At 44.4% G+C, this 57,671-nt stretch carries 42 protein-coding genes, 5 tRNA genes and 1 pseudogene (1 of these 48 running past the window's edge); 13 read left to right on the top strand and 35 right to left on the bottom strand.

All coding sequences use genetic code 11. The features are described from left to right. Positions 1-3,562: the 3' portion of a cytochrome c3 family protein gene (locus tag ND16A_RS19970; RefSeq protein ID WP_052073110.1), read on the top strand. The gene continues 206 nt to the left of window position 1, outside the view; 3,562 of the gene's 3,768 nt are visible here — the last part of the coding sequence; the start codon falls outside the window, past its left edge; its stop codon occupies positions 3,560-3,562. Between the two features lie 305 nt (positions 3,563-3,867). On the opposite strand, the gene ND16A_RS08365 is transcribed toward ND16A_RS19970, so the two are convergent. From ND16A_RS08365 to ND16A_RS08380, 4 genes are all read right to left on the bottom strand, one after another. Beyond that, positions 3,868-6,009 carry a LysM peptidoglycan-binding domain-containing protein gene (locus ND16A_RS08365; protein ID WP_033077801.1) on the bottom strand — a complete coding sequence of 714 codons (2,142 nt, stop codon included), beginning with the start codon at positions 6,007-6,009 and terminating at the stop codon, positions 3,868-3,870. A gap of 954 nt (positions 6,010-6,963) precedes the next feature. Next, positions 6,964-8,925, bottom strand: a complete 1,962-nt coding sequence (locus ND16A_RS08370; RefSeq protein WP_033077800.1) for an ankyrin repeat domain-containing protein — start codon at positions 8,923-8,925, stop codon at positions 6,964-6,966. Beyond that, positions 8,912-10,231, bottom strand: coding sequence for an NAD(P)-binding domain-containing protein (locus ND16A_RS08375; RefSeq protein WP_052073109.1), 1,320 nt, complete (start codon positions 10,229-10,231; stop codon positions 8,912-8,914). Before ND16A_RS08375 ends, ND16A_RS08370 begins: the two co-directional genes overlap by 14 nt. A gap of 595 nt (positions 10,232-10,826) precedes the next feature. Continuing rightward, positions 10,827-11,492, bottom strand: coding sequence for a response regulator (locus tag ND16A_RS08380; protein WP_033077799.1), 666 nt, complete (start codon positions 11,490-11,492; stop codon positions 10,827-10,829). A 385-nt stretch (positions 11,493-11,877) separates the two neighbouring features. Between ND16A_RS08380 and ND16A_RS08385 the strand changes: the two genes are divergently transcribed. Further along, on the top strand, positions 11,878-12,633 hold the full coding sequence (locus tag ND16A_RS08385; RefSeq protein WP_033077798.1) for a glycerophosphodiester phosphodiesterase family protein: 756 nt from the start codon (positions 11,878-11,880) through the stop codon (positions 12,631-12,633). Beyond that, positions 12,620-13,801: an FAD-dependent oxidoreductase gene (locus ND16A_RS08390; protein WP_152593876.1), complete on the top strand. Its 1,182-nt coding sequence runs from the start codon at positions 12,620-12,622 to the stop codon at positions 13,799-13,801. The genes ND16A_RS08385 and ND16A_RS08390 overlap by 14 nt, the downstream gene beginning before the upstream one ends. Before the next feature lie 82 nt (positions 13,802-13,883). On the opposite strand, the gene ND16A_RS08395 is transcribed toward ND16A_RS08390, so the two are convergent. From ND16A_RS08395 to nadA, 15 genes and pseudogenes are all read right to left on the bottom strand, one after another. Beyond that, positions 13,884-15,395 (bottom strand): FGGY family carbohydrate kinase, encoded by a 1,512-nt coding sequence (locus ND16A_RS08395; RefSeq protein WP_033077796.1) that lies wholly within the window; start codon positions 15,393-15,395, stop codon positions 13,884-13,886. Positions 15,396-15,408: 13 nt separating this feature from the next. Beyond that, positions 15,409-16,119 (bottom strand): glutamine amidotransferase-related protein, encoded by a 711-nt coding sequence (locus ND16A_RS08400; protein WP_033077795.1) that lies wholly within the window; start codon positions 16,117-16,119, stop codon positions 15,409-15,411. Continuing rightward, the gene (locus tag ND16A_RS08405) at positions 16,119-17,270 is read right to left on the bottom strand and encodes an iron-containing alcohol dehydrogenase (RefSeq protein WP_033077794.1); all 1,152 of its coding nucleotides are present in this window, start codon (positions 17,268-17,270) and stop codon (positions 16,119-16,121) included. Before ND16A_RS08405 ends, ND16A_RS08400 begins: the two co-directional genes overlap by 1 nt. A gap of 27 nt (positions 17,271-17,297) precedes the next feature. Next, a complete protein-coding gene (locus ND16A_RS08410; protein WP_033077793.1) occupies positions 17,298-18,674 on the bottom strand; it encodes a glutamine synthetase family protein in 1,377 nt (458 codons plus the stop codon). A 26-nt stretch (positions 18,675-18,700) separates the two neighbouring features. Then, the gene (locus ND16A_RS08415) at positions 18,701-20,098 is read right to left on the bottom strand and encodes an aldehyde dehydrogenase family protein (RefSeq protein ID WP_033077792.1); all 1,398 of its coding nucleotides are present in this window, start codon (positions 20,096-20,098) and stop codon (positions 18,701-18,703) included. A 510-nt stretch (positions 20,099-20,608) separates the two neighbouring features. Then, complete coding sequence (locus ND16A_RS0119295) at positions 20,609-21,169, bottom strand: SCO family protein (RefSeq protein ID WP_052073107.1); 561 nt, start codon at positions 21,167-21,169, stop codon at positions 20,609-20,611. A 5-nt stretch (positions 21,170-21,174) separates the two neighbouring features. Then, positions 21,175-23,310, bottom strand: coding sequence for a multicopper oxidase family protein (locus tag ND16A_RS08420; protein ID WP_033077791.1), 2,136 nt, complete (start codon positions 23,308-23,310; stop codon positions 21,175-21,177). 54 nt (positions 23,311-23,364) lie between these two features. Next, a pseudogene (locus ND16A_RS20635) lies at positions 23,365-23,517 on the bottom strand (PhzF family phenazine biosynthesis protein); the annotation flags it as partial. Position 23,518: 1 nt separating this feature from the next. Beyond that, entirely contained in the window at positions 23,519-24,193 is a 675-nt protein-coding gene (locus ND16A_RS08425; protein WP_033077790.1) for an ABC transporter ATP-binding protein, read from the bottom strand. Positions 24,194-24,257: 64 nt separating this feature from the next. Further along, positions 24,258-26,669 (bottom strand): ABC transporter permease, encoded by a 2,412-nt coding sequence (locus tag ND16A_RS08430; protein ID WP_033077789.1) that lies wholly within the window; start codon positions 26,667-26,669, stop codon positions 24,258-24,260. A gap of 291 nt (positions 26,670-26,960) precedes the next feature. After that, positions 26,961-28,190 (bottom strand): efflux RND transporter periplasmic adaptor subunit, encoded by a 1,230-nt coding sequence (locus ND16A_RS08435; protein WP_033077788.1) that lies wholly within the window; start codon positions 28,188-28,190, stop codon positions 26,961-26,963. Positions 28,191-28,309: 119 nt separating this feature from the next. Further along, complete coding sequence (locus tag ND16A_RS08440; protein WP_052073106.1) at positions 28,310-29,143, bottom strand: DUF2306 domain-containing protein; 834 nt, start codon at positions 29,141-29,143, stop codon at positions 28,310-28,312. Between the two features lie 365 nt (positions 29,144-29,508). Continuing rightward, entirely contained in the window at positions 29,509-30,405 is an 897-nt protein-coding gene (locus ND16A_RS08445; protein WP_033077787.1) for a hypothetical protein, read from the bottom strand. Between the two features lie 482 nt (positions 30,406-30,887). Then, positions 30,888-30,975: transfer RNA gene (locus ND16A_RS0119290), tRNA-Ser, on the bottom strand. A 183-nt stretch (positions 30,976-31,158) separates the two neighbouring features. Next, positions 31,159-32,199 carry a quinolinate synthase NadA gene (nadA, locus tag ND16A_RS08450; RefSeq protein WP_033077786.1) on the bottom strand — a complete coding sequence of 347 codons (1,041 nt, stop codon included), beginning with the start codon at positions 32,197-32,199 and terminating at the stop codon, positions 31,159-31,161. 260 nt (positions 32,200-32,459) lie between these two features. On the opposite strand from nadA, the gene ND16A_RS08455 reads away from it, so the two are divergent. Further along, positions 32,460-35,429 carry a TonB-dependent receptor domain-containing protein gene (locus ND16A_RS08455; protein WP_033077785.1) on the top strand — a complete coding sequence of 990 codons (2,970 nt, stop codon included), beginning with the start codon at positions 32,460-32,462 and terminating at the stop codon, positions 35,427-35,429. 66 nt (positions 35,430-35,495) lie between these two features. Here ND16A_RS08455 and ND16A_RS08460 read toward each other — a convergent pair whose 3' ends face one another. Further along, positions 35,496-37,976, bottom strand: a complete 2,481-nt coding sequence (locus ND16A_RS08460) for a S9 family peptidase (RefSeq protein WP_033077784.1) — start codon at positions 37,974-37,976, stop codon at positions 35,496-35,498. 210 nt (positions 37,977-38,186) lie between these two features. Here ND16A_RS08460 and ND16A_RS08465 point away from each other — a divergent pair, with 210 nt between their 5' ends. From ND16A_RS08465 to ND16A_RS08490, 6 genes are all read left to right on the top strand, one after another. Beyond that, positions 38,187-40,451 (top strand): YgiQ family radical SAM protein, encoded by a 2,265-nt coding sequence (locus ND16A_RS08465; RefSeq protein WP_033077783.1) that lies wholly within the window; start codon positions 38,187-38,189, stop codon positions 40,449-40,451. Between the two features lie 151 nt (positions 40,452-40,602). Then, the gene (locus tag ND16A_RS08470) at positions 40,603-42,195 is read left to right on the top strand and encodes an ABC-F family ATPase (RefSeq protein ID WP_081945582.1); all 1,593 of its coding nucleotides are present in this window, start codon (positions 40,603-40,605) and stop codon (positions 42,193-42,195) included. 180 nt (positions 42,196-42,375) lie between these two features. Beyond that, complete coding sequence (locus ND16A_RS08475) at positions 42,376-42,828, top strand: VOC family protein (RefSeq protein WP_033077781.1); 453 nt, start codon at positions 42,376-42,378, stop codon at positions 42,826-42,828. 28 nt (positions 42,829-42,856) lie between these two features. Beyond that, entirely contained in the window at positions 42,857-43,279 is a 423-nt protein-coding gene (locus ND16A_RS08480; RefSeq protein ID WP_033077780.1) for a DUF1801 domain-containing protein, read from the top strand. A gap of 149 nt (positions 43,280-43,428) precedes the next feature. After that, positions 43,429-43,770, top strand: a complete 342-nt coding sequence (gene hpf, locus ND16A_RS08485; protein ID WP_033077779.1) for a ribosome hibernation-promoting factor, HPF/YfiA family — start codon at positions 43,429-43,431, stop codon at positions 43,768-43,770. Positions 43,771-43,945: 175 nt separating this feature from the next. Next, the gene (locus ND16A_RS08490; RefSeq protein WP_033077778.1) at positions 43,946-44,326 is read left to right on the top strand and encodes a hypothetical protein; all 381 of its coding nucleotides are present in this window, start codon (positions 43,946-43,948) and stop codon (positions 44,324-44,326) included. 96 nt (positions 44,327-44,422) lie between these two features. On the opposite strand, the gene ND16A_RS08495 is transcribed toward ND16A_RS08490, so the two are convergent. The 6 genes from ND16A_RS08495 to ND16A_RS08520 form a co-directional block, all read right to left on the bottom strand. Then, complete coding sequence (locus ND16A_RS08495) at positions 44,423-45,763, bottom strand: DEAD/DEAH box helicase (RefSeq protein WP_033077940.1); 1,341 nt, start codon at positions 45,761-45,763, stop codon at positions 44,423-44,425. A 180-nt stretch (positions 45,764-45,943) separates the two neighbouring features. Then, positions 45,944-47,356: a glutamate--tRNA ligase gene (gene gltX, locus ND16A_RS08500; protein WP_033077777.1), complete on the bottom strand. Its 1,413-nt coding sequence runs from the start codon at positions 47,354-47,356 to the stop codon at positions 45,944-45,946. Between the two features lie 405 nt (positions 47,357-47,761). After that, positions 47,762-47,837 (bottom strand) — tRNA-Val (locus ND16A_RS08505). A 37-nt stretch (positions 47,838-47,874) separates the two neighbouring features. Further along, positions 47,875-47,950 (bottom strand) — tRNA-Val (locus ND16A_RS08510). Between the two features lie 28 nt (positions 47,951-47,978). Continuing rightward, a tRNA-Val gene (locus tag ND16A_RS08515) sits at positions 47,979-48,054 on the bottom strand. Positions 48,055-48,185: 131 nt separating this feature from the next. Further along, positions 48,186-48,261 (bottom strand) — tRNA-Val (locus tag ND16A_RS08520). 535 nt (positions 48,262-48,796) lie between these two features. Between ND16A_RS08520 and ND16A_RS08525 the strand changes: the two genes are divergently transcribed. Beyond that, positions 48,797-49,162 carry a DUF3718 domain-containing protein gene (locus tag ND16A_RS08525; RefSeq protein ID WP_033077776.1) on the top strand — a complete coding sequence of 122 codons (366 nt, stop codon included), beginning with the start codon at positions 48,797-48,799 and terminating at the stop codon, positions 49,160-49,162. Between the two features lie 161 nt (positions 49,163-49,323). Then, a complete protein-coding gene (locus tag ND16A_RS08530; protein ID WP_033077775.1) occupies positions 49,324-49,788 on the top strand; it encodes an RNA-binding S4 domain-containing protein in 465 nt (154 codons plus the stop codon). A gap of 68 nt (positions 49,789-49,856) precedes the next feature. Here ND16A_RS08530 and ND16A_RS08535 read toward each other — a convergent pair whose 3' ends face one another. Together ND16A_RS08535 and ND16A_RS08540 are read right to left on the bottom strand one after the other, a co-directional pair. Beyond that, positions 49,857-50,339 (bottom strand): GNAT family N-acetyltransferase, encoded by a 483-nt coding sequence (locus tag ND16A_RS08535; protein WP_033077774.1) that lies wholly within the window; start codon positions 50,337-50,339, stop codon positions 49,857-49,859. Between the two features lie 333 nt (positions 50,340-50,672). After that, positions 50,673-51,587, bottom strand: a complete 915-nt coding sequence (locus ND16A_RS08540) for a permease (RefSeq protein ID WP_033077773.1) — start codon at positions 51,585-51,587, stop codon at positions 50,673-50,675. A gap of 107 nt (positions 51,588-51,694) precedes the next feature. Here ND16A_RS08540 and ND16A_RS08545 point away from each other — a divergent pair, with 107 nt between their 5' ends. Further along, entirely contained in the window at positions 51,695-51,991 is a 297-nt protein-coding gene (locus ND16A_RS08545; RefSeq protein WP_033077772.1) for an ArsR/SmtB family transcription factor, read from the top strand. 75 nt (positions 51,992-52,066) lie between these two features. Here the strand turns inward: ND16A_RS08545 and ND16A_RS08550 are convergent, their stop codons facing one another. The 7 genes from ND16A_RS08550 to rpsB all read right to left on the bottom strand — a co-directional run bounded on the left by ND16A_RS08550 (position 52,067) and on the right by rpsB (position 57,130). Further along, the gene (locus ND16A_RS08550) at positions 52,067-52,270 is read right to left on the bottom strand and encodes a carbohydrate porin (RefSeq protein WP_033077771.1); all 204 of its coding nucleotides are present in this window, start codon (positions 52,268-52,270) and stop codon (positions 52,067-52,069) included. An 11-nt stretch (positions 52,271-52,281) separates the two neighbouring features. Further along, positions 52,282-52,455 carry a hypothetical protein gene (locus tag ND16A_RS21320; protein WP_160173513.1) on the bottom strand — a complete coding sequence of 58 codons (174 nt, stop codon included), beginning with the start codon at positions 52,453-52,455 and terminating at the stop codon, positions 52,282-52,284. Positions 52,456-52,571: 116 nt separating this feature from the next. Continuing rightward, a complete protein-coding gene (locus ND16A_RS08555; protein ID WP_033077770.1) occupies positions 52,572-52,769 on the bottom strand; it encodes a hypothetical protein in 198 nt (65 codons plus the stop codon). 194 nt (positions 52,770-52,963) lie between these two features. Continuing rightward, positions 52,964-53,962 (bottom strand): YeiH family protein, encoded by a 999-nt coding sequence (locus ND16A_RS19965; RefSeq protein WP_052073105.1) that lies wholly within the window; start codon positions 53,960-53,962, stop codon positions 52,964-52,966. Between the two features lie 10 nt (positions 53,963-53,972). After that, positions 53,973-55,121, bottom strand: coding sequence for an acyl-CoA dehydrogenase family protein (locus ND16A_RS08565; protein ID WP_033077769.1), 1,149 nt, complete (start codon positions 55,119-55,121; stop codon positions 53,973-53,975). Between the two features lie 344 nt (positions 55,122-55,465). After that, positions 55,466-56,314 carry a translation elongation factor Ts gene (gene tsf / locus ND16A_RS08570; protein ID WP_033077768.1) on the bottom strand — a complete coding sequence of 283 codons (849 nt, stop codon included), beginning with the start codon at positions 56,312-56,314 and terminating at the stop codon, positions 55,466-55,468. 87 nt (positions 56,315-56,401) lie between these two features. Beyond that, on the bottom strand, positions 56,402-57,130 hold the full coding sequence (gene rpsB / locus ND16A_RS08575; RefSeq protein ID WP_033077767.1) for a 30S ribosomal protein S2: 729 nt from the start codon (positions 57,128-57,130) through the stop codon (positions 56,402-56,404). Positions 57,131-57,671: the final 541 nt, after the last annotated feature.

Genomic DNA, 57,671 nt, shown 5'->3' with positions numbered 1-57,671 from the left:
TAGTAGTAGTGGCTTTATCGAGGCATCAATTAAACCCAACAACCATATGAACACCAATAACCGCTGCGCTGACTGTCATCTCAGTGTTGGTTGGGGCACGATATACCGGGTAGAGCATCAGTCTGTGAGCGGCGATTGTGCCAGTTGTCACAACGAAGATACCGCTGTCGGCAAGCCGACCGACCATGTTGAGACCACTCAGGCGTGTGACAACTGCCATACCACCAATGCCTGGATACCGGCAACCTTTGATCATTCCGGCGTCAGTGGCGACTGCGTCAGCTGCCACAACGGCACCACCGCAACCGGTAAAGATCAACAACATATCCAGACGACAAATGTCTGTGAGGCCTGCCACTCGACTCTGAGCTGGGAACCGACCACCACCGTCGATCATAACGAAGTATTAGGCTCCTGTGCTGGTTGTCATGATGGCAATACCGCTACCGGCAAAGGTGCAGATCATTTGCCGACCACCGGCCAGTGTGATGATTGCCACAGCACTCAGGCCTGGATCCCGGCGACGTTCGATCATGCCGGCATCACTGGCAATTGTATCAGCTGTCACGATGGCAATACTGCCACCGGCAAGAATGCCCAGCATATTCAATCGAGTAATGTCTGTGAGGCCTGCCATTCGACCCTGGTCTGGTCACCGGCGACTACTGTCGATCATAACGAGGTACTGGGCTCCTGCTCGGGTTGTCATGATGGCAATACCGCCACCGGTAAAGGTAACAACCACTTGCCGACCACGGGTCAGTGTGATGATTGTCACAGTACTCAAGCCTGGATCCCGGCAACATTTGATCATGCCGGCATCAGCGACAATTGCACCAGCTGTCATGATGGTAATACTGCCACCGGCAAGAATGCCCAGCATATTCAAACAAGCAACGTTTGCGAGGCCTGCCATTCTACTCTGGTCTGGTCACCGGCCACTATCGTAGATCATAACGAGGTACTGGGCTCCTGTGCTGGTTGTCATGATGGCAATACCGCCACCGGTAAAGACGCCGATCACTTGATTACTACGGGCCAGTGTGATGATTGTCACAGTACCCAGGCCTGGATCCCGGCACGGTTCGATCATGCCGGCATTAGCGACAATTGCACCAGCTGCCATGATGGTAATACTGCCACCGGCAAGAATGCCCAACACATTCAGACCAGCAACGTCTGTGAGGCCTGCCATTCGACCCAGATCTGGTCACCAGCGACGACCGTCGATCATAACGAAGTATTAGGCTCCTGTGCTGGTTGTCATGATGGCAATACTGCCACCGGTAAAGGTGTCGATCACTTGCCGACTACTGGCCAGTGTGATGATTGTCACAGTACTCAGGCTTGGATCCCGGCAACATTTGATCATGCCGGCATCAGCGACAATTGCACCAGCTGTCATGATGGTAATACTGCCACCGGCAAGAATGCCCAGCATATTCAATCGACTAATGTTTGTGAGGCCTGCCATTCGACCCTGATCTGGTCACCGGCGACGACCGTCGATCATAACGAGGTACAGGGCTCTTGCTCGGCTTGTCACGATGGCAATACTGCGACCGGCAAAGACGCCGATCACTTACCCACCACTCAGGAGTGTGGTGATTGTCACAGCACCCAGGCCTGGACGCCAGCGAACTTTAATCATGAAGGGGTGACCGGCGATTGTCTCAGCTGTCATGATGGTAATACTGCCACCGGTAAAAATGCCCAGCATATCCAGTCGAGTAATGTCTGTGAGGCCTGTCACTCAATGTTTACCTGGACGCCGACCACTACCGTCGATCATAACGAGGTACTGGGCTCTTGCTCGAGTTGTCATGATGGCAATACCGCCACCGGTAAAGGTAACAATCACTTGCCTACCACGGGCCAGTGTGACGATTGTCACAGCACCCAGGCCTGGATCCCGGCGACGTTCGATCATGCCGGCATCACTGGCAATTGCATCAGCTGTCATGATGGCAATACCGCCACCGGCAAAAATGCCCAGCATATTCAGTCGAGTAATGTCTGTGAGGCCTGCCATTCGACCCTGGTCTGGTCACCGGAGACTACTGTCGATCATAACGAAGTACTGGGCTCCTGTGCGGGTTGTCATGATGGCAATACCGCTACCGGTAAAGGTAACAACCACTTGCCTACCACCGGCCAGTGTGATGATTGTCATAGTACTCAAGCCTGGACCCCGGCGACGTTCGATCACGCCGGCATCAGCGGCAATTGCATCAGCTGTCACGATGGCAATACTGCCACCGGCAAGAATGCCCAGCATATACAGACGAGCAACGTCTGTGAGGCCTGCCATTCGACCCTAGTCTGGTCACCAGCGACCACCGTCGATCATAACGAGGTACTGGGCTCCTGCTCGGGTTGTCATGATGGCAATACCGCTACCGGTAAAGGTAACAATCACTTGACTACCACCGGCCAGTGCGATGATTGTCACAGCACTCAGGCCTGGATCCCGGCGACGTTCGATCATGCCGGCATCACTGGCAATTGCATCAGCTGTCATGATGGCAATACTGCCACCGGCAAGAATGCCCAGCATATTCAATCGAGTAATGTCTGTGAGGCCTGCCATTCGACCCTGGTCTGGTCGCCGGCGACCACCGTCGATCATAACGAGGTACTGGGCTCCTGTGCTGGTTGTCATGATGGCAATACCGCTACCGGTAAAGGTAACAATCACTTGCCTACCACCGGCCAGTGTGATGATTGCCACAGCACTCAGGCCTGGATCCCGGCGACATTCGATCATGCCGGCATCACTGGCAATTGTATCAGCTGTCACGATGGCAATACTGCCACCGGCAAGAATGCCCAGCATATTCAATCGAGTAATGTCTGTGAAGCCTGCCATTCGACCCTGGTCTGGATACCGGCGACCACCGTCGATCATAACGAGGTACTGGGATCCTGTGCTGGTTGTCATGATGGCAATACCGCCACCGGTAAAGGTAACAACCACTTGCCGACCACGGGTCAGTGTGATGATTGTCATACCACCCAGGCCTGGACGCCCGCCGTATTTGACCATGCCGGCATCACTGGCAATTGCATCAGTTGCCACGATGGCAATACCGCTACCGGCAAGAATGCCCAGCATATACAGTCGAGCAATGTCTGTGAGGCCTGCCATTCGACCCTGACCTGGACACCAGCTACCAGAGTCGATCATAACGAGGTACAGGGCTCCTGCTCTGGCTGTCACAATGGCAATATCGCTACCGGTAAAAATGCCGGCCACTTCATCACTTCGGTCGAATGTGATGACTGCCACACCACCCAAGCCTGGACGCCGACGAATTACGTGCACACAGGGCAGTATCCCGGCCAGCATCGCCAAAATCTTGGCTGTATAGACTGCCACAGAAATAACAACGAAATCATTTCCTGGCGACACCCCTACGGTCCAGATTGTGCGGGTTGTCATGCCAATGATTATGAAGCCAACGAGCATGATAATCAGAGCGTTTCAGAGCTAAGAGATTGCAGCGGCGCCTGTCATCAGCAAAATAACACTGAGCATAGGGTTGGCGATAATGGCTGGTAATGAATGAGGAGAAGAGAACAGTCTGAGGTTAGAGCCGGCTTTTGCGGCGGACTCTGCCGGACAAAAGTGTCTGTTATTGTGCGAATTTAGCCGTGCTATAAACGATCAGAGAGGTAATCATTTTAAAACAATATTGCACCCGGTTTGGCGGCGAGTCAGCCACAATAAGCACAGCAGCAAAATGTTTAATCAGTCGGGTGCATCACGAATAATATCTGGCGGCAGGAACAACACAATAGCGTTTATTTACGACAAAATGCGTCCATGCATTCTGCCGATTTGTTGATTGCGGGACAAGCGAGAAGTTAAAAATAATATCTGTAGCCCAGATAAAGAAAAGAGTGGGTAGATTTTTGGGTCGGAAACAGATCCGATTCCGAGCTATAAAAAATGGCTCCCACATCACTGTAAAAATAGTGCTGAAGATTCTGATATTGAATTCTCACCGTTGGTGCAATATTTTCCTGGCTGGTGCCATTACTATTATCGCGATTGTCATACCTTAATTTCGGCATGATTGTCAGCGACTCATTCCAGCGATACCGGCTAGTGGCGTAAATGGAATAAACCTCAGAGCCGGACAGGTCGGAATAACGTAAGCCCAATACGTTATTGTCATTAAGGCTGTAAAGTTTATTCGCCCCCAGCGACAGATCATAATAATACTGCTCACCGGTCTCGCTGATCTCAGGCACACCACCAGATTCGGGGGCACCAGACAGATCCATATAGGTGACACGGGCGTTTACATAATAATCCTCAGCAAACGGCTGGCTAAATTCAACGGACGCTGATTTACTTTCCAGTGTTCTGTCTAAAGCAAGATCTAAAATTTCTTCGTCGGTGATGAACAAGTTCTGCAACTCGGCAAAACTGTCGGCAGTTTGCCCGATAAGCGCATTACGTGTGCTCATGTAAGGACTCTTCCGATAATTCATTGACCAACTAAAGCGTTGCTGCGAATCGGTTACATGACTGCCCGATAACAGTAATGCATTTAGTTCGCTGTAGAAAATATCGTAGTCAATCATCGAATTTATTGACGTGCCATTCTGATAATAATTAACTTCTCCACCGACTGCCCGGCGATCTGTCATATCATTGATCGACTGTTCAAAGACGAACATGTTCAATTCTAAGCCTGGCCACCAATCGACGACGTCCATACTTAAGCCGTAAAACTTTCGTTCCGAATCCAAAGAGGTGTCTTTGGTCGATGCCACCGGGTAGCCGGCGACAAAGTTAAATTGTACCCCTGGCATCGTTTCGGTGCTTAACACCACACCGTCAAACCGACCAAAGATGCCTTTGCCACGGCTACGTTGCCGGCCCAATTGCATTTGATATAAGTTGTCTTTGCTATTGGCAGAAATATACAAGTAGCGCAGTTGTTCACTGGTATCACCCGCGTCATCCATTAAATCTTGGTAGTGGCCTAATGAAGCTCTGAAGCCGAGATCATAATCGTCTGTTTCATGACGACCTCTGGCATCCAAATCGACACTTACCAACGACATAGTAGCATCACTATGACCACTGTCATTGGTCAATATGCCTTTACGATAGTCGGTTGCCAGACTGCCGCGGGTAAACGAGGCATTCGCTTTTTTCCTCTTACTCTGGCCTTTTTTTAGCGTCCGGTCTTTGCTCATCGTCTCAAGGCCGATCAAGCTATCGAGTCTGCCTTTAACTCTTGCTGCGGTTTCGGAATCTGGATACTTGCTTAGATATTTTTGGTAAGTCTGTTTGGCAAAGGCCTTTTGGCCATTTTTTTCCCGCGCAACCCCCAAAAACTCCAGGGCGAACTGCTGGTCAGCAACACTGCCTTGATCGAGCGCCTTGGTTAATAAACTGATTGCCAGACGATATTCACCGGTAGCCAGCGCGGTTTCAATTTTTTTCTTCGGATTTTCAGTTTGCACAACTTCTGTGGGCTTCCACATTGGCGATCGCAGGCGTATTGTTTGCCCTACGGCAACCTGGCTAACATCTTCAATATTATTCCATTCCTGCAGGTTTGCCATGCTGATATTGTAGGTTTTTGATACCTTGTATAAGGTTTCGCCCGGAGCGATCACATGTTCGGTAATGATATTTTGACGGTTATTGCCTGTTGGGGGCTGCTGTTGACGGTTTGCTGCTTGTGTGTCCTGCTTAGCAGACCCTGATGTATCATTTGTCTTAGAACCCATTTGCACCAGAGTCGGATCGCGCAAGCTGATCCTTTGCCCTAAGGCAACTTGGTTCACGTCGTCAATATTATTCCAGGCCTGTAAATTTGCCAAGGTGATATTGTAGTTTTTTGATACCGTGAATAAATTTTCATTGGGAGCGATCTGATGCTCAATATTTCCATTCAGGCTGTACTGTGCCTCACTGGCCATACAGTTGTAACTGGTACCCAACAATAGGCTGATAATGACTGATAGACTGCATTTTTTATTCATTTATTAAACTCACTTTTGGCTAATACTTTGCTCGTTAATTTTGCCCTGATGATAACCGGCCTTGTATTGATGTTGATGACAAGGCCCGACACAAGCTATTTGCTTGAGGACAGGAAAATATATCGCTGTTGGCTTTTTAATGATGATTGGCTAGCCAATCATTAACATCGCAACCGACACAATTTAACGTTCAGAGTGGTTTTCTTTTGTCCTTACGCTCCATAGCAACAGCTACGCAGTAAAGGAATATCGGAAAGAATTGAGGTAGAAAAGCAGCTAGACATAAGACTCCTTTGGCCTGGCTGTATTATGATACGGCTCAATAAGCTTTCTTTTTATTGTTGTTAACATCATCGAGTAAATTCACACCTTCAGAATAAAAACGGTCTCTTGGGACGTTTTTAAACCTGATACACAAACCAATGGTTTATGCTGATTAGAATACCTTCTAATTCTGGTTAAATCCCGTACCGTTAATGGCGTAGAATTGTACGGTCTGAAACTTAAGGAAATCTTAAATAACACCCCCAGGTAACAAAAAGAAGGTAATTGATACAAAAAATAACATGTCGTTTACATTCCCTGATCGAGCAGATAATCAGGCTCACAACCAATTAACATAGTGAAGGAAAATTGGGTGTAATACCAAGTCCGATAATTGATTGACCATTTAGCGAGAATTAAAAGGTTTATATACAAGGCATTGATTGCAAAGAAGGGTTATTCCCTTGTTAAAATCTATAACGCAGTAGATAAGCCTTTTAAACTCGCCTCTTTCAAAGCTCTAAATTGACCAATAAATTGTCGGAATTGGTATCTAAATTATGAACATACAGCGCAAGTCGGGAGCCGACGCTGGTTGGTTGCTGATGCAAAGCAAAAACACCGCCGTAGCGGTGTTAACAGTATGGTCAATGCAATATAATGTTATACCAATCAGTACAAAAAATGCTTTTAAACGGCTTCCAGTAACGTCAACATGGCCTGGTTTGATTTAGCCAAATCGAATGAATTTTCGCCATTGGAATTTTTTCGCTCTGGATTAGCCCCCGCTTCTAGCAACAGCTTAACACAGCCAAGGCTATTACTTTTTACCGCCAATAACAGTGGCGTCTGGCTTTGATTATTTCGGCTCTGAATATCCACCTGCTGTGCCAGGATCAATTGTAATATTTTGTCTTTGCCCTGAGCGGCGAGCATCAGCGCTGAATTGCCGTTCGATGATTGTAACTCGGCATCTGCGCCTTTCATTAATAGTGCTTTAACACATTCTAAGCAATCGTTAATGACAGACTGCAATAACGGGGTATATCCTTCCTCGTCAGGCATGTCGACCACACTGTTTTTGTATAACAAAATATTCATTGTCGCGCTATTGCCAAGATTGGCGGCATACCAGAGTGCCGAACGCCCCTTGACATCTTGTTGGTTAACTTCAAGACCGCTTGCCACAAGCAGCAGACTGATTTCTGACCTATTCAATTCTGCTGCCAGCAGCAGGTAGGAGCGCTGCAGAGCGTCGAGACGGTTATCTGGTGGTAACTTAGGCATCAATAGCTTCGCGATATCCGGAGTATCATGCAGGATCGCAAACCATAAAGGGGTTTGCTCAATCGGCAATTTCTTCAGTGGCTCAACGTCAGTGAGCTCAAGCAGTTTGGCTACCACTTCAGCATTATTTTGCTTAATTGCGACTTCAAATAACTCTGTCAACGGGTCCTGTTGCGATATACCTGACTCAGAATGTTGCAGCAAGGCGAGTGCAAGTTCCGTCTCGCCAGAGTTAATAGCGATGGCTAGTACATTGTCGTTTTGGGGATTGGTTTGCCACAGATCTTGCCCAGCAACAATAAGGTGATCGATTAATTCTGACTGCTTCTGGGCAACAGCGATCGATAAAACCGGCCAATTATAATAAGGACTCTTTTCATCTGTTGCCTGTTGCGTTAATGCTTGTAATCTAATGTTTAGCTGCTCTTCGCTCAGTGGCTGTTTGTCCTCACTGGCCTGCGCTACGTTAAAGATCAAATCGATCCCCGCGAGCGCGGCGTAATTAATCGCAGCTTTGCCGGTAACATCCCTGGTGCTTGTATTTGCATCTTTGTTGATCAAATTCTGCGCTATGGCAGAATTACCAGCAATGGTAGCTAAGATCAAAGGTGTCTGCTTTTTGTTGTTGGTAATATTAATATTGGCTTTATTTCTAATTAAAATATTACTAACATTAGCTTGGTTATTGGCCACTGCGGTATGTAATGCGCTGTTACCAGAGATATCTTGATCATCGAGATTGAGGGGTTGTTGCATTAACCACAGCGCCACGTCATCTTGCTTATTTTTGACGGCAATTAACAGTGGCGTGTCACCATCGGCATTTTTAGCATCGAGCAGGGCGCCTTGTTGATGCAGCTTAATAGCCTTGACTAGTTCACCGCGTTTGATCATCTGTTCAAATAAATGCTGCAGCTGTTGCGAATTTTCGACCGAAGTGTCGGTCTGCGCAAACAATTGATCCAGGAGTTGCCCAGCCATTGCGTTACCATCATTATCCGATTGTTCGAGATATCGCCTGGCTTCCGGCAAATTCCGATTTAGCTGCTTGCCGCTGGCATAGAGTGAGCCTAGCAGATAACTGGCTTTATTATTTTTGTCTGCCGCCTGCAGTAATAATTGTTCAGCTTGTTTGGCCGACTGAGTCACAGCCTGACCATCGAGATAAAATAAGGCGAGTTGGTACTGAGCCAGTGAATTTCCAGCTGTCGCTAACTCGCGCAGTTGCGTTAGTGCCTGCGAATGATCGCCGGATAACAATTGTTGCTGCACCTCGACAGGTAGCCGCTCTGCGGCATTAACCGGCATTAAACAAGAGAATGCCAAATATCCAAGGACCGATAATTTAAGTTTATTGAGTGCCATATTTTGTCGAAACCTCTATACCTACTTTTTTCAGAAACGGACTTGGCAACACGCCACCCGCACAAACAATCACCGCATTATTGGGCAGAGTTAATAGCTCACCCTGGCAGTCAATTTCAACCTGATGCTGACTGATCTGTTTGACGGTCGAACTCATTAACAGTTTTAGTTGACCATTAGATGTCAACCTCTCGATCCACTCCCGGTTTTTTTTCTTGGCCCGGCCAAAGGCTTCGCTTCGGTACGATAGCGTCACCCGGCTGCTACCAAGCTCAGCGATACTACAGGCCGCTTCCAACGCACTATCGCCGCCACCAACTACCAGCACGTCATCGCCGGCGTACTGTTCAGCATCCACCAAGCGATAAACAACTTTCGATAATTCTTCGCCATCGATGCCAAGTTTTCGGGGAGAGCCACGACGACCAATCGCCAGCAAGACACTTTTCGTCTGGTAAGTTTGCTTGGCGGTGATCACAGCAAAACTACCGTCTGAATTTTTTTGAATATCGAGCATGGCTTCGTTTTCGTTAATTTTTACCGAGTGCTTCTCGATCAGCTCAAGCCAAAATTCCATCAACTTTTCTTTAGTGGTTTCTTTAAATTTAACCCGACCAACCATAGGCATGGTGGCAGGAGACGTCATCACCAGTTTTCCCCGAGGAAAGTGACTGACGGTACCACCAATAGCATCTTGATCTATGGTCACAACATTCAGTTTTTTCTCCATCGCGCCCAGTGTCGCGGCCAGTCCTGCCGGTCCCGAGCCCACGATCAGGCAATCAAGCACATCCTTATTGTCCGAAGCTGCTCCTTTGGTCTTGTTAACGATGGCATCCATCGCCTGGCGTCCTTGCTCTATCGCATTCTTGATCAAGCCCATGCCACCAAGTTCGCCGGCAATAAAAATTCCCGGGATATTGGTCTCAAATTCAGGCGATAACTCGGGAATGTCGACACCACGAGTTTCGGTGCCAAACACCAGCGTGATGGCATCGTGCGGACAGTCGATTTGGCAAACGCCGTGACCGATACAGTCGGCAGGGTTAACCAGATGAGCTTTATTGTCGATCATCCCCAGTACATTATGTTCCGGACACGCCCTGACACAGGAGCCGCAGCCCAGACATTTTGCGGTATCGATAACCGGATGCATACTGACTGGCTCGGTGAGGCCATCTTCTTGTGCCTGAGCCAAAAACTGCCGGCTTGAATTGTGACGGGCCTTTTTCTTCGTGCCATAATAAAAGAATATCAATAACAGTGGCGTAAGATAAATAGCGGAAGCAGTCATCCAACTAGACATAAGCCCCCCTACGCCCTGTGGCATTTAAAAATGGTTTGATAAGTTCAAACCTTATTGTTGTTAGGTTGATCAAGTAAATTTCTACCTTAAAATAATTGCGCTCTCTGAGCTTGGCTTTATACTTGGTACATAAGCCTGTAGCGGATACTAACGGTTAATATTTGTACCGCCGCGTGTAACTTTTATTCAGAACAATCCTAGCGCAGGAGCATTTACCTGTTTGGCACGGGATCATTGCTGAAGTGTTTAGTTTGTTGATTATCGGCAAAACTGCCTGCCAAAATCCAGCGCCGAATATTACGGGATTAAACTTAAGATAAACTTAAATAGCCCAGATTTCTGTATATAAAACAGCCTGCTTTCTGTATATTAAACAGCCTGATTTCTGTATATAAAATAGCCTGTTATTAATAACTCCCACAAGCTTTATTTTGTAATTTAATGTAATTCTATTCACTAAACGCCTGAAGTCGCTAATTCCCCTAATAAAATTTATTTTCATTTACCAGAGAAAATAAATTCGGAAAACAACTAAGTGATAATGGGAGGGTATTTTCTGTATGGATATAATCGGGAGGGTCGAGGCTAAAATCTATTACTCATCGCTTTTCTTGACAGTATAACCAACACCACGCACTGTCTTGATAAATTGGTGCGGTAATTTTTTCCGTAAATTATGAATATGCACTTCAATCGCATTACTGGCAATTTCTTCGCCCCAATCGTAAAGGTGAGTTTCAATTTGTTCCCTGGACAAAATTCTGCCGGCGTTCACCATTAATACCTTAAGAACCATATATTCTTTTTTGGATAATTCAGACGAATGATCTACAACCTTTAGCGAATGAGCCACGGTATCGAGCTCAACCGGGCCGATCTTTATTATCGATGTTGTGGCCGTCCCCAACCGGCGTTCAATCACCCTGATTCGCGCCAGTAACTCCGACATATGGAAGGGCTTAACCAAATAATCATCGGCGCCACCATCGAGCCCCATTACCTTGTGTTCAATCGAGCCTCTGACGGTCAAGATAATGACCGGTACATTCAGTTTCTGTTTCCTGATTTTTTTCAATACTTCAATACCGTCAATATCAGGTAAACTCAACTCAAGGATCACGGCATCAGTTTCGGGATGTTCCAGGGCTAACATGGCTTCTTTGCCGGTTGAGACATGGTCAACAGCTAACCCCGCCTTGCGCAAGGATTGCTGCAGGTCTTGGGCTAGTTTGTAATCGTCTTCAACCAACAAAATTCGCATTGTCATTCCACACTGGGTTAATTTACATTATCAGTCTTTCAGGCAACGTTTCGAGCTGGACTTGGTGCCTAAGGGGGTGTGCTCACTAGTGGAACAAGAACAGAGTATTCCTTGTCAGATTATAGTTGCCGTCATCTGATATGTACAGGGAGCCGCAACGAACCGACGACCAGAGAATTGACTCAATAGTATACGACTTTTGAACAGACTAATTATCACTCAACAGCACTAACTGCCTGCTGCTCTCTATGCGATGTTAAAGTTGATTGCCTGCTGTTTGCTCTTTCTTGTTGAAATACCAGAGAAGTAATTGAATTTGCTTTATTAAAGTTGATAAATTGGCAATTAGCGACCAAACTTTGCTAAGAATAATAATGGAATTTTTATGACAATTTCTCTTGTCGCCCATCGTGGTGATTGCCAGTGGCACATTGAAAATACTCTGCAAAGCATTAAAACTGCCATATTGCAGGGTATAAAGTTAATTGAAATCGATGTTCAGCTCAGCCAAGACGGTGTGCCGGTACTGTTTCATGATCGAAGTTTACTGCGCATGACAGGTGTCGACCAGCCGGTTGCCAGCCTTGACTTGCAATCGCTAAAAAAACTGAAATTAATCAATAATGAGCACCAACTGACAAAACCACGCAATGGATTTATCACCGCATTATCTGAGGTGGTGGCATTACTCGATTCGTTTCCCGATGTTACCTTGTTTGTCGAAGTAAAACGGGTGAACTTTCTTCACTTTACATATCGGGATGTGTTTAACAAGCTGATCCAGGAGCTAACGCCAATTTCAGCACAAGTGGTGTTAATCAGTTTTTCTTACCGCTTTTTAAGAGTATGCAAACAATGCTCAACCTTACCACTGGGTTATGTACTGCCAGCATGGCATAATTATTGTGAAAAAATGCTGACAACATTGCAGCCGCAATACCTCTATTGCGACGTAGATATTGTGCCTCCTGGCTTTCAATTTAGCGACCGTGAATGTACATGGGTGCTTTACGAAATTGCCGATCGTCATGAAGCCATGCATTATTATTACCGCGGCATTCGCCATTTTGAAACCTTTTACCCGTCGAAACTGCAACGACAATTGCAAACTGCGGGGTTGCAACTTACTGATGAAGTATGACATCACCATTATTGGTGGCGGCATCGCCGGGGCTGGCGTTGCTCAGGCGGCAAGTGCGGCTGGCTATAAGGTATTATTACTGGAACAAGGTGAAATTGCCGAGCAAACCTCATCTTGCTCGAGCAAGTTAATTCATGGCGGTTTGCGTTATCTGGAAACTGGCCAACTGAACCTGGTGTTTAAGGCGTTAAGAGAGCGTCGAGCATTATTACGTTTAGCCCCTGATTTAGTCAAACCGGTTGCTTTTTATATTCCCGTCTATAAAAATTCCCGGCGCGGAAAATGGACCTTGCGAGCCGGGCTAAGTTTATATGCGATGCTTTGCATATTAGACCCGCTGAGCCGGTTTAAGCAATTGCCGAAAAGTGAATGGCACAAATTAGAGCATTTAAAGCATGACAACCTGCAAGCGGTTTTTCAGTATTGGGATGCACAAACTGATGATGCCCAATTAACCCGGGCAGTGGTAAACAATGCGCAGCAATTAGGCGCAACCATCGTAACTCAGGCAGCATTTATTGACGGCACAAAAACAGCTAACGGTTATGCGATCAATTATCAGCTAAATAATCAATTCGAAAATCAATCTAACACCAACACAGTTAAGGTGACCACTGCATTCATAGTAAATGCTGCAGGTCCCTGGGTGAATCAGGTGTTAAAGCAGATAACCCCCTCTATCCCCGGTTTTGACATTGACTGGGTGCAGGGCACGCACATTATTTTAGATACGCCGGCTATGACCCATGTTTATTATCTGGAATCTTTAATCGATGACAGGGTTGTTTTTGTGATGCCATGGCAAGGACAAACACTGGTGGGCACCACCGAAACCCTACTGGCAAATTTACCAGATGAAATTACCCCAAAACAGCAGGAAATTGATTATTTACTGACAATATACCAACATTACTTTCCGCAAAGACCCGTTAAGGTAGTTGATGCTTTTGCTGGGGTTAGAGTTTTACCAAAACAGCAACAACAGGCATTTGACCGTAAACGGCAAAGTATCATTTATCAGGGAATGACTTCGCCGGAAGTGATCAGCTTGTATGGGGGGAAGTTGACTACCTTTAGGGCTACCAGCAAGACGGTAGTAGCCTTGATTGAAAAAACACTGGGTAAACGTAAAAAAATTGCCGATGTTAATACGCTTACATTAGACTAGGGTCTGTTGACCTTTGCTGTGCATTTTTGTACCGCAAAGGTCAACAGACCCTAGTTTTTTGAATTGAGTTTGATAAGCTTAGTTAAACTGTAGTTAAGTCATCCATCGCCGTCGTCCACAATTTAAAGCGATGTAATAACGCGCTGTTTTTGTGCGCGATAAATTGCTGAGTAGAAAGTTCAGTTAACCAGTCAACGGGCTGCCCTGCCAGTGACCAAACGGCGCCAAGTGCACTTGCTTCAACTTGTTGTTTACGCAGAATGTTTAAACCACTCAAATCGGCAATAAGTTGGCATAAATCATCATGCTTGGCTAACCCTCCAGTGATCACCAAGCTTGTCATGTCTGCTGGCCCCTTCGACATTCGCTTGATAATGGTGACGGCCAGAAAGACAATGCTCTCAACTACGGCGATCATTTCTGCTTTTTTACTGCTTTTGCCAATAAAATGTGAGCGAATATCGCTGCGCCAATAAGGTGCGGCCAGACCACCAATCGCATTGACAAATAACGGCACAATTTCCTCAGTAGTGCTCAACACATTTAGTTTTTCGATATCAACAGCCAATTTTTTTGCCATGAGTTCAAGCGCGGCTCCCGCCCCGTTTATCGTCCCTTCCAGAGCAAAATAATGGCAATATCTATCACCGCATTGCTCGGTGCTTACAATACTGTGTAATAAATCTTTATCGGTGTTTTCTCTGCTGGCGCTGAGTCGGCTAATAAATGCCCCGGTTCCCATATTTAGATATATTTGCTCTCGGCCTGGCATACCATAGGCGAATAATGCCGAGCTTTGGTCGCCATTGACATACCTTAACGGGATAACATGCTTACCAACGGTTATCTGGCCAAACAGACTGTTGGTTGGCAAAATTTCATGTTTTTTGATGGCAAATAATTCCAATAGAGGTTCGCTCCAGTGCAAACCGGGTTGATTGTCATTGCCGTTTTCACTGTCACTTGTATTCGAACTTGCGCTGTCAACAATTAAATTATCGCTATGTGCGGCACTGCCAGCATTTTCAATAGCGAATAATAAGGTTCTCGAAGCATTGGCAGGGTCGACATAGTAATGCATATTGCCAGTTAAACAATGGGCCAGATACGAAGCGATGGGCAGAAACATCAAGGTGTTGTTTTTTGCGGCAATTTGCACCGCTGGCTCATGCTTTAAACACCAAAGCATTTTACTGGCACCAAAATGGCTGCTGGCCCTTAAACCGGTTAATTTTTGTAACCAGGCATTATCAATTTCTAATGCCTCGAGATAGTCCTGACCGCGAGTATCTTGCCAGCTAATCACTTGGGTTAACGGCTGATTGGTTGCCGTATTGATGGCGATAAAACTCGAACGTTGAGTTACCAACGCGGCCGAGACCAGTTGGCCTTGCTGGGTTGCTGACAGCTTTTGGTAGCACTGTTGAATGCAGTGTTTTACCGATTGCCATATTTCATCGGGTTGTTGCTCGACAAAAACACCTTTGCGCCTGGTGTTAACGCCAATTTGAGCCTGACAAATAATACCGCCCTTGCCATCACATACCAACGCACGAGTACTGCTGCCACCTTGATCAATGCTCAGAAAATACATTAATTCACTCTGCCTAGCCCGGCTTACTTTGAATAAAGCCAATCAGCCAATCGACGATGAATTGTATCTTTAATTCATTTGCTAAGCTTTTACGGCCAGCATGTAAAATATTTTGCGGAATAATGTTTTGCCGATAATCCATCAATGCTTTGGCGTATTCAACACTGAACTCGGGATGCCCTTGCAAACCAAGAAAGTGATCGCCAATTTGGTACATGGCGATTTGGCAATGTGGGGTTGTCGCCAACAACTGGGCATTTGCGGGCAAAGAGTCAATCTGGTCACGATGCGATACCACGATATCGATAGTCTCGAGATAAGGTTTCATCCAGTGTTTTTTAGTGACCAGCTGATATTGTTTGACCCCAACCCCCCAACCATTGGTTGCTAATTTAACTTCTGTGCCCAAAGTCTGGGCCATCATTTGATGACCAAAACAGATGCCAATAAACGTCTTTTTCGCCAGATGCAACTGCTTGAGATAATCTTCAAAAGTTTTGATCCAGATTTCATCGTCATAAACCGAAGCGGCTGAACCCGAAGAAATGTACGCATCACAGTGCTCAATATCGTCAGGGTAGTGCCCGGTTGTTACATCAAAAACCGATAACCTGACTTGCGGCGCATATTGGTTAAACATCAATCTGAACATATCCGGATAATCGCCGGCGACCGCCAATAATTCAGGACGCACATGGTCACATAATAACAAGCCAATATGCATTACAATGCCCGCCGATAGACGGTTAATAAATCCGCTTTGGATACCGTAATGATATTGCTCTGATGGCAAGGATCGGCAAAGGCATCGTCGGCTAAAGCGGCTAAATGTTGCTCATCGATGTGATAATTGCGCAAACCAAAAGTAATGCCCAGCGAGTGAAACCATTGGTGACAGGTTTGAGAGAGTGTATTTTTCGCCAGGTTGCTGGCAGTAAACAGTTGCCGCACCGATTCAATTCGCTGTTTTTGCTCTGAATTTAAAGGGGATTGTTCAATATATTTAATCGATTCTGGCAACAACAACGCATTCGCCAAACCATGGTGCATATTGTGCTGAGCCGATAAGGGATGAGCAAGAGAATGGATCATGCCCAGACCCTTTTGAAACGCCGTAGCGCCCATCATCGCCGCCACCTGCATGTTACCGCGAGCCTTAATTTGACTGCCTTGGTTAACACAGGTGTCGAGGTTTTCAATACAAAGCCGCATGCCTTGCAGAGCAATGCCATCGGCCATCGGATGAAAACCTGGCGCCAAGAATGCTTCCAGCGAATGGGTAAAGGCATCAATGCCGGTAGCTGCGGTGATATGAGGGGGTAAACCCGTGGTTAATTGCGGGGCGAGCACGGCAATATCGGGCATCAACTTCGGTGAAAAAATAATGGTTTTTAGCTTGCTTTTACCAAGAATAATCACCCCGGAACGCCCGACTTCACTGCCCGTACCGGCGGTGGTTGGTATCGCATACAGTGGCGGCATTGCATTGATGATACGTTTATCACCACCAATGGCATCATCGTATTGACTGAGGGGGCCAGGATGGGTTGCAGCAACTTTAATCACTTTTGCTACATCCATGGCGCTGCCACCGCCGAGGGCGAGAATGCAGTCACAATCCTGGTCATTGAATACTGCGGCGCCATTTTCCACATCGGCTTCTATCGGGTTGGCATGCACATGGTCAAAAACAATAACCTCGATACCCTGTTGCGTTATTATCGATTTCACGCTAGCAACAACGCCCAACGCTGAGAGCGTTTTGTCTGATACCAGTAACGCCTTTTGATAACCTTTGGCTTTGATGGTAGTGGCAAGCTCAACCAACGCATCTTCACCAAAATAAACCAGAGTAGGAAAATTAAATTGTTGCATACCAGTATTAATCTCTTAGTAAGTGGTCTAAATGATTTCGAAATAACGTTGTAGTTGCCAATCGGTTACCTGCTTTTCGTATTCTCTGACTTCCCAAAGTCTGGAGGCGATAAAGTGCTGGCTAAATTGTGGTCCGAACACTTGTTCCACTTCAGCACAAGCTTTAAAGTCTCTTACCGCATCTCTTAAATTGCTGGCAAGTTGTAAATTTCCAGGCAAACTGTGTTCTTGCTCATAGGCATTACCTTTGATTGCAGCGGTTGGCTGCAAGCCATTTTCTATGCCTAACAGCCCGGCAGAAATGATTGCCGCAGCCGCCAAATAGGGGTTTGCATCGGCTGCGCCGAGACGGAACTCAACTCGCATTGAAGCAGCACTGTCGCCAATGACACGCAACGCCGTTGTCCTGTTTTCAATTCCCCAAGTAGCCGCCGTAGGGGCCCAAAAGCCTTTAACCAGACGAGTGTATGAGTTGATGGTGGGTGCACACATTGGTAAAAACGCTGACAAATACTGTTGCTGGCCGGCAATGTAATGTTGCATCAACGGACTCATCTGGTGATCGGCACTTTCATCATAAAACAGGCTTTCTCCTGTGGTGGCATCAAGCAGAGACTGATGGATATGACCACTTTGGCCGGGGTAGTCCATCGAACATTTGGCCATAAACGTAGCCATCAGGTTTTTCTTTTGGAAAAAGCTTTTGCAAAAGGTTTTAAACAGTGAGGCTTTGTCACTCATCGCTAGCGCATCATCATAAAGCAGTGCCGCTTCCCATACTCCGGGGCCGGTTTCACAATGAATCCCCTCGAGAGAGAAGTTCATCTGCTCACAATAGTGCAAAAAATCATGGTAGAGCTCTGAATGGGTATTGGTGCGCAACAACGAATAACCGAAATTGCCGGGCGTAAGATGCTTGAGATCGCGATAATTCTTGGCCCGAATCGAATCGGGGGTTTCATCAAACACAAAAAATTCATATTCAAACGCTAACTTGATATTGATATTCATTGATTTTGCTTTTGCCACAACACCTTGCAACAGGCTGCGCGGGCAAATGGGATGAGGTTCGCCATTGTCATTGACAAAATTCACCAGGTAAAACGGCATCCCACCTTCGTCTGGAAGACGTCGCTCAGTACTGATATCGACGCGATATTTGGCATCAGGGAAAGCGGTATGCCAACCGGTAAACTCGCTATTGTCATACAGCTGATCATTAATATCCCAGCCGAGCACACAATCACAAAAACCCGCCCCTTTCTCAAGTATCGAAATGAATTTCTCGATATTGACATATTTGCCGCGGTGCACGCCATCGATATCGGTGAAGGCCAGTTTCACCCAAGTGACGGCTTCGGCTTTTAGTTGGTTGATTTTATCTGCATAGGCTTTTTCCATCATAGCTTCCTATATACCAAGTTGACTAATTACAATTTCAGGCGAAAGTTAATTGCTTTTGGCCGGGTGAGACAAAAAAATCCATATTGCGATAAGCCACTGCCGATGCCACTGTCTTTATAGCCGGTCCAGGGCAATGCCGGATCTAAATAGTCACAGCGATTACGAAATACCGTGCCGGTTTGTGCCTGCGCGGCAAATGTTTCAGCCAACTCATCATCGTTAGTATAAATTGCTGAGGTTAATCCATAACGACTGTCATTGATAAGCGCCAGCGCCTCTTCGTCTGAGTCAACTTTCATCACCGGCATAATCGGGCCAAAATTTTCTTCGCGCATCACCCGCATCTGGTGGTTAACATCGGTCAACAACGTCGGCTGGAAAAATGTGCTGCCGCCAATAATTTGGGTTTTGCCACCAAGGATAATTTTTGCCCCTTTCAATTGCGCATCCATAATTTGTGTTTGCATTTCCACTGCCGCTTGCGGCCGAGACAGCGGCCCAATATCACAGTCATCCGCCATAGGATCAGCCATGTTATAACCGGCAATCAACTCTTCACTCTTGGCCAGAAATGCTGAGTAGATTTTTTCGTGCACATAAACCCGCTCAATGCCACAACAAGACTGGCCGGCATTGTACATAGCGCCATCGACAATACTTACCGCCGCTTTTACCGGGTCAGCATCTTTGGCAACATACGCCCCATCTTTACCACCTAACTCTAAATGGCATTGATTAAACTGTTTAGCGGTATGTTGGTACACGCTTTGCCCTGCCGCTACTGAACCGGTAAAAATAACATGGTCAATTGCCGCCTCTGAGATAATCTCGCTCAGAGCTTGATGATCGACAATGAGATGTTTAATCAGGTTTTCATAACCTGGGATGTGGCCGAAAGCCTGTTCAAAATGCAAACCAATAGAGAGGGTGATACTCGAGTGTTTGAGCAATACCGTATTCCCGCAAAGTAACGCGGTAAGCACGCCATTTACCGCGATCAGCAACGGGTAATTCCACGCAGCCAGAATAAGGACAGTGCCTAACGGCGAGTGTTCAATGCGGCGGGCGATACCGTCTTGTTCGGCGCTAATACCTGTAGATATAATATCTGCCGATAAAACCTGTTCGGCATTGTCCAATAAAAAATTAGCCCGTTCAAAAAAGCCATGCACTTCATTTTTTGCTTGCCTGAGCGGCTTGCCCATTTGGGCAGAGATCTCTTTGGCAATGAGTTCGCGATTGCTATCGAAATACCGGCAGGCTTGTCGCAAGACGACAACACGTTGTTTTACCGCAACATTGCGCCAGGCCTTAAAGCTGTGCTGCAATGTGGCAAGTTTAGTATTGATGTCAGCTTTATCATCGTGCCGATACGATTTGATTAACTCCCCGGTATAGGGATTCATTGTGTTTGCAACCGCCATTTATTATTTCAATCCTGTTTGGGGCTAAAAATGAATCTTTGGTTCAGTTTAATAACAGTCTGGGCAGCAGCTTGCTATTAACCAAAGTATTGCAGATTTTTATTTTTTCGCTCGAAAAATTTCAATGTTAACAAAATGATATAAACTAAGAGCTGGGCATCGCGGGGGGACAAAAAGAAACGGAATGCTCTCGCACCGGCTAAAGATCGCCACTATTTAACACTGTAATTACTTCCTGATAACCGGATTGATAATCATGAAAAGGATTTTGCCGCAGGGGTGACCGACGAGTGTAGGACAAAAATATTGGTATCCTATCTCGACATGCGGTCAAATATATCGGTATAACTAGGGGCAAGGTCTCCGATGGCAGCTTGCAGGAAATCGTTGCTGCGGCAAATTATCCATGTTTACTTGCAGCACTTTACGGGATGGGCGTGAGTACTCTATTTCCAGTAAAATTTTCAGATAGGATTCCGGCGAAAAAACTTGCTCTGTTGGTACCCCTCTTTAGCGAGTGATCCGGCGGATAGAGCGTGCTAAGCCATCGGCGTCCATCAATGCCGGTAATGCCGCCCAGCGATTACTCCGATCGTTGCCAAAGGTGACCAGGCCTGTGTGTTGTTCTTTGTCGGCGTCGATGATCGGATCCAGATCATAGGCGCCTAACTGGTAACGCAGTTCCTCCAAGTGCTCATACTTGCCGGTCAAAAACAGCCAGCCGTGGGGATTACCGAACATACTGGCATATTGATGCAATTTGGCCGGTGTGTCCCGCTCCGGCTCTAAAGACATCGACAAAAACAGAATTTCCTTGCCGACTCTTGGCCCTAATCGCTTGTGTACTTGCAGTAAGTTGGCCGTCGTTGGCAAACAAATACCCTCGCAGTGGGTATAAAAGAAATTCACGATGGTGATCCTATTTCTCACCAAATCAGTATAAAAATTGACATCCTGCCCCAACTGATTGCGCAGCGGATGATTGGCAAATCTGTCGGACTGTTTCGCTATTTTTTTTGTGCCGTTGGCAAGCCTAAGGAACTTGCGCCGTTCGTTATCTACAATTTTCATGGCTGTTATCCTCCCCGTGGGTTGCGTTTGCTGCGGCGATCATCACCTGATTCATTTTCCTGTTCTTTTTCGTCAGGACTGGGCGCTACCCCCCCACCGCCAGCCTCAAAATCACCGTGTGGATGACCCACCCCCTCATGTTCAATTGGGGATAAATCCAAGTCCTCGAACACATCGTCATCATCGGGTTCATGTTCTAATCCAGAAATCGATGAATCGACCGCTGTTTTGCCATCTAACGGGCTTAGATAACCCACGGGACGCGGATCGAAAACGCCCATCATGCGCATATCTTCGTGCTCTAAATTATGACAGTGGAACACGAACGGGCCGGTAAAGGTGGAAAAACGGATAAGAATTTCAAATTCATCGCCGCCGCGAAGCGCTAATAAATCGGAATTAAAGCGAACATCGGCTGGCGGTTTACGGCCATTCACCTTTTGCACCTGCGCAGCGGCTAAATGTACATGCATGGGGTGACTCCAGCCACCGCTTTTGTTTTTAAATATCCAGCGTTCGGTTTGTTCCAACGCTGGCACCGCATCGGCACGGCGCGGACTGAACCATTTGTCATTAATTTGCCAGGCGCCGTTACGACGTTCTAATTCGAATGTTCGGGTGATTTGGACATCGTCCGGGTTTAGCGGCACATGCGGTCGCAGCTTAGTGCCCTCGGCGATAACCAGGTTATCCTTGACATCCTCGTCCCCCTCTTCCTCAACCTCGAATTTCATCAACCGAACCTTCGCCTTGGGGTTAATTCTTTTCGGGCCACGGCCATCCTCCTGCTCCATGATATTTTCCAGAAACAATTCATTCGGCGCTTTGCTGAAATCAACGATGATATCGCGACGTGCGCCATTCGACAGGGTCAATTTGCGGTGGCGCTGAACTTCCGGCAACAGCCAGCTATCCGTTGCTACCAGTAAAAACGGTTGCCGGTCACTGAGGCGGATGGTGTACCAGCGGGCATTGGAGGCATTGAGTATGCGGAATCGATACTTGCGTCGTTGTACCTTGAGTACCGGTTGGACGAAGCCATTGACGGTAAAAAGATCACCCAGGCGGCCATTATGGTCGAGAAAATCATAATGCAAGGTGTAATCCGGATTCAGTCGCTGATCTGACAACGCCAACGGGATGTCAAACACGCCATAGTCTGTCTCCAGGTTGGGTAATACCTGACCGCCCTCCCGCTCGGGGTTCATCAGCTCTCGCTCGAGCTCATCGGTTACCAGATAATAACCCGCCAGCCCTCTTGATACATTAAAACCGGTGGCGTCCATGCCATGATCGTGATACCACAATGTGGAAGGAACTTCACTGAGATCGAAATTATCATAGCGGCTCAAGTCACCGTCGTGGCGCGGGACGCAATTGGGATAGAAATAATCCCGGGTTTGATTTTCCAACACATAAAAATCGGGAAAACCGTCCGAGTGGGCCGGGTTATGACCACCATGGAGATGGACTGAGGCTTCTACGTTTATCCTGCTGGTAACGCGCACCACTATCGGCTGTTTGAAGCGGGCGATGATGGTAGAGTTGGGAGCTGGTACCGGCATTGGTAGCTCTTCCCCGTCAAGAACACCATCGCTTAGGCCAAAGTAGCCAACCTTTGGCACTTTTGGAAAACCGTCACCAAACATTGGCACCATGAACTCTCTCATGGTGAGCTGGTAGGTGATCAAGTTTTGTTTATATGGCTCAGGTACGTCTTCACGGCTCAGATTAAACCGCTTATCAAAGAATTCCTGGGCTATGCCGTTAGAGACTGCCTCAGAGCCGACCTGGGCACCAATGCCATCCTCGGGCAAAAGTTCCCCTGTTCCTGGTGGCGGATCAAGAGGGACTGGTATCAATCGAAGCGGGGCTTGCAAGTTTTGGGTAAATGGTTGCCACCCTTCCGGTATCGGCGATGGCGGCGGCTCTGCCTCTTTAGCATGGGCTTTGCCACCTAGCAGTGACAGTTTTCCGCTGTAAAGCGAAATGGAACTCAAGGAAACTACACCACCGACTACGGTCCCTTGCTTAAGAAAATCTCTCCGGTTTGGCATCATCAATTCCTTTTTATTCAGACAAAAATAAATAGAACTGTTCAATAATTGAACAGTATAGTCGATATTGCCAATTTTAAGCACATTAGTTTAACGCCTAGTTATTATTTGTTTTTAGCTAATTAGGAATTCTTTATCCTGATTAAATAAGACAAAGGCAGTTGCTAATGTCGCATGGCCACAAAAGTCTATTTCTTTAATGGCTGAAAACCAACGGATGTTATAACTGGCATCCGCGTATTTCACAGCAAATGCCGTTTCTGACAAGTTGTTTTCGGTTGCGATTAATTGCTTAGCGAAGCACGCCGTCGTTCAGTTCCACCACTCGTCGACTACGCTTGGCGAACCGGGCATCATGAGTCACCATGCATATCGTTCTCCCTTCATCATTGAGCTCATCAAATAAATCCATAATGGCGCCACCATTGGCCGAATCCAGATTACCGGTTGGTTCGTCGGCCAGCAAGATAGAAGGATCTACGACGAGACTTCTTGCCACGGCAACCCGTTGCTGCTGTCCGCCAGACAATTGCGCCGGGTAGAACTTGGCTCTGTCGGCCATATGAACTTTTTCCAATGAATGCATCGCAATCTCCAGCCGCTCTTGTTTTTTCATCTTCCGATAAGACAGAGGCAAAGCGACATTTTCCAGTACCGTTAAATCACCAATGAGATTAAACGCCTGAAACACGAAACCAATTTCTTTATTGCGAATTTCGGCGCGTTGATAAACGTCTAAATCGTGCACTTGATGACCGTTTAATAAATATTGACCACTTGTGGCGGTATCAAGTAAGCCCAAAATAGACATTAAGGTTGATTTTCCGCAGCCGGAAGGCCCGGCAATACTTAAATAGTCACCGGCGTTAATGGTCAAATTAACATCCTTGATAGCACTGATGATCCCGGCTTCGGTAGTAAAACTTTTAGTCAGTGACTCTAATTGGATAAGTGGTTCATCGCTCATTATTGTGTTTCCTTTTTTACATCTTTTTTATCTAAGGGAATAACTTTTCTGGTTAAATTAATTGTCATTGCTCTCGTAAAGCTTGGTTAGGCTCAATCGCAGTTGCCTGCCTGATCGGTAGCAGAATTGCGATTGCCGCAACAAACATCACAACGCCAGCCGTGGCAACATACATAGTCAGATTTAAGGGTTCGGTTTGATAAAGTACACTACCCAGTAAGGGTGAAATAAACGCCATGATAAATGCCCCCAGAGCGACGCCTGCGCCACATAAAGATAAACCCTGAATGGCGAATAAGGTACGGATTCGTTTGGGATTAGCACCCAATGCTACGCGAATGCCAATTTCTTTTCTGCGCTGACTGACATTGTAAGCCACGACGCCCATCACGCCACTGAGGGTAATTAAAAAGGCGAGTAAGGCAAACAGCGATACCAGCAAACCGACCAATGTAGAGGAAGCCAGCGAATTGTCTTTGATGTAGTCAAAACTGGCGACGTTCGCTACCGGTTGCTGGGGATCCACCTCATGGATAATATCAGCTAGCAGCGGGGTAATTGACGATAGCGATGCGTTAGAATTGATCAGTAATTGTAGATCATAATGCCAGCTTGCCACCCAAGGCACGTAAAATGTCGGGACTGGTGCAATGTTAACGCCGACTTCACGAATATCACCGACCACACCGCGTACGGTTAACCAGGTTTTGCCTTCATCCAAAGACAATCGCTGTCCAACTGGGTCTTCATTAACAAAATATTCGTCGACAAATGCCTGATTGATTAAGGTAGCGCCGGGGCTGTTTTTATCATCTGACTCGTTAAGGTAACGTCCCTGTAATAACGGAATGCTCAGCAGCTGATGAAAATTTGCCGACACTTCATTTTTCAAGGCATCAAAGCGTTCATCACGAGCAATCGGTGGACGCCCCTCTATTTGAAAGAATCGGCGTTTATCCCGGCCTTTAATCAATGGCACTTCAGAAGCAAAACCGACGCTAGATATTTCAGCAATGGCCTCGAGTTTATGTACCGTATCAAGCACAAATGACACCCGATCGTCAGCGCTCGAAGACAGGTCCACCGCGATAACATTGGTGGTTTCAAAGCCGGTAGCTTGATGACTCAAGCGATACAAGCTTAAACTCACTAGCGAGGCGCTGGTTAAAATAATAAATGCCAAACTAAATTGGCTAACCAACAGAATTTGACGCAACCTGGTACTACTGCCACTGGCGGTAATATTGCCGCTGCCTTCTTTTAAGGCTTCGTTAATATTACGCTGTTGAAATGCGGCGGTGGCGCCACTGAGAATACCGGTAAGCAATGAAACCATTAAACAGAATGTGAGTACACTGCCATTAATTTTCACTTCGCTGGCAAGGGGGGTATAAAGCGCGGCAAAATCAGAGAGTAAGTCAACACTCAAAAATGCAAGCGCCAATCCCAACAGCCCACCCAACAAGGATAATATAATACTCTCGGTTAGTACCTGCCGGGCAATACGTCTTGGGTTTGCCCCCAACGCTTCTCTGATTGCCAACTCTTGCTTACGACTGGCCGTACGTGCCAGGTTAAGATTAGCGACATTGGCACAGGCAATGAGTAAGACCAGCACCGTGATCCCCATGAGCAGATAAAAGGTAGGGCCGGCGTCTCCTGCCATATCAATGCGCATTGGCGTCAGGGTATTGCTCAACCCCTGACTCTGCGGATAGTCGTCAGGGTATGAAGATAGCAAATGGTTGGCGATAGTATTAAACTCAAGACTGGCATTTTGTAAACTCACGCCGGATTTTAATTTTCCATACATCATAGAAATCGGCCGGTCACGCTGACCGATAAACATATCGCTGCCCCGGCCGCCACAAGAAGAAGACCCCATCCAAATATCATTTTTAAATGGGTACGCCGGCAAAGGCGGTAATACCCCGATAACTTCAATGGCGGCGTCATTCATTTCCAGCATAGTACCGACCACATCGGGATTGCTGCCAAACTTTTCCCGCCAGTAATGATGAGACAAAACAATCAAAGGTTTGGCGCCCGGCAGATCTTCACCCGGTAAAAAGGTGCGCCCCAAAATCGGGCGAATACCCAGCATCTCAAAAAAGTTCCAGCTGACAACCCCTCCTTCTACATTGGCGGCATCACCATATCCCAGGAGCGTAAATGGCATTTGATGATATTCCACCAAATGCGAGAGACTGTCGTTTTTGTCAATATAATCCAATGCGGTCGGCACAGAAACCGGTACATCAAAACGGTTTATTTCAGGATTATTGGTTTTTAACTTAATCAGCTGCTCTCCCTCGGCAAAAGGCAGAGGAGCCAATAACACGTTATGAACCAGGCTGAATATTGCCGCATTGGCACCAATCCCTAACGCCAGAGTTATCACAATTAGGGCACAAACCGCGGGCGTTTTCAGGAAACTCCGATAGGCAAATTGTATGTCTTCCACTAGTGTTTGCATTGCAGCATTATCCTTATCTGGGGTATTTCTATCAAAATTCTTTTGTTAATTTTCATCGGGTTTGCGCTTAAAGTCATCGGCTATACCAATTTGACTAAATATGTGATCTACTTTTTCATGAGGTAAAACGGATAAATACAATGCATAAAATTTAGTCAGTAGTTATTCTCGGCTTTGGCATCCTGCGTCGCTCTACCTGCAGCATCCATGCTTTCGTACTTATCAATTTTATAAAGCCGTAGTTATTCGTTTTAACCATTAAAAATGAGCAGATATTTAATCAACTTGGTATTAATACAAGGATATTTTTGTTAACTCGTCGTACTTATTGGTTGAGGATACAATAACACGATCGCCAATATTTAAGTGCTCCAATACTTCGATAACATCTACCGAGCTGCGACCAAATCTAACTTGTTTACGCTCTGCCACTGTTTTCGTTTTATTCAGTACAAATAGGCTGCCGGAAGAATACTCCTGAGTGAAGACCGGGCGTTTTATCTTTAACACATTTTTCAAGTGTTCCAATTCAATCACACCATCAATACGCAAATCTGGACGGGCACCAATTAACGCGTCATCGGTAAAGTAAACATCTACCATCACCACGCCTTGTTTTACCGACGGATTAATGCGTTTGACCACGCCATGGGCTTTTTTGCCGCCTGCGGATATCACCACACTCTGGCCTTTAATGACGTCTTTGACCTGACTCTCCTGAACGCGTAATTCCGCTTTTAAGTTATCTTGTTCTGCTATTTGTGCCAGCACAGTGCCCACTTTAAAGGGCTCGCCAACTTGCAAGGTTACTTCCTGTAATATGCCTTTGGTGGTGGCTTTCACATAAAGATCACTCGCCAGTTTTTGCTGTAATAATAACTGACGGGTCGCCTTGTTAGTTTTGGCTTGCGCCGCGACTAATTCTGCCTGACTAAGCTGCGGTAGACTTTCTAACAATTCTATTTCTAATTGATGTTGAAATTTAAGTTGTTGTTCCCGCAATATGGATTCATTGTAATCAATGCTTGATACCGCGCCTGTGGCTAATAGTCGCTGATTCGCTTCTCTGCGCAGCTTGGTAATCTCAAAGCGCGCACTAAAATCCGCAACGACAATACGTTGTTTGAGCAATGCTTGCTGCCAGCGTTGTTGCAGTGAATGATATGCCGATTGCAACACTTCAACTTCCAGTTTTGCTTCATCAACAGCTTGGCTTAATTCTGGGTTTTCAAGTTCCATTATAACCGTGCCTACATCAACAGCATCACTGGCTTCAAGTAATATGTTTTTGACTCGGCCATTGGACGTTGCCGCCAAAAAATTCAGTGCTATCGGGACTAAGGTCCCTGGCGCACGGACTTCCCGGATCAAATCACCTTTTTCAACAGTCGCGATGATCATCTCATCACGGGATACTTCAACATTTCTGCTCAATGCATTTATACGACCCCAAACGAAGACGAGTAAGGCAATGCTAACGGTAGCAAAAGCCACCTTGTTAAATGTTGAAAATCGTTTCATTTTCTTTTCTGGTATGTGCATAACAACTCATTATCATTCAATTTAATTTACATCGGTTTGGGCTGGTAAGTCTTTCAATGCTCGGAGAAAAAGTGCCCGCTTGGCTGATACTACTGCGATTAGATATTGGGTAGCCAAAAGATATGTGCGGCCGAATATATGCCAATGCCCATGGCCGCAGTCAGCATGAAAATTACACTTGCCAGAGTGTATTGTGCTGCCGGCACGCCGTTAGCTTTGATGCGAAAATAAATTTCGAGCATCAGCAAAGGGAACAAATACCCGGCAAAATTCAGGATCAAATCGAATGGTCCGGTCAAATTGCCGTTGGTCCCGGGCGAGGTGCCATCATTGATGAATATCCAGAAGCCGCGGATCACCCGGAAAAACCATACGCCAGCCACCACAATGAATAAGCGCAATGCCCAGCGACGATGACGGTTAAATTGACGGACCATGGCAAAACGCACTGCCATTATTGCGCACAGGATAATGAGCACACCATCGAGGGAAGTTCCTATTTGGCCAATAACACCACCGATCACCGCTTCACGGCTCCATATCGAATAAATGGCAGCAACACTGATCACTAACGCGGTAATAATATAGGCGCGGCCATTCCAGCGATGAAAAACAGGAAACTTTGCACGAAGTTGAGGAATAAGTTGTAGCGGTCCACAGAACGAGATCACACAGGCCAATACAATATGCACGATCACCATAGCATTGCCAAACCAATCACCGTCAATGAAGCCATGGATCATTCGATTTGACCAAGCCGCCCAGTCACCTTGCACCGCATGTCCTCCGTAAAAAACCAGGATGTAATAGGCAAAAAGCCACTGACCCATAATAGCGGTGGTTAACCAGGTTACGGCACTTACATTTAACATCTTGCTGGCAATTTCAATCTCAGCTTTATCTTCTATCTCATAGACACTTGTATTGTTCATACTAACTCCTGACTTATCATTTTGTTCGACGAAATTGCGCTTATGATTTTTATAATGATTAATTTTTAAAGCAATGCAATTACGTACAATTCAGGGAGTAATTTAGACGTTTAAAACGTGTTATCAAAGGCCCAATGTGTGTCAATTATTCAATAATGTTGTTGGCATAGGACAGCATTTGTACGAGAAAACGGCATAAAACAGGCCAAAAATGCCAATTATGTGTCAATTTAGTTGTTTTTTTGCACTATATGTACAGAAAAGCTGGTCAATGCAAGATTTAATCAATGGCGGAATTTTTACGTTGTTTTCGACAATGAAATTTGCGAGTGGCATGTGCACAGGTTGAGTAAACTAATTTAATCCTAGTTTAATTCTAGTTTAATCGACTCAATGTAAGCTGAAATGTCGGCGGCAATTTCGGGGTCAGGATTTGATGAGGATGCCAAAATATTACTGGCAATTTGAAAGTGTTTTTGCGCTGCCAGATAATTTAAACGGCGCAATTCACTTTTTCCCAATTCAATATTAATGCTGATTTTATCCTTGATTCTGCGTTGGTCTAACTGCTCAGAAAGAAAAATGATGTAATCTTGGTTAGCTGCAAGTTCTTCTGTGGATTTGGCTAAATCCATATTTTCATTTTTTGCTTTTAATTGCGCCAAAGCATTGTGTAACAACTTACTATAATGACAAGGATCGGCCTTATCCTCTCGATTAAAATCACCTAATGATGATGAATAACCCTGCCAGCAGTTGTTCATATCCGATGCTGATTTTTCGGTTGTGAGCGAGAATTCACCATACTCTTGGCTATTTATATTTATGAATAATATTGCGCCGGCAATAGACAGTAATGTTGCGGCGACTAAAAGCGGACGTTTGCTATTTTTCGGCGTCGAGTAGTCTTGTATGGCAAATTTTCTTTGCGCAACTTTTTCAAGCCTTAATAGCGACTGCTGCGCCAGGTCATTTTGATTTTTTGTCTGCTGCAATGATAATTCAAAACAGTGTTGACGAAACTCTTCATCACTTAAATTAAGACATTGAGCAGACAAGCTAAAAAGCGCTAAAATTTTTGTGACATGTCTGTCGGGTACTACCGGGTATCTCGGGTTACCCAACCGATCTCTGGTCGCAAACCAGCGAGTAAGCGAAGTGGGATCTAAGCCTAAATGGGCAGCAAGTTGCTTGCGTGTCTTAATCTCTGGATTCAGACCACTACGCAAAAGGCTATTAAGTTTGGTTCTATCTATTTTCACAAAAACTGCCGTGGATATACGCTTCACTATGGTGAGTGTGCATTAGTTCCTTATTATTGAAAAGTATATAGTTTATTCATGCCAGGCGAAAGTGCATTTGAACAGATTAACAGCACGTACCGTAGATGAAAATGTATCCATATATTTCCCCAGCAGTCTCACAAGCGCGTAAAGATTGGTTCCAGACAAGTCTTTCGAACTCTTAGAAATCTCATATCTCTTTTTTCACCCATAAAAAAACCTCGAAATTCATCGAGGTTCTATTTTATCGCGGTTTTTGACATGGATGTCATATAATCCGACATTGCACGGATGCAAATAATGGCGGTGACGGAGAGATGTAGCAAATACATCCGTATATTTGCCCCTGCGGGCGCACAAGTGCGTGAAGATTTGTTCCTGACAAATCTTTTGAACTCTCAGAGTTCTCACCTTTCCTTACCGCATAAAAAAACCTCGAAATTCATCGAGGTTCTATTTTATGGCGGTGACGGAGAGATTCGAACTCTCGAAAGGTTTCCCTTTACACACTTTCCAGGCGTGCTCCTTCAGCCACTCGGACACGTCACCTAAATTCTGATTGTAGATTCCGGCTTTCGCCGGAATGACGAACTACAGCGTTATGGTTAACGCGAGGTAATTCGAGCGCGTATGTTAGGAAATAATTCTCCCATACGCAAGCACAAATAGTTGTTTGCTATACCATTTGCACGTTTTATCATCAATATGATGTTTATTCGTATAAATTGGGGATTATTTTTTCAAGCTTGCTGAGAAATCCAGCATGCGATTGAGTGATTTTAAGGCTCCTTCACGAATGTCCATATCGACGAATATTTCACGACCGCTTGGGTCGATTAATGAATCGTGAATGGCTTTCAAGCCGTTCATTGCCATCCACGGGCAATGGGCACAGCTTCTGCACGTTGCACCTTCACCTGCGGTTGGTGCTTCCCAGAATTCTTTCTCCGGGCAAAGTTGCTGCATTTTGTAGAAAATACCACGGTCGGTTGCCACAATAAATTTTTGATTAGGCAGCTCTTGTGCCGCTTTTATCAACTGGCTGGTTGAGCCCACTACATCGGCTAAATCGACCACTGCAGGTGGTGATTCAGGGTGAACAAGAATAGCCGCATCAGGGTGCAATGCTTTCATGTCGCTTAACGCTTTGGTTTTAAACTCGTCATGGACAATACAAGCACCATCCCACATGATCATGTCGGCATCGGTTTGCTTTTTAATGTAAGCACCCAGGTGTTTGTCTGGACCCCAAAGAATGGTTTCACCCTGCTCGTCTAAATGATCAACAATTTCTAAGGCGCAGCTTGAGGTGACAATCCAATCGGCGCGTGCTTTCACTTCCGTCGATGTGTTGGCATACACCACAACAGTACGTTCTGGGTGTTGGTCACAAAATTTATTGAATTCTTCTATCGGACAACCTAAGTCTAGTGAACAGGTGGCTTCAAGAGTTGGCATCACTACGGTTTTGTCAGGGGTTAACACTTTCGCGGTTTCGCCCATAAACTTAACGCCAGCAACCACCAAAGTTTGTGCAGAATGCTGATTACCAAAGCGCGCCATTTCCAGAGAGTCGGCGACACAGCCACCGGTTTCTTCGGCAAGCGCCTGTATTTCAGGGTCGGTATAATAGTGGGCAACGAGTACCGCATTCTTTTCAATGAGAAGCTGTTTGATTTTTGCTTTAAACTCGGCTTTTTCGGCATCGCTAAGCGGTGCGGGTTTCGCAGGGAAAGTATAATCAAAATCGACGGCTAAGGTTGTTTCTAACATCTATCTAGAACTCTAGTTTGGTTAATCAATCATTAAGAGCGCCATTATAAAAGATCGTGGCTTAAATGTGTAGTTTGTCTTGACAGCAAGCAACATAAAAATAATGTTCACTCTTTGATAGCGAAAATGAGCTTTTCAATGCACTTTTTAGCTGCCGTTGCAAGAAATATTTCTTTAAATTTGATTTTATCAAATATTAGACTAAGTTAAATACTGAATATCGATATAAAACATAACGATATACAAACAGGGAAAATATTATGTCTAATATAAATACATTAGCAAGGTCGGTTCGACTTGCTCTGATGGTTTCTGTTGTACCATTTTTTTCAATACACACCGCGGTTCACTCCGCAGAAGAGCAACCTGCCGCCGACGAAGATCAAGAGATTGAGCGCATTGCCGTAACCGGTAGCCGTATCCGTCGACCTGGGGCCACCTCTACCAGTCCAGTCTTATCCATGGATGCTGAAGATATAGCTTACTTGCAAGAACCCGAGGTTGAGAAGATATTGCGCTATTTGCCAAGTACCGCACCTGGCGATGGTTCAAATGTCAATAACGGCTCTGCCGGTGCTGCTACCGTTGATTTACGCGGCCTGGGGCCAGAAAGGACTTTAGTATTAATGAATGGCCGCCGCATGGTGCCATTTAACTTTGATGGTGAGGTAGATACCGCAATCGTACCTACTGCGCTAATTGATCGCATCGATGTGGTCACCGGTGGTGCTTCTGCCGTATATGGCTCTGACGCCATAGCAGGCGCAGTGAACTTTATTATGAAGGAAGATTTTCAGGGAGTGGCGCTGGAATATACCCACTCGCAAACTGGAGACAGCGATGGCGACAAAGATAATCTGTCGTTAACCTTAGGTTCAAGCCTGGATGATGATCGCGGCAATGTGGCGGTGTCGTTAAGCTGGATGGAAAGAAAACCGGTATTTTTGGGAGACCGACCGCTGGGCTTGCTTGGCATAGAGACGGCAAGCGGGGCGGGTTATGAACAATTTTTAGCGGGTGAACCCCCCTTAGAACCGGCCGACGAAAATTGTCGTGGCCCTAATGTTGTCCAAGCCGGTGGCTCAACCACATCTATGCCGACCCGTTTTGCCATTGTGGGTGGCGGTGCTGCCGCTGCCGGACAATTTCGTAATGACAGAACCTTAGGCACTGAGTGTAGTCAGTTTAATTTTAACCCGTTCAATTATTACCAAACTCCGCAAGAGCGCTATAGTGCTACCGCGCTTGCCCATTATTATATTAATGACGAGACCAAGGTATACACTTCAGCAACATTTACCAATGTCACCGTAGATCAACAGGTTGCGCCTTCAGGAACATTTGGAGAAGCATTTGATCTGCCATTGGCCAATCCGTTTATTGGCGATCAGGCACGGCAGTTTATGATTGACGCCGGTAACACGGCCTTAGCTGGTGGGCTGCTAGACGAAACGAACTGGCAAGACATCAATGGCAATGGTACCGTCGATGTGGATGATTATCTGAATGTTCAATTGCGCCGACGCACGCTAGAGTTGGGGGCTCGAACCGAGCGCTTCGACAATGATCAGTTCCAGTTGTTAGTTGGCGTTGAAGGGGTATTATACGAAGATTGGGAATATGATGTTTCATACATGTATGGTGAAGCGAATCGGGTAACCGTTCGCGACGGCTATACCAATTTAACCAATATTCAAAATGCCCTCGACAGTACCGATGGAGAAACCTGTGCCAATGGCGACTCGACCTGTGTGCCAATCGATCTGTTTGGCGGTTTTGGCACCATCACCCCTGAAATGGCCGGCTATGCCAGGGCTATCGCACTACAAACACAAAATTATGATCAAGAGGTCATGCAGGTGATTATTAATGGCCCGGTTGATTTTATTGAAACCCCATGGGCAGGCGAACCACTGTCATTGAGTATTGGTTATGAGCATCGCAAGGAAACGGGATCGTTAACCCCGGATGAATGTCTGAAGTTAGCGCCTGCAAGTTGTCAAGGCGGCGCCGGCGGTAACCTGTTGCCGATCAGCGGCGGCTATAAAGCCGATGAGTTCTTTTTCGAAGGGATCATGCCAATATTTAACGGTCAATTTATGGCCGAATCTCTTGACGTCGAGTTTGGTTATCGGGCAGCCGATTATGATTCCGTCGGCTCGGTAGATACCTGGAAGTTCGGCGTAACCTGGCGCCCAATTGAAGATATCCTGATTCGGGTAATGCAACAATCTGCAACCCGTGCGCCAAACGTCGGCGAGATAGCATCGCCGGTGGTAACCGGCCTGGATAATGCAGGAACGGATCCCTGCTCGGTTGCCAATGCCGCAAATATCGATCAAGAGTTACGCGACCTTTGTATTTCCACCGGTATGACGGATGCACAAGTAGGCCAAGTGCAAAATTTCATTTCAGGACAGGCTAATACTATTTCAGGTAGTGATCCTGATAACCTGCCAGGCGCAGAAGAAGCCGATACCTTTACTGCTGGCGTAGTCTGGACCTCAGATTGGCTTAATGATTGGGTTATCTCGGTCGATTACTATGATATCGATATTGAAGATGTGATTGGCGAATTCACCGTACAGCAAGTACTTGACGCTTGTTACGAGGGTGCTGTTGCCAGTGAGTGTGCAAAAATCAACCGCGTAGGTGGCGACTTGACCGTTTCTGGCTCTGGTATCGATCAGTTTACCACGAATTTAAATTATCAACGGGTGGAAGGCATTGAAGTTGCCGTCAATTTTGGCTTTGACTTAAACGATTGGGGCGAGCTGCAATTTTCCGCTGTCGTCAACAAGTACCTGACTCAGGAATCGAAAGCCTCAGATTTAGCTCCGGTCATTGATTGTTTGGGCACCTTTGGTACCCAATGTGATCCGGCGCCGGAATTAAACTGGACCCAGCGCACCAGCTGGATTTGGAATGATTTGACGGTATCGGCGTTATGGCGTCATCTTGACAGTGTCGATATCGACGACACCGTATATGATGACACATTCCCTGCCTTTAGAACCATGGACAGTGTCGATTATGTCGACCTGGTTGCCAGCTATCACTACGGTGATCACCTGAAATTTACGGTAGGCGTGGACAACGTATTTGAAGAAGATCCACCAGTGGTTGGTGGCGAGGCCGGTGATACCACTTTTAACAATGGTAATACCTTCCCGAGCACCTATGATGTATTAGGCCGGATCTACAAATTCGGGGTCAAAGTAGAGTTTTAATAAAACTTAGTAAAATGGAATAAATCAGGGGCTTAACGCCCCTGATTTATTTTAAGCTGATGTGATTTATAAATGTGTTTCAAACAACTTAAAGATTTTACGGTATTCGTTTAGCCAACTGCTTGGTTGCACAAAACCGTGTGGCTCTACCGGGAAGATCGCCGTTTCAAAATCCGTCTTTTCCAATTCAATTAATCGTTGCACTAACCGTACACTGTCCTGGAAGAAGACATTGTCATCCACCATAGGGGCGTTAATTAATAGTGGCTTATTTAACCCTTCGGCAAAATAAATTGGCGAACTGCGCTCAAAGGCAATCTTGTCATCTTCTGGGGTGTTCAAAATATTCGAGGTATAACCGTGGTTATATGAGGTCCAGTCAGAGACTAAACGCAGTGCTGAGCCGGCCTGGAATACTTCTGGTTCGGTAAATAACCCCATTAGCGTTAAGAAGCCACCGTAGGAGCCGCCATAAACACCAACACGGTCTTTATCTACATTGGCTTTGTCAACTAACCAGTTAACACCATCTACCATATCTTCTACTTCGGGTTTGCCCATGTGGCGATAAATTGCCGTGCGCCAGTCACGGCCATAGCCTTTTGATGCACGGTAATCCATATCAATGACGGTATAGCCTTTTTGTACCAACATAGAGTGGAACATGAACTCACGGAAATACCCTGACCAACCCAAATGTGAGTTTTGTAAGTACCCGGCGCCGTGGACAAACATTACCGCTTTGCCTTTAGCTGTATCAGCCGCACTTACATCATCGCCAGGCGCTGCTTGATATACTCTTGAGAAGATACCTTGCTTGGTATTCGACGATGGCACTTCCACAATCGTTGGCGCTGTCCAAGGCATGCTTAGGAATTCTTCAGTAACCGTATGCGTCAAACGCACCGCCGTAGCATCAACATTTACGTCTTGCACATAAAGTTCTGGCGGCATGGTAGTGGTTGAATGCTCAATCAGTAACTTCGTCTCGTCAGGGGATAATTGGTAAGAGTTATTGCCGCCTAAATCGGTTATCGGGGTAATGGTGGCACTGTCGACATTTACGTTATAAATTTCAAAAATGCCCGGGTGTTTTTTATTGGCTTGAAAATAAAAGCTGTCTTCGTCTTTGGTTTTGGTTAAATCACGAACTTCATAATTGCCCGAAGTTAGCGCTCTCGCTTTGCCGCCCACAGGTTGTACGTATAAATGACCGTAACCGGATTGTTCCGAGAGATAATATAGCGTTTCACTTTCATCGAACCAGCCATAGGTATTGAAGTCCCAGTTGATCCAGGCATCGTCGTGTAAGCGATGTTGGCTGACAAATTTCTTCTGGTCAAAATCTATGGTGGCAATCCAGCGATCTTTGTTATCCCAGGCTTCCATCATTACTGCAACCTGGTTTGAGTTTTGGTGCCATTGAATGCCGTTGTACATGGTATGAATGTTTCGAGCTTTGTTCTCTGACTTGTACTCCTTACCTTCACGCTGGTAATTTTCCGCTTTCACCTGCGCCAATACATCCTCATCAAAACCTGGCAATGAATCATAGCCTAATAGATATTGCGCATCGTTTACTAAATCTAACAAGTACACCTGTTCAGAATATTGACGGTTATCAGAAACTCGACGACGAACTTTTTCAGCGGCGATGGTGGCATCACTGGTGATGTAATTTGGCATGATATCGCCGTCATTGCTCCAACTTTGGTTGTTGGCAACACTGACTACCAGCATCTCACCATTGGGTGATAATTGCGCCTGACGCACCATTTTAGAGTCACCAAAATAAAATATTGAGGTGGCAATGGTCTCATTTTCGCTGCGTAAATTGTTATCTTCGTCAGATTGTAAACTGGCATTGCGCTCTTGCAATGCCACATATTTAATTAACTTGTGCTGCTCTTTGGCAATGTAGCTTTTTTCTTTCGACTTACCACCTGGGGTGTTGGTCATTTGCAAGTTGGCTAATTCACGCACCTGATTGTTACTGACATCGTGTGCATAAAAGATATCACCGACGCGATAAGCAATTCGGCCATCGCTTAAAAACATCGCCTGGCTTTCTGTCGCCGAGGTATAGGTAAGCTGTTGCACGTTTTGGCTGGCGATATCTTTTAAAAATACATTGCCTTGAAAGGTGTATAACTCGCTTTTTCCGTCGCTACTTAACAGTGCATCGTTATCGATGGCAACGTGCATATCCTGGTAGGCAACTTTGTCGCCGTTGCCTTCAACCATTATTGATTTTTTGTATAAATCTTTAATTGGGTTGCCTAAACGCTTTTGCTGATAAAATACCGTTTGGTTGTCATCCCCCCAATACCAAGATTCGGGTGAGCGTGCTATCCAATCGGGATCAGACATCACTTTTTCTAAGGTAAGTTCTGTCGACACATTTGGTGCTAGCACCGCTTCGCCTTGTACCGGAGCGGTTAATGGAGCTCTACTGGCGTGGCTGTTGTCATCACTTGGCGCCACGTTATTGGCGGCACAAGCGGTTAAAAATACGCTGATCGAAGCCGCAACTAAAGGATATTTCATAGTTATTATATACACCTTAAAATTCTGATAGCACATTTAAGCAAATACTCGGGGAAAAATGCAAATTAAATGAATACAATATATTCCATTTTTTGTTATAAAGTGTAAACACTGTACAATTTTTAACCACACATATTCTCTAAGTCTGTTATAATCCGCCGATATTTTTCCACTAGCCCCTATTGTATAAGACCAAGGTAACGCTATTTTATGATCCCATTGCCAAAAACTGAGTTGTTTGAATATCCTAAATATTGGGCTGAATGCTACGGCACAGCACCATTCTTTCCTATGTCACGACGCGAGATGGATGACCTGGGTTGGGATAGCTGCGACATTATTTTGGTAACGGGTGATGCCTATGTTGACCACCCCTCGTTTGGGATGGCGATTATTGGCCGCATGCTGGAATCGCAAGGGTTTCGCGTCGGCATGATCTCACAACCCGACTGGCATTCAAAACAAGCGTTCATGACATTGGGCAAGCCAAACCTGTTTTTTGGTGTTACCGCCGGTAACATGGATTCAATGATTAACCGTTATACCGCCGAGCGTCGGATGCGCCATGACGATGCCTACACGCCAAACAATGAAGGTGGCAAGCGACCAGATCGTGCGGTATTGGTTTATTCTCAGCGTTGTAAAGAAGCGTATAAAGACGTACCGGTTGTCATTGGTGGTATAGAAGCGAGTTTACGTCGTATCTCTCATTACGATTATTGGTCTGATAAAGTACGCCGCAGCGTATTATTTGATGCCAAAGCCGACATTCTGGTTTACGGCAATGCTGAGCGTCCGTTAGTGGAGGTTGCTCATCGTATTTCCCGTGGTGAAGACGTGAAAACCATGACCGACATTCGTGGCACCGCATTTTTAAGTAAAACGCCTTTGCCTGGGTGGCGCGGTGTAGATTCTCGAACTATTGATAAAGTGGGCAAAATAGAACCTATTGCCAGCCCATATCAAGACATGACGCCATCGAACTGTGATAAAACTGATAGCAGTGAAACCACCAATAACAGCGACTCGTCAGTTGTCGATGTTACGGTCGAAGCCGTGCCGATTCAGATAGCCGACTATCAGAATAAAAGCTGGGATAAAAAATACAAACCGTGGGAACAAACGTACGTTAAATTGCCATCTTATGAGCAAGTAAGCAAAAATAAAATGCTCTATGCGCACGCCTCTCGCATTTTCCATCAAGAAGTGAACCCCGCCAGTGCACGTGCGTTAGTACAAAGCCACGGCGACAGAATTATTTGGTTAAACCCACCCGCTTATCCGCTGAATGAGCAAGAAATGGATGGGGTGTTTGCCCTACCCTATGCACGGGTACCACATCCGAGTTATGGGGATGCCAAAATACCCGCTTATGACATGATCAAAACCTCAATCAACATCATGCGTGGTTGTTTCGGTGGTTGTTCATTTTGTTCGATAACCGAACATGAAGGCCGTATAATTCAATCACGTTCGCAACAATCAATTATTGATGAAATTGAAGATATTCGTGACAAGGTGCCAGGTTTTACCGGCGTGATCTCAGACTTGGGTGGCCCTACCGCCAACATGTATCAACTGCGCTGTAAAAGCCCGAAAGCGGAAGCAACCTGCCGACGACCATCGTGTGTATGGCCAGATATTTGTGGCCATATGGATACCGATCACACCCCAACCATTGATTTGTATCGTCGTGCGCGCAAAGTAAAAGGCATAAAGAAAATATTGATCGCTTCTGGCGTGCGTTACGATTTGGCAATACGCGATCCAGAATACGTGAAAGAACTCGCTTCACATCATGTTGGCGGTTACTTAAAAATTGCTCCCGAACATACCGAAGCAGGTCCATTGGCGAAAATGATGAAGCCTGGCATGGGCTCGTATCACAAGTTTAAAGAAATGTTTGATCATTACTCAAAGCTGGCCGGCAAAAAGCAATTTTTGATCCCGTATTTTATCTCGGCGCACCCAGGCACCACCAATAAAGATATGGTAAACCTGGCGTTGTGGCTAAAAGAGAACAACTTTAAGCTTGATCAGGTACAAAACTTCTACCCATCGCCATTAGCCAATGCCACCACTATCTATCACACCGAAGTGGACTCGTTGAATAAGATAAGAAAAGACAGCGCGCAAATTCCGGTGCCAAAAGGCACCATTCAGCGCCGCTTACACAAAGCGATATTGCGTTACCACGATCCGGCCAACTGGCCAATCATCCGCGAAGCGTTAACCAAAATGGGCTTAGCGCGAAAACTCATTGGTAGCGGTCCTGGCTGTTTAGTGCCGGCAGAGACCCGCGGTGAGAAAAACCTGGGTTATCGTCAAGGTAAAAATAATTCGTCGGGTAACAAAACGTCGCCAGGGCAAAACCGCAACAAAGGTAAGTCTTACGGTAAAAAACCAGCACAAAAAGGCTTAACCCGTTTTAGTAACGACCAATTTAAAAAGCCGAAAAAGAAACCGTCGCGTTAAGCTATATCATTTAAAAATGTTGACCATATTAGGGATTATTACTCAGTAATGATCCCTTTGTTGTTATTAAAGCATTTTAACAAATAAAAATTACTTCTAGCGCTTATTCTCGCGTATAATGCGCACAAAATTTATACCTTAGGAAAATCCATTGATATCTACAGCTAATATCACCATGCAGTTTGGTGCTAAACCTTTATTTGAAAACATCTCAGTTAAATTTGGTGGTGGTAACCGCTTTGGTTTAATCGGTGCTAACGGTTGTGGTAAATCAACCTTCATGAAAATACTTGGTGGTGACTTAGAGCAAAGTGGTGGCACGGTATCGGTAGATGTTAACCAACGGGTTGGTAAATTACGTCAAGATCAATTTGCTTATGAAGACTACTCAGTAGTCGACACCGTGATTATGGGCCATAACGAATTATGGGCGATAAAAGAAGAACGTGATCGTATTTATTCTTTAGCCGAAATGAGCGAAGAAGAAGGCATGAAAGTGGCCGACTTAGAAGTTGAATTTGCCGAAATGGACGGTTATACCGCAGAAAGTCGTGCCGGTGAATTACTGTTAGGCTTAGGCATTCCGGTAAGCCAGCATTTTGGCCCGATGAGCGACGTAGCGCCAGGCTGGAAACTGCGTGTGCTACTTGCACAAGCGCTATTTTCTGATCCAGATATCTTACTGTTAGATGAGCCTACCAACAACCTGGACATTCACACCATTCAATGGTTAGAAGACATTCTCAACGAACGTAATTCCACCATGATCATCATCTCGCATGATAGACATTTTTTAAACAGTGTCTGTACCCATATGGCGGATTTAGATTTTGGTGAGTTACGTATTTACCCGGGTAACTACGACCAATACATGCTTGCTGCAACGCAAGCCCGTGCCACATTAATGGCTGGCAATGACAAGAAGAAAGCACAAATCGCTGAATTACAAGACTTCGTACGTCGTTTCTCGGCCAATGCTTCTAAGGCAAAGCAAGCAACCTCACGTGCCAAGCAATTGGATAAAATTAAGCTTGATGAAGTAAAAGTATCGAGCCGGGTAACACCATTTATTCGTTTTGACCAAGAGAAAAAACTGTTCCGTAACTCGCTGGTTATCGAAAAGATGAATAAGAGCTTTGACGACAACCATGTACTAAAAGACATTAATTTAATGGCTGAAGTTGGTGAAAAAATTGCCATCATCGGGGAAAACGGTATTGGTAAAACCACATTTTTACGCAGCTTAATGGGCGATGCCGATTACCGTCCGGATACCGGTTCAATTAAATGGTCTGAAAATGCCCAAATTGCTTATTATGCCCAAGATCATGCAACCGATTTTGAAAACGACATGACTTTATTTGACTGGATGAGCCAATGGCGTCGCCCTAGTGATGACGAACAAACTATTCGTGGTTACTTAGGTCGGCTACTGTTCTCTGCCGATGATATTTATAAATCGGTTAAAGTTCTTTCCGGTGGTGAGCAAGGTCGGATGTTGTTTGGTAAAATGATGATGCAAACGCCAAATGTTTTAGTGATGGATGAACCAACCAACCACATGGACATGGAATCGATTGAAGCATTAAACATGGCGCTGGAAAAATACGAAGGCACGTTAGTGTTTGTATCGCATGACCGTGAATTTGTCTCGACACTTGCCACCCGGGTGATTGAGTTAACCAAAGATGGCTACATTGACTTCTCTGGTACGTACGAAGAGTACTTAAAAAGCCAGGCTTAATAGCTAGAATTTTAGCTATGAAAAAGGGGACCGCGATATTTATTTCCAAAAATTAAATATCGCGGTCCCCTTAATTTTTCTGTTTCTTTTAACTTTGTTCTTTTTCCTTTTTCCTTTTTCCTTTTTCCTTTTTACATTTATCCTATACTTTAAACATTAGCAACTCATTGCGTTTTGTTTATGTCTATATCGTTGACCCATATCGCCTTACACGTACAAGATTTAGAAGCTTGTTTAGACTTCTATCAACGATACGCTGGCTTAAAGTTAATTCGTGACAGACGGCCTAATGGTCCAGATGGAAAACGTATAGTCTGGCTCGCGGAAAGCGGTAATGAGCAAGACTTTATCATCGTCATTTTGCCCGGCGGTCCGGCCAGAAACCAACAAGACAACGATTTTTCTCACCTTGGTTTTGCCTTACAAAGCAAACAAGATGTCGATGATATTGCCGCGAAAGCGCAATCTGAAAACATTCTTGCCTGGCCTTGCAAGCAAGAACCCTATCCGGTAGGTTATTATTGTGGCATTAAAGACCCTGATGGCAATTTTGTTGAGTTTAGTTATGGCCAACCGCTTGGTCCTGGTGCAGAAAAACATGCCAGCGTTGAATTTGATATCAAGTCACCTTAACTGAAAAATAAACAGGACATATTGATTGATGAATGAAAATAAAACCCAGCCCAGTAAACTTGATGTACAAACATTTATCAACAACGTTGAATCGCAACAAAAACGCGTAGACACTGAACTGTTACTGCAAATATTCAGCGACACTACCAATAAAAAACCTGTGATGTGGGGAACTTCAATCATTGGTTTTGGTCAATATCATTACCAGTACGAATCAGGAAGAGAAGGAGATGCAGCGATAACCGGGTTTTCACCCAGAAAACAAAATATTGCAATCTATATCACGCAAGGCTTTAGCCAATTTACCGAATTGCTGGCTCAACTGGGCAAACATAAAACCGGAAAATCTTGTCTTTACATAAATAAGCTTGCCGATATCGATGAAAATATACTTAAGAAAATTATTAGTTTAAGTTTTGAACATATGCTAACCACTTATGATTGCAAGTAAAGCATTGAAAATAAAACATAAAAAATATTTAGGTTGTTTTATATCAATTATTTTTTAAATTACTCTTGTAAGAATACTAAGTAAGCCCCATGCTTATATTAAGGGTGCAGTTTGAGTATCCTTGTTAATAAAAAATTTTGGAGACATATATGAAAATAAATATTTCTGGCCATCACGTAGAAATTACCGATGCAATTATTGATGTTATTAATAGCAAATATGTAAAAGTAGCAAAACATTTCCCAAGTCTAATGTCCCTCGAAGCAATACTTACGGTCGACAAAAACGCCCATAAAATTGAAGTTGTTACCAACTACGAAAATCAAAAAGTTGCAGTGTCTGCCTCTGATGATGATATGTATGTAGCCATTGGTAACTCAGTGAAAAAAATGGAATCTGCCCTGCAACATCGAAAAGGGGTTTTAAAAGCAAACAAACATAACAAATACCAGGTATCGCAGTCTGAATTAGTTGCAGACGCGCATCCATAAAGGATTACCACAGCTCATGGAGTTTCAATACAGTTAATTCATGAACGATACACCCTAAACATTAAAAAGAGCTCATTGAGCTCTTTTTTTTATGAATTAAAACTGCACGACACTTACTCTAGATTTAAATTGACTGCAATCGCTTTATTAAGCGCGGCAGGAATAACTACCGCTAATGCCCGGTTTAATTGATGGCCACGTTGTTGGCCCACGTATATTCCCATCCGGCGCGTTTATCTCGCAAACTTCAGGCCATGGTGATTTCGGTGAGCGCTTAATGAAAAACAAGGTGAAAGTGGTGTTTGCTTCCGATTACGTTGGTGGCGAAATGCTTGCAATGTCCGGTCCTCGTAATCCGTATGCCGCAGCAGGTAAATTAGACGTTGTTGAAGTAGGCGCTGCCGCAGATTTATTACTTATTGACGGTAACCCTTTAGAAGATATGAGTGTATTAGGTGCAACAACAACTTGGTTTGATGCAGACCCTGTTTATAAAGAGGTGGCGACTATCAATATCGTGATGAAAAATGGTGTGATTTATAGAAATACTCTTTAACAAACATCAAATAATTTTAAGCTAATAACTAAAAACCGCATTTAGCTATAGCTAAATGCGGTTTTTATTTTATCCGGTATTAGGTGTTGAAATTAGTTATTCGACTTCTTCAAAATCCGCATCTTCAACCATTTTTCCTGGCTTTTTACGCATGATTGGCATATCACCCGCATCATCCTGGACAAAGACAATTTTCTTTTTCACTTTAACCGGTGCTTTTTTCTTCTTAATTGCAGCTTTAGTTTTAACTGCTTTATCTTTGGTTTTGCTTTTCGTTTTCGGTTTAATGCCTTTAAACTTGGCGGTTAAGCCGGCCACCTCCGAAAATTCCATCTCTTGTTGCAAAAACGCTTTAATGTTTACAAAACTTTGCCAGTCTTTTGGCCCAACCAATGAAATTGCATCGCCTTTTGAGCCTGCTCTGCCGGTGCGGCCAATACGATGAATATACTCTTCTGAATGCTTGGGTAAATCAAAATTAATGACGTGCGATACGTTAACCAAATCTAAGCCACGCGAGGCTAAATCGGTGGTGACCAATATCTTGTTTTGGCCTTTTGAAAAAGCGTCCATCGCTCTATTACGTTCACTTTGGCTAAGATCACCACTTAAGGCGATAGCATTGAGTTCTTTTTCATTAAGCTCTTTGGCTAAGCGCTCGGTATCACTGCGGGTGGCGGTAAAGATGATCAGCTGTTGAAAGTCTTCTTTCGCTAAAAAGTGCTCCAGCAATGCTTGTTTATGATCTAAGTGATCAGATAAATAGAAACGTTGGCTAATGTCTTTGTGCTCACTGGTAATGGCACCAATGGCAATACGTTTCGGTTTTTTCAATAGATCTTTAGCAAAATTTTCTACTTGCTCATGCTCCAGCGTTGCCGAAAACATTAACGTTTGACGTTTACGGTGATCGGCCGCTTCATTAATTTGCTTAAGTTGTGGGGCAAAACCTAAATCGAGCATGCGGTCTGCTTCATCTAATATTAATAGCTCTAAGCCATTTAAATAGAACAAACCTTTCGATAAATGATCTGCTAATCTTCCTGGCGTTGCCACAATAAAGTCGGGATTTTTATCTAATACTTTCACCTGATCGTTAAAGTTTTCACCACCTAGAATTAGCGCTGACTTAAATTGAGTGCCCGCAGATACCGCTTTTAAATGCGCAAAAACTTGCTTCGCCAGCTCACGCGTTGGGGTGAGGATTAATACTCTTGGATCTTTTTTCGATAACGCCCGATTTTTGATTAAACGCTGCAACGCCGGCAATAAAAATGCTAAGGTTTTACCCGAACCGGTTTTTGATGATGCAATTAAATCGTGCCCTGACATTGCTGCCGGAATTGCCTGATGTTGAATGTCTGTGGGTTGTTCAAACCCCATGTGTTCAACCGCAGTTAATAAACGACGATCTAGTTTAAAATGATCAAATTGCAAAAACGTTTCTCCAAAGAAAATTTGTGTATGGTAAAAATAAGTCAGAAAATTAAACATCCATGTATTTTCTGCATATCATTCGTCCATGAATAACAGCTACACGGTTAAGTGTAGCTTAATTGTAGATTGTAAAATCTAGTTTAAATGCTGAATCGAGTTCAGCAAGACCAAGGGTCAGGTTTATGCGTTAGCTGTACGCTCATCGATAAAGGCAATGGCTTTATCGATTCGGACAATCACTTGATCTTGCTCTAATAACTCAAGCGTTACATCCAGTGACGGTGAATTACCGGCGCCCGTTGCCGCAACACGTAATGGCATACCGACTTTACCCATACCCACTTCCAGCTCTTCCGCCGTCGCGTTGATGGCATTATGAATATTTTCCGCCGTCCAGTCGGTTAGCGCTGCAAGCTTAGTTTGTACTAATTCAAGCGGAGCTTTAGCTACGCCACGTAAATGTTTCTTCGCCGCTTTTTCATCAAAAGATGTATATTCTTCATAGAAATAACGAGAAATTTTCGCCATCTCTTTTAACGTTTTCACCCGGTCTGCCTGCACTTTAACAACTTCTGCCAGTGCCGGACCATTTTCAGTATTAATGCCCTGCTCTTTCATATGCCATGCAAGATGCTCAGCCACATATTCAGGGTCTAAACTCTTCATGTAATGCTGATTTACCCAAACAAGTTTATCGGTATTAAAGGCAGACGGGGCACGGTTACAACCGGTCAAATCGAATAACTTGATCATTTCTTCGCGAGAGAAAATTTCCTGATCGCCATGTGACCAGCCTAAACGCACTAAATAGTTTAATAACGCTTCAGGTAAGTAACCGTCATCACGATATTGCATAACACCAACGGCGCCATGACGCTTTGATAAACGTTTGCCGTCATCACCCAAAATCATTGGGATATGAGCATACATAGGTAACGGCGCATCTAAGGCATTTAAAATGTTAATTTGACGAGGGGTGTTGTTTACGTGGTCATCGCCACGAACAACGTGAGTAATTTCCATATCCCAGTCATCAACCACAACCGTTAAGTTATAGGTTGGTGAACCGTCAGAACGTGCGATGATTAAATCGTCTAACTCACTGTTGGAAATTTCAATGTCACCTTTCACCATATCGTGAATGATCACGGAACCTTCTAATGGGTTTTTAAAACGGATAACAAAAGGCTTATCTGCAGGGTGATCTGTACGGTCACGCCATAAACCATTGTAACGAGGCTTCTCGCCCGCCGCTTTCAGCTCTTCACGCATAACGTCAACTTCTTCAGGCGTACAGTAACAACGGTAAGCGTTGCCAGAATCAAGCAGTTGCTGAATCACTTCTTTGTAACGATCAAAACGGTCTGTTTGGAAAATTGGACCAATATTCCACTCCAGGTTTAACCAGTTCATCCCGTCCATAATGGCATCAACCGACTCTTGCGATGAACGCTCTAAATCAGTGTCTTCAATACGAAGGACAAAGTCACCGCCATTTTTCTTGGCGTATAACCAGCTGTATAAAGCTGTACGGGCACCACCTACGTGAAGGTAGCCAGTTGGACTAGGCGCAAAACGGGTCGTTAAAGTCATAGAGTTCTCGCTAAAAAGTCGTTGATTGTATTGCCAAAAGGGAAAATACAATCAAGCAAATATATTAATAAAAAATTGCCGCGTATTTTAACAGCTAAACCAGCTAAATTCACCTGCTATTTAACGCCTGAAGATGAATACTAGCTGGCAAGATGGTTCGTATTAATTTCTCGAAGAAATGCAAAACTAAGAATGAGTTTAAATATCAGTTCTTGAGATCCTGAACCAAGTTCAGGATGACACTAACAGCTCAAATGGTGGACGATATTGTAGTTGCGGACTCGAACCTGTGACCCTCGTGCAATTGCATTAGGAGGCGATGCTTTTTCAACTAATCGGTCAGATACTCGAATACACCAAAAGATATTGGTTTGTTTAAAAATAAAAATTTGATTTAAAAAGAGATGGTGGACGATACTGGGCTCGAACCAGTGACCCTCGCCTTGTAAGGGCGATGCTCTCCCAACTGAGCTAATCGTCCGGGATCTTGAGGTTTTCTATTTTAACAGTCTACTTGATGGTGGACGATACTGGGCTCGAACCAGTGACCCTCGCCTTGTAAGGGCGATGCTCTCCCAACTGAGCTAATCGTCCAACAAGTAAAAATAGAATTGAAATCGAATGGTGGACGATACTGGGCTCGAACCAGTGACCCTCGCCTTGTAAGGGCGATGCTCTCCCAACTGAGCTAATCGTCCAAACAATTTCAAATCAAACTGTAAAGTAAATAGTGAACGATACTGGGTTCTAACCAGTGACCTTCGCGCTCTTGTGTTAGGGACGATGCTCTCCAACGACGCTATCCAAGTTTTACTAAACTTGCAAAAAATGGTGGACGATACTGGGCTCGAACCAGTGACCCTCGCCTTGTAAGGGCGATGCTCTCCCAACTGAGCTAATCGTCCGCAATATTTGCGACTTTCTATGGGGAAGCAATTAATTGCTTGAAGAAAGTGATGCGTATTATAGGGATCGGCAAAAAACTGTCAACACTAAGTTGAATTTATTTTTCGATTATTTGTTCGTATGCTGCTTTTTAATACAATTTGTTTAAGGCATCGTCAGATATTGCTAAACAAAAGCCAAAATAGCGTTTTTTATTCACCTGACATTTTTATTTTTTAATATTTCTCAGGAAATATTCAGCTTTTTAATGAAATTATCTGCTTAAAAGTAGAAATAATTGCCAAAATAATCAGCTGAATGTAATAAATTATTTTTACCCGCGTTAAATAACAGCTCACCCAACCATAATAAAAGCCAGCAATTTCATAACCATAGCCGACAAACCTGGCAATTAACATAAATTTTACATAAACATACTTTGTTACATCCTGCTGTAATTTTTATGCAACTAAAACAGACTATTCCCCCGTCTAGTTAATTAGAACATCAAAAAAGACAATATATATTTTTAAAACAATACACAGGATAAACACTATGAAAACTTTAACTGCTATCTCAACCACCCTTTTAATCGCCGGCGCAAGCCTTGTAAGTTTTACCAGTTCAGCTGCACCAATGAGCTCGTATATGGAAAGTGCGTTAGTCGATACTTGTAAAGCGGCAATGAGCAATAATACCTTACGCCTTAACAAAACCTTAAAAGCACATCGCTTAAGTGAAAAAACCGTTGCTTTAGGCGTTGTTTGTAATGGCGAAGACATAATTACTTTCGCGCAAAATCACGGCGCAACTAAAACCGCTGACCACATGGCACAAAGTATCGGTTCAGCCAGCATTACCGATATAGCTTCAGTTGAAATAGTGACTTATCAAGTTAACTTCATCACTAGCCCTGAATAATAAGCTTTATTTACTCCCTAAAAGGTTAACCTGATCTGTCAAATTAAGTTTTCCTGAGTGTTATCAAAAACGCCCAATTCAAATTGGGCGTTTTTTTGTGACTAAGGAAATTAATTAATGATAAACTTACTGAATACGTTTTATCTTATCAGGACACCATTTTGGAAATAGAAGTATTAGCCATAGAGTTTGAACAAGAACCTATAGAGCTTTGTAAGCTGTTAAAAGTTGCGAACCTTGTTGGCGGCGGCGGTGAAGCGAAAATGGTGATATCTGAGGGCTACGTGTACCTTAATGGCGAAGTCGAATACCAGAAGCGTAAAAAAGTTTATTTTGAAGATATCGTGCAGTTTAATGGCGAGGCAGTTATGCCGATATTAAATCCAGATCCGAAGCCTATTGAGGAATTTACCCAAGACATAGATCCGGTTGTTCCGGACATAGAGCAAAAAAACCAGAATGCCAAGAAACAGCAAGGCAAAAAATCATCTGTTGCTCATTCAAAGTCTAAATCGGCGGCAACGAAACAAGCGAAAAACAAAGCAAATAAAAAACAGAAAGCAAAAGCGCAAGAGAAACCGAATACCCCGAATTCAAGATCGGGTCGTAAATCGATTTCTTTTTAATAACCTTTTATCACCAGTCCCAGGCGCCATTATCTTTAATGCAGAACGTTACGAAATAGCGGGCTTTGCTATAACGCCTTTTCCCAAAACATTGCACCACCCATTTTCGGATCGAGTTCATAGCCGGAAAAGCCATACTTTTCATAACTCTTCTTGGCAATCACATTGCCTTCTAACACCTCAAGGGTGAGTTTACAGCAACCGCGCTGTTGCGCGATTTCTTCTGCCTGAGCAAGCATTTTATGGCTTAAACCTAAGCCGCGAAATCCTTCAAGAACCGCAACATCATGAATATTTATCAGCGGCTTGGCCTTAAAAGTAGAAAACCCTTCAACACAGTTACAAAGACCGGCAGGCTGGCCATCTACATAACAAAGAATGGTAAATACATCGATGCGTTTTGCCAGTTCCTGACATAGATTTTGTTGAGCATACTCACTTAATGGCTCTGCACCGCCCATTGGGTCGGTAGCATATGAGTTTAATAAAAAAATAAGGTCGGTGCAGTCTTGTGCATAGCTGTAATCGGCGATACGTAATTCAATGGTCATAGCAATTTTGATTAACTTCAATTGTAATATTAACGCTACTGTAATTTAAAAGTAAAAAAAAAGCGACCAGTAAACTAATCGCTTTCAAATTGAGTATTTAATTGTTATTTACCAAAACGGTCGGTATCTGAATAGTATCTGTATTAGGTGTGACAACATAACCAATAAATTGCAGCAATGCATATAGACGGCACGTCCCTGTTTTCGGCAAAACTGGTAACGGCAACTAATTAATCAAAACCATACAATCCCAAATTAGAATTGTCAGTTGGCGTTTAAATGTCACTTACTTGATATGTGACATTTAATATTCTCCCAAAAGTGAAACTTTAATTAAAAAAGGAAGCGATATAAGAAACCGGAGCCAACCGCCATCGCTAATATCACCACTAAGAACGCTGCTATCATTTTGTTTTCAAATATCGATTTCAGTAAAATCACTTCCGTTAAACTCGCACCGGCACTGCCGATAATTAATGCCATAACCGCGCCCAGCCCCATACCTTTTGCCGCTAATGCCGCACTTAAAGGTATTACCGCTTCCGCTCGAATGTATAGCGGGATACCAATAATCGCGGCAATGGGGACGGCAAACGGGTTACTGTCACTGGCGACACTGGCAACAAATTCAGTCGGCATAAAGCCATAAATCATTGAGCCAAGGGCGATACCACCAATTAAGTAAGGTAATACTTTATGAAAATCTTTCCAGGTGCTGCGCCAAATCCGCATCCATTTGTTTGGTTGCTTAACATTGCCTGAACAGCTGCTAGCACAAGCCTGTTCTTCTGCCAGCAGATAAGCTTCTGCTTTGATGTATTGTTCAAAACCTAATTTTTCCAAGGTATAACCGGCAATAACCGATACTCCCATGGCAATAGCAAAGTAGAACACGGTAACTTTTACACCAAACGTCACCGCGAAAAGACCGATAATAATCGGATTTAACAGTGGACTGGCAAATAAGAATACCATCATGGTGCCAAAGCCTGCTTTAGCGCGTAACAAGCCTTTTAAAAAAGGAATGGTGGAGCATGAACAGAACGGTGTAATCGCCCCTAATAAGCCGGCAATGATATACCCCTTACCATTTTTACTGCTTAAAATGCTCTGGATTTTACTCGGAGGAATGTACTCTTGTAATCCCCCCACTAAATAACTTATCAATAAAAACAATAGCGTAAGTTCTACGGCAAGAAACGCAAACATGTTAAGCGAATCCCATATCATTTGGTTGGTTATAGTCATATTAAATACACTTCGACACTTCTAGCTTTATCGAATTACATAGTTCTAACTTGTCGAGTCAACATATTTCTAGTAATATCGAAATAAATTGACTTAAACGGTTTACTATGAATATTGAAAATATCGCCAAGGCATTTAAAGAGCTTGGCCATCCAACCAGACTTACCATCTTTAAACGGCTGGTAAAATCTGGCGTCCAAGGCATTGCTGTAGGCGCAGTACAAGAAGAGCTGGGCATCCCTGGTTCAACTTTATCCCATCATATCTCAAGTTTGGCATCGGCAGGGTTAATCACTCAACGCCGTGAAGGCCGCACTCTTTATTGTGTAGTCGAGTATGATAAATTTTTGCAGGTGATAGAATTTTTGCAAGACGAATGTTGTGCCGATGAGTTCGAAAATTAAAGTATTGGCTAGAGATGTTTAATCGATCCCTTATCTTTCGCGGGTAATATTTGCTGTTGATACTAACGATCGGAATTACAGGGTAAATCGAATTCGCACGCCCGCAATCGTTGCACTGTCAACATTGGTATTGTTATGAGGGTCAATGATATATTGCAGATTAGGTGTTATAGCTAAATTTTCTGCCAACTGAATTCGGTAAAAAGTTTCAATGGTGGTGGTGTATTCATTAAAACCACCTAAATCGTATAAAGGCTCGATAATTTTACCGTGTGCCACCGATAACCCAACTAAATCGGAACGAGTGTCAAAATATTTAATAAAGCCAGCACTAAGGCACCAACATTTTTACTGCCACGGTTCACCAGTTCCCATTTAATGCTCGTTCTTAACAGACCACTGCTAGCGCTATCGGGGGTTACATCGGGATCGATTATCTGCTGCGCAAAAGCAGTATAGGCCATACCAAATTGAAAACCGGTATCATCATAAAGCCTGGCTTTCCACGCATCCCAATCTGCGGTTAACGCATCAGCTTTAGGAAAACGAAAAATAGGAAACTTGTCTTTATTGTCTTCTTCTAATTGATGGCCAGTTTCCCCCGGAGAACCGAAACCTTCACCGGCATCATAATGGCTTTTTTTAGCGGATTTTTGCGAGTGGATTCGGGCTTAGCCGAGGTTTTATCTGACTTTGTTTCTTCTGCCAGTAGGTGGGCAGGTAAGAGCATCGCAGTTAAAAAAACACTGGCTTGAAATAAATTAGCTGTCGCTTTCATTATTTTCCCTTGAACATACTTTTAAAGTAAATCTTTATTCTTCCTACATGTATAGCAGAAATTTTTCAGGTGTGTAGAGCGGAGTTAGCTCCTTTTATTTAGAGTAGCTTTAAAGCAGTAACTGTATAGTGCAAAATGACAACTGTGAAATTTTTCGTCCTACGACTCGGTTACCGTTAATCACCTAAACACGCTTAGGCAAATAAATAAATGCCCGAAAGTATTAAACCGGCAAAGACAACCGTTTCAGCGGCGATCAATACAATCGGTTTCCAACCAACCGAAACAATTTGTTTTAATGATGTTTTAATCCCTATAGCAGCAATTGATACTACTAAACACCAGCTTGATAAGGTTTTGATTAGGCTAACAACTTCCGCCGGAATGAAGCCTACATTGTTCAATAACGCCAGCACGAAAAACCCAATCAAGAATGTTGGAATCAAAGTAGATACCCCACCTTCCATCTTGGTATCACGCTCTTTAAAAGCGAAAAAGATAATCATCACTATTGGCAATAATAAGGCAACGCGCAATAATTTGATGTAAGTAGCAATATCCCCTGCCTCTGGTGAAATTGAGTAACCTGCCCCTACCACTTGTGCTACATCATGAATTGAACCGCCAATAAATACTCCGGCTAAGTCATCAGCTAATCCCAGATAAGAAACAACCAGTGGATAGACAACCATGGCAAGGGTGCCAAAGGCAGTAACGCCAATGACGGTAAGGGCAAAGAACTTTTCCTGGTGATCCTTTTTGGGTAGCACGGTTGAAATAGCGGCTGCAGCTGATACCCCGCAAACGGCTACAGAGCCTGCCGATAACACGCCAAAGACTGTTGGCAAACCAAGTACCCTGGCCAGAAGAACACCAAATGTGATCATAATGGCCATAGCTGCCATTACTATCATCGGCGGTGTAATACCCAAAGAGACGATGTCTGAGAAGGCAATACGAACGCCTAGTAGTGCAACCGCAAAACGTAACAACGCCCGAGATGAAAAATCAACTCCGGCCTGGTGTTTCGGTGTTTCGTATAAAAAGTGCAATGCCAGCCCTAATAATAAAGCAAACAGCATAACTGGTGCATCATAATGATGAGCAAGTGCTCCAGAAGCAATCGCGATGATCACACTGATGGCAACACCAGAATAATACGATTTACAATGAGTAAAGAAATGATTGAACATGGTTTAAGATTCAGCTAAGCAGGTCTCTGGCAATAATGACTTTTTGAATTTCACTTGTGCCCTCATAAATTGCCGTAATGCGCACATCACGAGCCATACGTTCTACTGGGTATTCTTTAATGTAACCGGCACCACCTAACAATTGCAGGGCATCGTAACAGGCGACATTGGCTTTTTCTGAAGCGAATAGTTTTGCCATTGACGCGGAAGTGGCAAATGGTAAACCTTGCTCTTTTAAACTTGCCGCGTTCATCAGTAATAAACGTGCAGCTTCCATTTCAGTGTAGCGTTCGGCAAGCATCCATTGCAATCCTTGCATGTTGCTTAAGGGCTGACCAAACTGCTTACGTTCTTTGATGTACTCTTTGGCATAATCAAGAGCGGCACAACCAACCCCAAGCGCTAAAGAGCCAATTCCGATACGACCTCCAGCTAATTCACCAACCGCAATAGCAAAACCTTTGTTCTCTTGCCCCATCATAGCACTGGCAGGAATGCGGCAATCGTTAAAGCTAACCTCGTTAGTAGGAGAGGCCTTCTGGCCCATTTTCTCTTCGTTTTTACTTATGCTCATGCCAGGCGTACCAGCTTCCACCAAGAAACAGGAAATGCCCTTGCCTTTGCGGGCTTGAGTATCGGTAACAGCCCAGACAACGAACACCCCAGCAAAAGTGCCGCTAGTGATAAAAATTTTACTGCCATTTAAAATGTAATCATCACCATCTTTGGTCGCCGTAGTTTTCATCCCTGCAGGATCAGAGCCCGCACTTGGTTCGGTTAAGCAAAAGCCACCGGCTAAATACTCACCGGAACAAATTTTGGGTAAATATTTTTGTTTTTGCTGTTCGTTACCTACTGCTTGAATGACTTCCGCCACCATATTGGTAACCGATGTGGTAACGGCTGTTGACGCACATGCGCGGGCAATTTCAGTAATCGCTAATGAGAATGCAACCGTACCTGCTTCCACACCACCATATTCGGCTCTTACATTCAATCCCATAAAACCAAGTTCCGCCAGCTGTGCCAGGTTACTTTTAAATATTTGCTGATCACCGGTTTCGTCGAGTTTGGCCGCTACTGGTGCAAGTTCAGACTCAGCAAATTTCTTTGCCATATCCTGGATCATCATTTGTTCTTCGGTTAATGAAAGATTCATAGTAATTCCACAGTTGTTGATAATTTGGCAAAGATACACCGATTAGTTCTAATAAACTAGCTACGGCGGTAGTTTGCAAGATATTAGTGATTGATAATATTGATTAAATTGTATGGTATTTTGCACAGAATGAAAGGTCATTACCGGTAAAATGATGTCCTAAAGTTATTAAACAATAAGTATTCGCCGTTATTTGATATTTCAACCGCTCTACATTGACCGGTACGATGCAATATCCCACTTAGAAAGCTATTCTGCCGATCTTGGAAAGTTCATCCATAAACAAAAAAAAGGCCTTATCGCGAAACGATAAGGCCTTTATTAGAAACTTTTGCTAAAGGCTATTAAGCGCCTTTGGCAGCAGCTAGTTGAGCTTCAACTTCAGCTGCGAAATCTTCTTCTTTCTTCTCGATTCCTTCACCAACTTCCAGGCGAACGAAAGCAGAAACGCTTACGCCTTTCTCTTTAAGAACGTCACCTACAGTGCGCTTAGGTTCCATGATGAAAGCTTGACCAGTTAAAGAAATTTCACCGGTGAATTTCTTCATTCGGCCAGTAACCATTTTCTCAGCGATTTCAGCAGGCTTGCCTTCGTTCATCGCGATATCGATTTGGATAGATTTTTCTTTTTCAACTACATCAGCTGGAACGTCTGATGGGTTAACGTACTCAGGCTTAGAAGCAGCAACGTGCATTGCAACGTGTTTCAGTGATTCTGCATCACCTTCACCCGCAACAACAACACCAATAGTGCCGCCGTGAATGTAAGATGCAGAAGCACCTTGTACGTATTCAACGCGACGAACATTGATGTTTTCACCAATTTTAGTAACAAGAGCAACACGAGTTTCTTCAAACTGTGCTTTTAACTCTTCGATTGCAACGTTGTTAGCTGCAGCAGCTTCAGCTACTGCGTTAGCGAACTCTAAGAAGTTCCCATCTTTCGCTACAAAGTCAGTTTGACAGTTAACTTCAACTAATGCTGCAACACCATTGTTTTGCTTAATGATGATTGCGCCTTCAGCAGCAATGTTACCTGCTTTTTTAGCAGCTTTGGCTTGACCAGACTTACGCATGTTTTCGATCGCTAAATCGATGTCACCGTCAGTTTCTTGTAAAGCTTTTTTACAATCCATCATGCCCGCGCCAGTGCGGTCACGAAGTTCTTTAACTTGTTTAGCAGTAATTGCCATGAGTTAATTCCTCAAATATCTGTAATGAATAAGAGGAAGAGGATTTATGCCCTCTTCCTAAAGAAATGTAATTAAACTAAGGTTTAATTATTCTGCTTCAACAAAACCGTCTTTTTCAGCAGCTACTGCGATGTTAGTTTCGCGACCTTCGATCACAGCGTTAGCAGCTGTATCTAGGTATAAGCTTACTGCACGGATAGCATCATCGTTACCAGGAACAATGTAGTCTACGCCGTCAGGGTTAGAGTTTGTATCAACAACAGAAATTACAGGAATACCTAGGTTGTTAGCTTCTTTGATAGCAATGTGTTCATGATCAGCATCGATGATGAATAATGCATCAGGAAGACCGCCCATGTTTTTGATACCACCAAGGCTTTTATCCAGCTTTTCCATTTCACGAGTACGCATTAATGCTTCTTTCTTAGTAAGAGCATCAAATGTACCGTCTTGGCTTTGGCTTTCAAGATCTTTTAAACGTTTGATAGATTGACGAACTGTTTTCCAGTTAGTCAACATACCACCTAACCAGCGATGGTTAACGTAGAATTGATCACATTTAACAGCAGACTCTTTAACAGAATCGCTAGCAGCGCGCTTAGTACCAACGAATAATACTTTACCTTTCTTAGCAGAAACGCCTGATAAGAAGTTAAGAGCTTCGTTGAACATTGGAACAGTTTGTTCTAAGTTGATGATATGAACTTTATCACGTGAACCGAAGATGTATGATTTCATCTTAGGATTCCAGTAACGAGTTTTATGTCCGAAGTGAACACCAGCTTTAAGCATGTCGCGCATTGATACGTTTGGCATTGTAAATTCCTCTTGGGGTTAAGCGTTCATACATTCCATATTTCCAACCTATAGTCACCTTTAAGCAGGTAACAGGCACCCCGGAATATGTTTGCCGAATGTATGTGAGTTTATATAAATTGTGCCCAACATTGGGCAACAAAATTTGCTCTAAAATGAGCAGTTGTCACTGCAAGTCAAAATGACTTTTTCAGTGAGCGGCGTTTTATACCACTTTTGGGGTGAAAAAGAAAGATATTTCGGGTACAAGATACGGGGTACAAGGTACAGGCAGTATATTTTAAACCAAGTAAATTCATTATTGAAAGCACGATACGTTCCATGAGATCCCGTTTTTCAACGGGAAGACGGAGTACTTTTTCACTATAGCGCAACCGTTCGTATTAACTTAAAACGTCATCCTGACGAAGGTCGTAACACCGATCAGTTAAGGAAAACGATCGGTTGACAAGAAAAACGATCATACGACAATAGCACCTTCTATTTAGACAGGGCTATTTTTCATGCTTTCAAATTGGTTAATTGATACAGAGTTATTTGC

This window comes from Thalassotalea sp. ND16A, from assembly GCF_000764205.1.
GTDB lineage: Bacteria > Pseudomonadota > Gammaproteobacteria > Enterobacterales > Alteromonadaceae > Thalassotalea_A.
Note: the sequence above shows the minus strand (reverse complement) of the source record. Positions and strands in the feature narration are given on the sequence as shown.

What these genes read in the sequence shown, in the direction of transcription:
- ND16A_RS21320 (WP_160173513.1), bottom strand. Translation starts at nt 52,455, where the DNA reads ATGGCCTATACTGCTTTTGCGCAGCAGATAATCGATCCCGATGTAACC.
- nadA (WP_033077786.1), bottom strand. Translation starts at nt 32,199, where the DNA reads ATGTTAGAAACAACCTTAGCCGTCGATTTTGATTATACTTTCCCTGCG.
- ND16A_RS08385 (WP_033077798.1), top strand. Translation starts at nt 11,878, where the DNA reads ATGACAATTTCTCTTGTCGCCCATCGTGGTGATTGCCAGTGGCACATT.
- ND16A_RS08440 (WP_052073106.1), bottom strand. Translation starts at nt 29,143, where the DNA reads ATGAACAATACAAGTGTCTATGAGATAGAAGATAAAGCTGAGATTGAA.
- ND16A_RS08380 (WP_033077799.1), bottom strand. Translation starts at nt 11,492, where the DNA reads ATGCGAATTTTGTTGGTTGAAGACGATTACAAACTAGCCCAAGACCTG.
- ND16A_RS08375 (WP_052073109.1), bottom strand. Translation starts at nt 10,231, where the DNA reads ATGTCTAGTTGGATGACTGCTTCCGCTATTTATCTTACGCCACTGTTA.
- ND16A_RS08365 (WP_033077801.1), bottom strand. Translation starts at nt 6,009, where the DNA reads ATGAATAAAAAATGCAGTCTATCAGTCATTATCAGCCTATTGTTGGGT.
- ND16A_RS08465 (WP_033077783.1), top strand. Translation starts at nt 38,187, where the DNA reads ATGATCCCATTGCCAAAAACTGAGTTGTTTGAATATCCTAAATATTGG.
- ND16A_RS08475 (WP_033077781.1), top strand. Translation starts at nt 42,376, where the DNA reads ATGTCTATATCGTTGACCCATATCGCCTTACACGTACAAGATTTAGAA.
- tsf (WP_033077768.1), bottom strand. Translation starts at nt 56,314, where the DNA reads ATGGCAATTACTGCTAAACAAGTTAAAGAACTTCGTGACCGCACTGGC.
- ND16A_RS08395 (WP_033077796.1), bottom strand. Translation starts at nt 15,395, where the DNA reads ATGTATTTTCTGAGCATTGATCAAGGTGGCAGCAGTACTCGTGCGTTG.
- ND16A_RS08490 (WP_033077778.1), top strand. Translation starts at nt 43,946, where the DNA reads ATGCCCGGTTTAATTGATGGCCACGTTGTTGGCCCACGTATATTCCCA.
- hpf (WP_033077779.1), top strand. Translation starts at nt 43,429, where the DNA reads ATGAAAATAAATATTTCTGGCCATCACGTAGAAATTACCGATGCAATT.
- gltX (WP_033077777.1), bottom strand. Translation starts at nt 47,356, where the DNA reads ATGACTTTAACGACCCGTTTTGCGCCTAGTCCAACTGGCTACCTTCAC.
- ND16A_RS08425 (WP_033077790.1), bottom strand. Translation starts at nt 24,193, where the DNA reads ATGAGCGATGAACCACTTATCCAATTAGAGTCACTGACTAAAAGTTTT.
- ND16A_RS08455 (WP_033077785.1), top strand. Translation starts at nt 32,460, where the DNA reads ATGTCTAATATAAATACATTAGCAAGGTCGGTTCGACTTGCTCTGATG.
- ND16A_RS08400 (WP_033077795.1), bottom strand. Translation starts at nt 16,119, where the DNA reads ATGCATATTGGCTTGTTATTATGTGACCATGTGCGTCCTGAATTATTG.
- ND16A_RS08430 (WP_033077789.1), bottom strand. Translation starts at nt 26,669, where the DNA reads ATGCAAACACTAGTGGAAGACATACAATTTGCCTATCGGAGTTTCCTG.
- ND16A_RS08565 (WP_033077769.1), bottom strand. Translation starts at nt 55,121, where the DNA reads ATGAATCTTTCATTAACCGAAGAACAAATGATGATCCAGGATATGGCA.
- ND16A_RS08480 (WP_033077780.1), top strand. Translation starts at nt 42,857, where the DNA reads ATGAATGAAAATAAAACCCAGCCCAGTAAACTTGATGTACAAACATTT.
- ND16A_RS08555 (WP_033077770.1), bottom strand. Translation starts at nt 52,769, where the DNA reads ATGAAAGCGACAGCTAATTTATTTCAAGCCAGTGTTTTTTTAACTGCG.
- ND16A_RS08415 (WP_033077792.1), bottom strand. Translation starts at nt 20,098, where the DNA reads ATGGCGGTTGCAAACACAATGAATCCCTATACCGGGGAGTTAATCAAA.
- ND16A_RS08410 (WP_033077793.1), bottom strand. Translation starts at nt 18,674, where the DNA reads ATGATGGAAAAAGCCTATGCAGATAAAATCAACCAACTAAAAGCCGAA.
- ND16A_RS08370 (WP_033077800.1), bottom strand. Translation starts at nt 8,925, where the DNA reads ATGGCACTCAATAAACTTAAATTATCGGTCCTTGGATATTTGGCATTC.
- ND16A_RS19965 (WP_052073105.1), bottom strand. Translation starts at nt 53,962, where the DNA reads ATGTTCAATCATTTCTTTACTCATTGTAAATCGTATTATTCTGGTGTT.
- ND16A_RS08535 (WP_033077774.1), bottom strand. Translation starts at nt 50,339, where the DNA reads ATGACCATTGAATTACGTATCGCCGATTACAGCTATGCACAAGACTGC.
- ND16A_RS08405 (WP_033077794.1), bottom strand. Translation starts at nt 17,270, where the DNA reads ATGCAACAATTTAATTTTCCTACTCTGGTTTATTTTGGTGAAGATGCG.
- ND16A_RS08460 (WP_033077784.1), bottom strand. Translation starts at nt 37,976, where the DNA reads ATGAAATATCCTTTAGTTGCGGCTTCGATCAGCGTATTTTTAACCGCT.
- ND16A_RS08545 (WP_033077772.1), top strand. Translation starts at nt 51,695, where the DNA reads ATGAATATTGAAAATATCGCCAAGGCATTTAAAGAGCTTGGCCATCCA.
- ND16A_RS08435 (WP_033077788.1), bottom strand. Translation starts at nt 28,190, where the DNA reads ATGAAACGATTTTCAACATTTAACAAGGTGGCTTTTGCTACCGTTAGC.
- rpsB (WP_033077767.1), bottom strand. Translation starts at nt 57,130, where the DNA reads ATGCCAAACGTATCAATGCGCGACATGCTTAAAGCTGGTGTTCACTTC.
- ND16A_RS08525 (WP_033077776.1), top strand. Translation starts at nt 48,797, where the DNA reads ATGAAAACTTTAACTGCTATCTCAACCACCCTTTTAATCGCCGGCGCA.
- ND16A_RS08540 (WP_033077773.1), bottom strand. Translation starts at nt 51,587, where the DNA reads ATGACTATAACCAACCAAATGATATGGGATTCGCTTAACATGTTTGCG.
- ND16A_RS0119295 (WP_052073107.1), bottom strand. Translation starts at nt 21,169, where the DNA reads ATGAAAATTGTAGATAACGAACGGCGCAAGTTCCTTAGGCTTGCCAAC.